At 38.5% G+C, this 57,671-nt stretch carries 53 protein-coding genes and 1 pseudogene (1 of these 54 running past the window's edge); 35 read left to right on the top strand and 19 right to left on the bottom strand.

The window, feature by feature from the left end; translation table 11 throughout:
- Nucleotides 1-1,524 (bottom strand): annotated as a pseudogene (locus ZA05_RS15795) (hypothetical protein); its annotated part reaches 1,115 nt to the left of the window's first position; the annotation flags it as partial.
- A 752-nt stretch (nt 1,525-2,276) separates the two neighbouring features.
- Between ZA05_RS15795 and ZA05_RS15785 the strand changes: the two are divergent.
- Nucleotides 2,277-3,332, top strand: coding sequence for a redoxin family protein (locus ZA05_RS15785; protein ID WP_053992658.1), 1,056 nt, complete (start codon nt 2,277-2,279; stop codon nt 3,330-3,332).
- Between the two features lie 69 nt (nt 3,333-3,401).
- Here ZA05_RS15785 and ZA05_RS15780 read toward each other — a convergent pair whose 3' ends face one another.
- Nucleotides 3,402-4,940, bottom strand: a complete 1,539-nt coding sequence (locus ZA05_RS15780; RefSeq protein WP_053992657.1) for a bifunctional ADP-dependent NAD(P)H-hydrate dehydratase/NAD(P)H-hydrate epimerase — start codon at nt 4,938-4,940, stop codon at nt 3,402-3,404.
- Nucleotides 4,941-5,308: 368 nt separating this feature from the next.
- On the opposite strand from ZA05_RS15780, the gene thrA reads away from it, so the two are divergent.
- The 4 genes from thrA to thrC are packed head-to-tail and all read left to right on the top strand — an operon-like array spanning nt 5,309 to nt 10,628.
- A complete protein-coding gene (gene thrA, locus ZA05_RS15775; protein WP_053992656.1) occupies nt 5,309-7,753 on the top strand; it encodes a bifunctional aspartate kinase/homoserine dehydrogenase I in 2,445 nt (814 codons plus the stop codon).
- Nucleotides 7,746-8,402: a class I SAM-dependent methyltransferase gene (locus ZA05_RS15770; RefSeq protein ID WP_053992655.1), complete on the top strand. Its 657-nt coding sequence runs from the start codon at nt 7,746-7,748 to the stop codon at nt 8,400-8,402. Before thrA ends, ZA05_RS15770 begins: the two co-directional genes overlap by 8 nt.
- Before the next feature lie 7 nt (nt 8,403-8,409).
- Nucleotides 8,410-9,336, top strand: coding sequence for a homoserine kinase (locus ZA05_RS15765; protein ID WP_053992654.1), 927 nt, complete (start codon nt 8,410-8,412; stop codon nt 9,334-9,336).
- Nucleotides 9,333-10,628, top strand: a complete 1,296-nt coding sequence (gene thrC, locus ZA05_RS15760; RefSeq protein ID WP_053992653.1) for a threonine synthase — start codon at nt 9,333-9,335, stop codon at nt 10,626-10,628. The genes ZA05_RS15765 and thrC overlap by 4 nt, the downstream gene beginning before the upstream one ends.
- Before the next feature lies 1 nt (nt 10,629).
- On the opposite strand, the gene ZA05_RS15755 is transcribed toward thrC, so the two are convergent.
- The 3 genes from ZA05_RS15755 to ZA05_RS15745 all read right to left on the bottom strand — a co-directional run bounded on the left by ZA05_RS15755 (nt 10,630) and on the right by ZA05_RS15745 (nt 15,525).
- Nucleotides 10,630-12,402 (bottom strand): cytochrome-c peroxidase, encoded by a 1,773-nt coding sequence (locus ZA05_RS15755; RefSeq protein ID WP_231632507.1) that lies wholly within the window; start codon nt 12,400-12,402, stop codon nt 10,630-10,632.
- 14 nt (nt 12,403-12,416) lie between these two features.
- Complete coding sequence (locus ZA05_RS15750; protein ID WP_157514731.1) at nt 12,417-13,877, bottom strand: alkaline phosphatase PhoX; 1,461 nt, start codon at nt 13,875-13,877, stop codon at nt 12,417-12,419.
- Between the two features lie 181 nt (nt 13,878-14,058).
- Nucleotides 14,059-15,525 carry a carbohydrate porin gene (locus ZA05_RS15745; protein ID WP_053992650.1) on the bottom strand — a complete coding sequence of 489 codons (1,467 nt, stop codon included), beginning with the start codon at nt 15,523-15,525 and terminating at the stop codon, nt 14,059-14,061.
- 198 nt (nt 15,526-15,723) lie between these two features.
- Here ZA05_RS15745 and ZA05_RS15740 point away from each other — a divergent pair, with 198 nt between their 5' ends.
- Entirely contained in the window at nt 15,724-16,215 is a 492-nt protein-coding gene (locus ZA05_RS15740) for a cupin domain-containing protein (protein WP_053992649.1), read from the top strand.
- Nucleotides 16,216-16,404: 189 nt separating this feature from the next.
- Here the strand turns inward: ZA05_RS15740 and ZA05_RS15735 are convergent, their stop codons facing one another.
- Nucleotides 16,405-17,553, bottom strand: coding sequence for a cysteine desulfurase family protein (locus tag ZA05_RS15735; RefSeq protein WP_053992648.1), 1,149 nt, complete (start codon nt 17,551-17,553; stop codon nt 16,405-16,407).
- A gap of 152 nt (nt 17,554-17,705) precedes the next feature.
- On the opposite strand from ZA05_RS15735, the gene ZA05_RS15730 reads away from it, so the two are divergent.
- Nucleotides 17,706-18,614 (top strand): hypothetical protein, encoded by a 909-nt coding sequence (locus tag ZA05_RS15730; protein ID WP_053992647.1) that lies wholly within the window; start codon nt 17,706-17,708, stop codon nt 18,612-18,614.
- On the opposite strand, the gene ZA05_RS15725 is transcribed toward ZA05_RS15730, so the two are convergent.
- Together ZA05_RS15725 and ZA05_RS15720 are read right to left on the bottom strand one after the other, a co-directional pair.
- Nucleotides 18,611-19,165: a Smr/MutS family protein gene (locus ZA05_RS15725; RefSeq protein WP_053992646.1), complete on the bottom strand. Its 555-nt coding sequence runs from the start codon at nt 19,163-19,165 to the stop codon at nt 18,611-18,613. The genes ZA05_RS15730 and ZA05_RS15725 overlap by 4 nt on opposite strands.
- Nucleotides 19,162-19,365 carry a hypothetical protein gene (locus ZA05_RS15720; protein ID WP_231632506.1) on the bottom strand — a complete coding sequence of 68 codons (204 nt, stop codon included), beginning with the start codon at nt 19,363-19,365 and terminating at the stop codon, nt 19,162-19,164. Before ZA05_RS15720 ends, ZA05_RS15725 begins: the two co-directional genes overlap by 4 nt.
- Before the next feature lie 161 nt (nt 19,366-19,526).
- On the opposite strand from ZA05_RS15720, the gene ZA05_RS15715 reads away from it, so the two are divergent.
- Entirely contained in the window at nt 19,527-19,808 is a 282-nt protein-coding gene (locus ZA05_RS15715; RefSeq protein WP_369793864.1) for a DUF2752 domain-containing protein, read from the top strand.
- A 16-nt stretch (nt 19,809-19,824) separates the two neighbouring features.
- Complete coding sequence (locus tag ZA05_RS15710) at nt 19,825-20,157, top strand: CCC motif membrane protein (RefSeq protein WP_053992643.1); 333 nt, start codon at nt 19,825-19,827, stop codon at nt 20,155-20,157.
- Between the two features lie 66 nt (nt 20,158-20,223).
- On the opposite strand, the gene rocD is transcribed toward ZA05_RS15710, so the two are convergent.
- On the bottom strand, nt 20,224-21,468 hold the full coding sequence (gene rocD / locus ZA05_RS15705) for an ornithine--oxo-acid transaminase (protein WP_053992642.1): 1,245 nt from the start codon (nt 21,466-21,468) through the stop codon (nt 20,224-20,226).
- 135 nt (nt 21,469-21,603) lie between these two features.
- On the opposite strand from rocD, the gene rlmD reads away from it, so the two are divergent.
- The 4 genes from rlmD to ZA05_RS15685 all read left to right on the top strand — a co-directional run bounded on the left by rlmD (nt 21,604) and on the right by ZA05_RS15685 (nt 25,014).
- Nucleotides 21,604-23,019 (top strand): 23S rRNA (uracil(1939)-C(5))-methyltransferase RlmD, encoded by a 1,416-nt coding sequence (gene rlmD, locus ZA05_RS15700; RefSeq protein WP_053992641.1) that lies wholly within the window; start codon nt 21,604-21,606, stop codon nt 23,017-23,019.
- Between the two features lie 34 nt (nt 23,020-23,053).
- Nucleotides 23,054-23,587, top strand: coding sequence for a DUF6452 family protein (locus ZA05_RS15695; protein WP_053992640.1), 534 nt, complete (start codon nt 23,054-23,056; stop codon nt 23,585-23,587).
- Complete coding sequence (locus ZA05_RS15690; RefSeq protein WP_053992639.1) at nt 23,553-24,299, top strand: DUF6048 family protein; 747 nt, start codon at nt 23,553-23,555, stop codon at nt 24,297-24,299. The genes ZA05_RS15695 and ZA05_RS15690 overlap by 35 nt, the downstream gene beginning before the upstream one ends.
- A gap of 181 nt (nt 24,300-24,480) precedes the next feature.
- The gene (locus ZA05_RS15685; RefSeq protein WP_053992638.1) at nt 24,481-25,014 is read left to right on the top strand and encodes a YSC84-related protein; all 534 of its coding nucleotides are present in this window, start codon (nt 24,481-24,483) and stop codon (nt 25,012-25,014) included.
- Nucleotides 25,015-25,072: 58 nt separating this feature from the next.
- On the opposite strand, the gene ZA05_RS15680 is transcribed toward ZA05_RS15685, so the two are convergent.
- On the bottom strand, nt 25,073-26,230 hold the full coding sequence (locus tag ZA05_RS15680; RefSeq protein ID WP_053992637.1) for a class I SAM-dependent RNA methyltransferase: 1,158 nt from the start codon (nt 26,228-26,230) through the stop codon (nt 25,073-25,075).
- Nucleotides 26,231-26,353: 123 nt separating this feature from the next.
- Between ZA05_RS15680 and ZA05_RS15675 the strand changes: the two genes are divergently transcribed.
- The 3 genes from ZA05_RS15675 to ZA05_RS15665 are packed head-to-tail and all read left to right on the top strand — an operon-like array spanning nt 26,354 to nt 28,233.
- Nucleotides 26,354-27,085, top strand: coding sequence for a bifunctional 2-polyprenyl-6-hydroxyphenol methylase/3-demethylubiquinol 3-O-methyltransferase UbiG (locus tag ZA05_RS15675; protein WP_053992636.1), 732 nt, complete (start codon nt 26,354-26,356; stop codon nt 27,083-27,085).
- An 18-nt stretch (nt 27,086-27,103) separates the two neighbouring features.
- The gene (locus ZA05_RS15670; RefSeq protein WP_053992635.1) at nt 27,104-27,778 is read left to right on the top strand and encodes a ZIP family metal transporter; all 675 of its coding nucleotides are present in this window, start codon (nt 27,104-27,106) and stop codon (nt 27,776-27,778) included.
- A gap of 23 nt (nt 27,779-27,801) precedes the next feature.
- Nucleotides 27,802-28,233 carry a DUF4268 domain-containing protein gene (locus ZA05_RS15665; protein WP_053992634.1) on the top strand — a complete coding sequence of 144 codons (432 nt, stop codon included), beginning with the start codon at nt 27,802-27,804 and terminating at the stop codon, nt 28,231-28,233.
- 7 nt (nt 28,234-28,240) lie between these two features.
- Here ZA05_RS15665 and ZA05_RS15660 read toward each other — a convergent pair whose 3' ends face one another.
- The 4 genes from ZA05_RS15660 to ZA05_RS15645 all read right to left on the bottom strand — a co-directional run bounded on the left by ZA05_RS15660 (nt 28,241) and on the right by ZA05_RS15645 (nt 34,347).
- Nucleotides 28,241-28,867: a hemolysin III family protein gene (locus ZA05_RS15660; protein WP_053992633.1), complete on the bottom strand. Its 627-nt coding sequence runs from the start codon at nt 28,865-28,867 to the stop codon at nt 28,241-28,243.
- A 9-nt stretch (nt 28,868-28,876) separates the two neighbouring features.
- On the bottom strand, nt 28,877-29,554 hold the full coding sequence (locus tag ZA05_RS15655) for a DUF4294 domain-containing protein (RefSeq protein WP_053992632.1): 678 nt from the start codon (nt 29,552-29,554) through the stop codon (nt 28,877-28,879).
- Between the two features lie 210 nt (nt 29,555-29,764).
- Nucleotides 29,765-33,415, bottom strand: coding sequence for a M1 family aminopeptidase (locus ZA05_RS15650; RefSeq protein ID WP_053992631.1), 3,651 nt, complete (start codon nt 33,413-33,415; stop codon nt 29,765-29,767).
- Nucleotides 33,416-33,459: 44 nt separating this feature from the next.
- On the bottom strand, nt 33,460-34,347 hold the full coding sequence (locus tag ZA05_RS15645; protein ID WP_053992630.1) for an ABC transporter ATP-binding protein: 888 nt from the start codon (nt 34,345-34,347) through the stop codon (nt 33,460-33,462).
- Nucleotides 34,348-34,482: 135 nt separating this feature from the next.
- On the opposite strand from ZA05_RS15645, the gene ZA05_RS15640 reads away from it, so the two are divergent.
- From ZA05_RS15640 to ZA05_RS15590, 11 genes are all read left to right on the top strand, one after another.
- The gene (locus tag ZA05_RS15640; RefSeq protein ID WP_053992629.1) at nt 34,483-35,571 is read left to right on the top strand and encodes a M42 family metallopeptidase; all 1,089 of its coding nucleotides are present in this window, start codon (nt 34,483-34,485) and stop codon (nt 35,569-35,571) included.
- Between the two features lie 40 nt (nt 35,572-35,611).
- Nucleotides 35,612-36,169: an NUDIX domain-containing protein gene (locus tag ZA05_RS15635; RefSeq protein ID WP_053992628.1), complete on the top strand. Its 558-nt coding sequence runs from the start codon at nt 35,612-35,614 to the stop codon at nt 36,167-36,169.
- Nucleotides 36,169-36,846, top strand: coding sequence for a PrsW family intramembrane metalloprotease (locus tag ZA05_RS15630; RefSeq protein ID WP_053992627.1), 678 nt, complete (start codon nt 36,169-36,171; stop codon nt 36,844-36,846). Before ZA05_RS15635 ends, ZA05_RS15630 begins: the two co-directional genes overlap by 1 nt.
- 38 nt (nt 36,847-36,884) lie before the next feature.
- A complete protein-coding gene (locus ZA05_RS15625; RefSeq protein WP_053992626.1) occupies nt 36,885-38,804 on the top strand; it encodes a DUF294 nucleotidyltransferase-like domain-containing protein in 1,920 nt (639 codons plus the stop codon).
- Between the two features lie 7 nt (nt 38,805-38,811).
- Nucleotides 38,812-39,498, top strand: coding sequence for a PolC-type DNA polymerase III (locus ZA05_RS15620; protein ID WP_053992625.1), 687 nt, complete (start codon nt 38,812-38,814; stop codon nt 39,496-39,498).
- A 72-nt stretch (nt 39,499-39,570) separates the two neighbouring features.
- Nucleotides 39,571-40,053, top strand: coding sequence for an acetyl-CoA carboxylase biotin carboxyl carrier protein subunit (locus ZA05_RS15615; protein ID WP_053992624.1), 483 nt, complete (start codon nt 39,571-39,573; stop codon nt 40,051-40,053).
- A 54-nt stretch (nt 40,054-40,107) separates the two neighbouring features.
- The gene (accC, locus tag ZA05_RS15610; protein WP_053992623.1) at nt 40,108-41,550 is read left to right on the top strand and encodes an acetyl-CoA carboxylase biotin carboxylase subunit; all 1,443 of its coding nucleotides are present in this window, start codon (nt 40,108-40,110) and stop codon (nt 41,548-41,550) included.
- Between the two features lie 30 nt (nt 41,551-41,580).
- Nucleotides 41,581-43,122 (top strand): acyl-CoA carboxylase subunit beta, encoded by a 1,542-nt coding sequence (locus ZA05_RS15605; protein ID WP_053992622.1) that lies wholly within the window; start codon nt 41,581-41,583, stop codon nt 43,120-43,122.
- A gap of 65 nt (nt 43,123-43,187) precedes the next feature.
- Nucleotides 43,188-43,751, top strand: a complete 564-nt coding sequence (locus tag ZA05_RS15600; protein WP_082333814.1) for a DUF1579 domain-containing protein — start codon at nt 43,188-43,190, stop codon at nt 43,749-43,751.
- Between the two features lie 82 nt (nt 43,752-43,833).
- Nucleotides 43,834-45,561: an APC family permease gene (locus tag ZA05_RS15595; protein WP_053992620.1), complete on the top strand. Its 1,728-nt coding sequence runs from the start codon at nt 43,834-43,836 to the stop codon at nt 45,559-45,561.
- A 31-nt stretch (nt 45,562-45,592) separates the two neighbouring features.
- Nucleotides 45,593-46,801 (top strand): multidrug effflux MFS transporter, encoded by a 1,209-nt coding sequence (locus ZA05_RS15590; protein WP_053992619.1) that lies wholly within the window; start codon nt 45,593-45,595, stop codon nt 46,799-46,801.
- On the opposite strand, the gene ZA05_RS15585 is transcribed toward ZA05_RS15590, so the two are convergent.
- The 4 genes from ZA05_RS15585 to ZA05_RS15570 form a co-directional block, all read right to left on the bottom strand.
- A complete protein-coding gene (locus tag ZA05_RS15585) occupies nt 46,802-47,437 on the bottom strand; it encodes a MarC family NAAT transporter (RefSeq protein ID WP_053992618.1) in 636 nt (211 codons plus the stop codon).
- 98 nt (nt 47,438-47,535) lie between these two features.
- Nucleotides 47,536-48,303 carry an NYN domain-containing protein gene (locus ZA05_RS15580; RefSeq protein ID WP_053992617.1) on the bottom strand — a complete coding sequence of 256 codons (768 nt, stop codon included), beginning with the start codon at nt 48,301-48,303 and terminating at the stop codon, nt 47,536-47,538.
- Nucleotides 48,304-48,412: 109 nt separating this feature from the next.
- A complete protein-coding gene (locus tag ZA05_RS15575) occupies nt 48,413-48,973 on the bottom strand; it encodes a YceI family protein (RefSeq protein WP_053992616.1) in 561 nt (186 codons plus the stop codon).
- Nucleotides 48,974-49,080: 107 nt separating this feature from the next.
- The gene (locus tag ZA05_RS15570; RefSeq protein WP_053992615.1) at nt 49,081-49,665 is read right to left on the bottom strand and encodes a Crp/Fnr family transcriptional regulator; all 585 of its coding nucleotides are present in this window, start codon (nt 49,663-49,665) and stop codon (nt 49,081-49,083) included.
- A gap of 229 nt (nt 49,666-49,894) precedes the next feature.
- Between ZA05_RS15570 and ZA05_RS15565 the strand changes: the two genes are divergently transcribed.
- From ZA05_RS15565 to ZA05_RS15545, 5 genes are all read left to right on the top strand, one after another.
- Nucleotides 49,895-50,302, top strand: coding sequence for a GNAT family N-acetyltransferase (locus tag ZA05_RS15565; protein ID WP_053992614.1), 408 nt, complete (start codon nt 49,895-49,897; stop codon nt 50,300-50,302).
- A 10-nt stretch (nt 50,303-50,312) separates the two neighbouring features.
- A complete protein-coding gene (locus tag ZA05_RS15560; protein ID WP_053992613.1) occupies nt 50,313-50,726 on the top strand; it encodes an SRPBCC family protein in 414 nt (137 codons plus the stop codon).
- Between the two features lie 106 nt (nt 50,727-50,832).
- A complete protein-coding gene (locus ZA05_RS15555) occupies nt 50,833-51,507 on the top strand; it encodes a hypothetical protein (protein ID WP_053992612.1) in 675 nt (224 codons plus the stop codon).
- 25 nt (nt 51,508-51,532) lie between these two features.
- On the top strand, nt 51,533-52,054 hold the full coding sequence (locus tag ZA05_RS15550; protein WP_053992611.1) for a hypothetical protein: 522 nt from the start codon (nt 51,533-51,535) through the stop codon (nt 52,052-52,054).
- Between the two features lie 95 nt (nt 52,055-52,149).
- Nucleotides 52,150-52,806: a DUF3575 domain-containing protein gene (locus tag ZA05_RS15545; protein WP_053992610.1), complete on the top strand. Its 657-nt coding sequence runs from the start codon at nt 52,150-52,152 to the stop codon at nt 52,804-52,806.
- 20 nt (nt 52,807-52,826) lie between these two features.
- Here the strand turns inward: ZA05_RS15545 and ZA05_RS15540 are convergent, their stop codons facing one another.
- A complete protein-coding gene (locus tag ZA05_RS15540; protein WP_053992609.1) occupies nt 52,827-54,293 on the bottom strand; it encodes a pyruvate kinase in 1,467 nt (488 codons plus the stop codon).
- 188 nt (nt 54,294-54,481) lie between these two features.
- Here ZA05_RS15540 and ZA05_RS15535 point away from each other — a divergent pair, with 188 nt between their 5' ends.
- The 3 genes from ZA05_RS15535 (at nt 54,482) to ZA05_RS15525 (ending at nt 57,661) form a co-directional block, all read left to right on the top strand.
- Complete coding sequence (locus tag ZA05_RS15535; RefSeq protein ID WP_053992608.1) at nt 54,482-54,985, top strand: type II secretion system protein GspG; 504 nt, start codon at nt 54,482-54,484, stop codon at nt 54,983-54,985.
- 106 nt (nt 54,986-55,091) lie between these two features.
- Nucleotides 55,092-56,825, top strand: coding sequence for an amidohydrolase (locus ZA05_RS15530; protein WP_053992607.1), 1,734 nt, complete (start codon nt 55,092-55,094; stop codon nt 56,823-56,825).
- A gap of 134 nt (nt 56,826-56,959) precedes the next feature.
- Entirely contained in the window at nt 56,960-57,661 is a 702-nt protein-coding gene (locus ZA05_RS15525) for an SIMPL domain-containing protein (RefSeq protein ID WP_053992606.1), read from the top strand.
- The last annotated feature ends 10 nt before the right edge of the window (nt 57,662-57,671 follow it).

Below are 57,671 nucleotides of genomic sequence, written 5' to 3'. Positions count from 1 at the left end.
TGCAGTAATTGTATTTTGACACTCATCCGTATATGTCCAATTAACATATAATGTTCCTCCACATTCATCAAATTCTCCTGTCAATACACCATCTACTTGACCTCCAATATAACAAGCCTTTGAATCTCCATTATTAGTATAGGACAAAGTTCCTGCAACATAAGTCGAAGCCTCCTCACATGTTATTGTTTCGTTTGCCACAACTGGAAATTCTGGAGCAGGAGCAGGCTCCACCATAATGGTATACTCTTGGGATTCCAATGGTCTTCCGCAAGAATCTTCTCCGGTATATATTACAGTTATCTCTCCTCCACACAAAGCATAATTGGACATTACCGTTGGCGGTAAACTTCCCTCAACAGCACAATCACCTTCCAATCCGTTGCTATAGGTAGCATCATCCAAAATAATGTCACCTGCTTCAGAGCAGCTAACACTAGTTGGTAATTCAGGAACAGTTAATTCCGCTTCTGGAGCAGGTAAAACCTCTATTATATGCGAAACAGGCTCCATTACCAAGCCACATGCCGCAACCCCAGAATAAACCAAAGTAATAGTTCCACCTTCGCAACTATTATAATCAGCAGTTATTTCTGGGGAGATATTACCTCCTTCAATTAAGCAAATACCTTCTGCTTCGTTAGAAAAACTGGCATCTCCCGGCACAAAACTATCCACTTCATCACAGTTTAGCGAGCTTGGGAGTTCTGGTAAAATCAAAACTGGTGTCGTGTTACCTGTTATTTGAATCACCTGCTTCGTAGTAATAGTTCTTCCACATTCATCTGTAAATTCCCAATCCACATATAACCACCCTCCACATCGAGTATAATCTCCAGAAATCACAGGCTCCACTTCTCCAGATATTTCACATTCACCAGTTTCCCCGTTAGAATATCCCAAATTTTCTGGTACAAAATCTGCTACTTCTTCACAAGTAAATACCAAATCTTCAACCGCATTAAAAACAGGCATTGGAGGTTCCTCCACCATAATGATTTGTTCGGCAGAACTTGAATTTCCACATTCATCAGTAGCCGTCCATGTTCTTACAATAGTTCCGGAACAACCCTCAATTGCTCCAGTATCCTCATAGGTCAAGGTGACATCAGAACAATCTGAAACAGAAGGTTCAGGAATTTCTCCTAATGAACCACAAGAGGTTGAAATATCTTCAACATCAATAACTGGAGGTGTTTGATCCCCTCCTGAGTAAATTGCTTTTAACTCTGCCAAAAACTCTCCATCGCATAGAATGGAAAACTCATAGATTACGGTCCAATCGCAATCTGTTGATCCAGGCTCAGTTTCAATTGTCAGATTGACATCTGTTTCACCATCACATTGGATGCTATACAATTGCTCTACATCCTCAACAGTTAAAGCTACTGTTGACACCTCATCCATACATAGGTTGTAATAGACGGACCTCTCGGCCGACTGACTGTAGACCGAATTCATAGAAAACAAAAAGAGCATTATAAAACCTAAAAAGGCCTTAATGCTCAAATTCCGTTTTTTCATGAAGCCAATGCTACAACACGATAAATTCGCAACAGACTTCCAAAAATGGGGAAATCCATTACTACGGGTAAAATTGTTCATAAACATAACATTTGGTTTTAATTAATTTTTTAAACACATGGCGGTATGCCAACCATAAACAGAAGTGAAGGCTTAAAAACGAATAGAGATGAGGGCACAAACTAAATAGTCCTAGCGACAGTTAAACAATCGCCAAAACCTGAAAAAATGCCTTTGAATTTTCATTCAAAAACAACCATTAAAAGTGCTAAAAATCAATTGTTCTGCTATTAAACAATTTTTGGAAAGTAATCATCCTAAACCCATAACAAATGGAATTCAAGTTGAATAAAGATACTATATAACCTCAAAAAAGATTAATATCCTTTATTCAAAAATAGACGATTAGGTAATTAGTTACAAATAATTTTAAGATTTTTTTTGCATTTAAACCGTTAACCAAACTTTTTTGCTTTTTGTCGGATTGGAAAGAAATTTCTGTGTAAAAAACATCGACAAACGACATCCTTTCCCATCAATAAAAAAACCGCTAACATTTAATTTACAACAAGTTAACACCAACATTAAACTTTCTAGTTTTTGCATAAATAATTTTAAGATGTTCCCTTAACTTATTATTTGTCCACCTAAAAAACCTCCCATTAAAACCAATTTTAATTGTTAATAATTGATTAAATCGCATACGAGAAAACATATTTCTATTATTTTTGGATAAACACAAAAACTTTATCATGAAGAAAACATTGGCCCTTTTACTTATTGCTTCTGCATTTGCTTGTAAGCAAGAAGAACCACCTAAAGATTACGTCACGTTCTCAGGACAAATTACAAAGCCCAATAGCGACTCCCTTATTGTTAGAAATCGTTCTTACTCAAAAACCATTGAAGTAGCTGCAGATGGAACCTTCAGTGACACGCTTAAATTAGATGCTGGAGTGTACAGCTTATTTGACGGGGCAGAAAGTACCACGTTATACCTTAAAAATGGATACGACATCAAACTGACCTTGGATACCAACCAATTTGATGAAACAATCACATATTCTGGTCAAGGAGCTGAAAACAGTAATTTTTTAGCTAAAAAGTCCCTTAAGGAAGAAGAATTACTTGATCTTGACAAGTTAGGCAAATTGGATAATATGGAAGCTTTGGATAAATCCATAGAATCCATAAAAAGTGAATTGACTTCGTTTTATAAATCAGATGCCACAGTGGACTCCACAATCGTTGCTGATGCCATAAAAAATGTGGATCCAATGCTTAAATCTTACCACCGATATTTAGCAAGCTCCATCACTTTAAAGCAAGAATTGCCTCAAGGAAGTCCGTCCCCAGTTTTTGACAATTTTGAAAACCATAAAGGAGGTACTACCTCTTTAAGTGATTTAAAAGGTAAGTATGTATATGTCGACGTTTGGGCTACTTGGTGTGGACCTTGTAAAGCTGAAATCCCTCACCTAAAGCGTATTGAAGAGGAATACCAGGATAAAAACATTCAATTTGTGAGTATTTCTGTAGATGACGGAAGAGGTTTTAAAGGAGAAACTCCTGAAGCCGCTGCGGCTGCTGCCAAAGAGGGTTGGAAAAAAATGGTATCTGATAAAGAATTGGGAGGTATTCAACTATTGGCTGACAAAGGATGGAAATCAGATTTTGTTCAAAACTACAAAATCAACGGCATTCCTAGATTTATCTTAATCGATCCACAAGGTAATATTGTCACACCAGACGCTCCTAGACCTTCTAGTGCTGGACTAGTTGAATTATTTAATGAATTAGACATTTAATAAAATGTTCCTAAATATAGAAAAGGCCCACTTTAAACACGTGGGCCTTTTTTATGTTAGGCTTCCCCTCTATTGTTTTTCTTGCTCTTCCACATTGGGCTGCTTAAATAAATCCAAATAAGCTTCTCCCAAAGCATCTATTACCAAGCTTGCCGTAAGTGCTTGATATCCCAAATCCAAAACAGCAATATCGGCCGCTTTCCCATGTAAATAAACACCAAATAAAGTTGCTGTCAAAGGATCATACCCTTGAGAAAGCATCCCCGTAATGACGCCTGTCAACACATCTCCTGAACCTGCTGTAGCCAAGCCCGGATTTCCAGAGGAATTGACATATAAAAGATCTTTATACACTGTAACAGTATTGGCTCCCTTTATCACTATAATAAGGTCGTATTTTAAGGAAAATGATTTTACTTTTTCCAATTTTTCAAAATCGTCTTTCCAATCTCCAATTAGTCGTTTAAGTTCTTTTGGGTGTGGTGTTAAAATGGTTTGTGGCTGAAGTAAATCCAACAATTCCTTATTATTTGCCAACATATTGATCCCATCAGCATCAATAACCAATCTCCCCTTATATTGTTTCAAAAAGGCTTCAAAAGCAATTAGCGTTTTTTTGTCCGTTCCAATTCCCACACCAAAACCAATGGCTGAAGGTTTCTGTTCAAAAGAAATATTTGAAATAAAGTCTTCTTCATTATCCGTAATCACCATGGCCTCAGGAAATGAAGCCTGTATTGGTATATAACCACATTTTGGCACATAAGCCGTTATTAAACCTGCTCCGGCAGTTAGGGCTGCCCTACTAGCTAAAATTACAGCGCCAATCTTGCCATAACTTCCCCCAACAATCAATGCATGTCCAAAACTACCTTTATGGGAAAATTTATCTCTAGGCTGATACACCGACAACATTTCAAATTTCCCGATAAGTTCTGCCTCTGTTTTTACCCCCTGCAAATAAGATGGATCTATGCCAATGTCCAACACTTCCCACTCTGTAGTAAACTTACCAGTGTCCGGTAAAAAGAAGACCAATTTGGGAGTTTGGAAACTCAAGGTATAATTGGCCCAAACCACCCCATTTTCATCCTCAGGAACATGATCCGTATATAGGCCAGAAGGAATATCAATAGCCAAGGTAAAAGCCTTTGAGGCTCTCATATGCTGAAAAAGCTTCTTGACCCAATCATCCGCTGGCCGGTTTAAGCCAATACCAAAAACACCATCCACTATAATGGCATCAGGAGTAATTTTAGGAAGTTCATCTTCTTCATTCAACAGCAACGGCCAGTTTTTGGACGTTTGTTTAATACGTTCGTAATTGATTAAAAAATCCTTGGAGCGTTTATCACTATAATTAACAACGTAAGTATTCACATTATATCCATGATTGATTAAGTGCCTGGACAACACCAAACCGTCTCCTCCATTGTTTCCAATTCCACAAAATACATGAATAGGAATAGGCTGCCCCTGCAATCTGCTATGGATCCAATAAAAAATTTTAGTGGCTGCACGTTCCATTAACTCGGTAGAACTTATATTTTGGCGCTCGGCCGTAAGTCTATCTCCTTCATAGACTTGTTCTTTTGAAAGTATTTTCATTATTCCGCTAATATTTTAAAAGTCATCTTCTTGCTAGCATTACACAATTTGTTTTTCAACTACAGAATTTCTCACTTCAATTCTGTTTTAAATAAAAACTTAGAGTGTTTATTGTTAATTCACTAAAAAGAATGAAATAGTTTTTTAATTAAAGTAAAAATAATACATTTGATAGGCATATGAATACGAAGTTAGCATTAAATAGTAACACCATTGACGCTCCGGTTTTTATTGGGGCAATTGCTACTATTCATTTCATTTTTGGTATTACAACCCGTTTGGGTTGTTAATTATATTCTCTCCGTACACAATGTGCTGCCAAAGCACCAAAAGTCTAAAATCCATACCGCAATCAAAACTGATTAAAAATGAATGTATTAAAATTTGGAGGAACTTCCGTAGGTTCTGCAGAAAACATAAACAAGGTCATAAATATCCTTGAAAACTATGCCAAAACTGAACCATTAGTTTGTGTAGTTTCGGCTGTTGGAGGAGTTACAGACAAACTCATTATTGTAGGGAAACTGGCCCAAAATAAGGATGAAAGTTTTAAGGCGGAATATGAAGCAATAAAAGCACTGCACTTGGAACTCCTATCGGAATTAATTCCAAAGGCTGATTCTAAAGTGGTAAGCCAACTTGAAGAGATCCTGAGTGCTTTAAAAAGTCTTTTGGACGGTATTTTCCTTATCAACGAGCTCTCTCCAAAAACCTCCGATAAATTAGTTGGATTTGGAGAACTCCTCTCCTCTTTTATCATTACCGAAACCCTAAAAAGTAAAGGATTGGATGCCCTAAGAAAAAATAGTAGGGACTTTATTATTACCAATAACAACTTTACAAAAGCCGATGTTATTTATGAACTGACCTTACCAAAAGTTCAGGAATATTTTAAATCAGCCAAGCAGCGCATTACTGTTCTTCCGGGATTCATAGCATCCTCCGAACATGGTGAAGCTACCACTTTGGGACGTGGAGGTTCGGACTTTACGGCTGCGATTGTAGCTACTGCCATTGAAGCTGAACAATTGGAAATTTGGACCGATGTAAGCGGCATGTACACTGCCAATCCAAAATTGGTAAAACAAGCGCATCCTATTGAAAAGCTATCTTATCAAGAAGCTATGGAACTCTCGCATTTTGGAGCCAAGGTGCTGTACCCGCCTACCATTCAACCGGTATTGATTCAGAATATTCCAATTGTCATCAAAAACACTATGGAACCTGATGCTCCAGGCACCTTTATTACCAACGATGAACAATCTAATGGATTAACTGTAAGAGGCATCACCAATATCGACAATATCGCTCTTTTAACTTTGGAGGGCAACAGCATGGTGGGCATTCCAGGGTTTTCAAAGCGCTTGTTCGAGACTTTGGCAATCAACAAAATAAATGTGATCCTGATTACCCAAGCCTCATCGGAACACACTATCTGTTTTGCAGTAGATGAAGCGGATGGCGATCATGCCAAAGAGGTCATAGATTTCAATTTTGGGTATGAAATAGCGCTGAGGAAAATCAATCCAATTCTTATTGAAAAAGATTTGGCCATTGTAGCACTTGTAGGGGACAATATGAAAAGCCACCAAGGTATTAGCGGAAAAATGTTTAGCACTCTAGGAAAAAACAATATCAATATAAGGGCTATTGCCCAAGGCGCTTCCGAAAGGAATATTTCTGCAGTAATTGCCCAACAGGACGTTAAAAAGGCCCTTAACACCTTACATGAAGCCTTTTTTGAAGTAAAAACCAAACAGCTTAATGTATTCATTAGTGGCGTTGGAAATGTTGGAGAACGATTGGTGGAACAAATTAATCAACAAAAAAAATACCTAAAGGATACTCTAAAAATCGATTTAAGGGTTGTTGGACTGTCCAACTCCAGAACCATGATTTTTGATGAAGATGGCATTTCCCTTATTAAATGGAAGGAACTTCTAGCCAAGGGAGAAAAAGCATCTATGGATTCCTTTTTTAATCGCATAAAATCACTCAACCTGCGCAATAGTGTGTTTGTGGATGTCACTGCGAGTGAAGATGTGGCCAAACTCTATGGCAAATATTTAAAAGAAAGTATTGCTGTGGTGGCTTGCAATAAAATTGCCTGCTCCAGTTCTTACGAGAATTACTCGGAACTGAAGAATTTATCAAGGAAGTACAATGCTCCATTATTATTTGAAACTAATGTTGGCGCGGGATTACCGGTTATTGACACCTTAAATAATCTAATCGCTTCTGGTGATAAAATTAAAAGTATACAGGCGGTACTTTCAGGAAGTCTGAACTTTGTATTCAACAACTTCAATGACACCACCAAATTTCATGACGTGGTAAAACAGGCACAAGCCGAGGGGTATACAGAGCCAGATCCGCGAATAGATTTAAGCGGTGTTGATGTTGCCCGAAAAATATTGATTTTAGCTAGGGAAAGTGGCGCTAAAATGGAATTGGAAGACATTACCAACAACTCCTTTTTGACAAAAGCCAATTTGGAAAGTAACTCGGTAGAAGATTTTTACAAAACCCTAATTGATGATGAAGCCCATTTTCAAAAATTGTATAGCGATGCCAAGACTAAAAATTGTCAATTGAAATATGTAGCAGAATTCAACGAAGGAAAGGCCTCTGTAGGTTTACGCGAAATTCCACAAGGCCATCCATTTTACAACCTTGAAGGAAAAGACAATATCGTGATGTTCTACACTCACCGTTATTTGGAGCAGCCCATGATTATCAAAGGCGCCGGTGCCGGTGCAGATGTGACCGCTTCAGGTTTGTTTGCAGATATCATACGGACAGGAAATGACTAAATCCTTAACAAATAAAGATGTTAACCAAACGGAAGCGACGTTTAAGGTCTTTAACGACTGTGCTTCCATGTACGATGAAAAGTATAGAGACATTTCAGCCTATGAACCATCTGTCCTTAAGTTTTGTGAACTCTTGCAAGATCAACATTCCAAAATTTTGGAATTGGGCTGCGGACCTGGCAATGTGACGCTTTTTATTAAGGAGCGATTTCCAAACTTTAATGTTTCAGGAAAAGACCTCTCGCCTAATATGATTGACATTGCTGAAAGAAATGTACCCTCAGCAAATTTTGAGGTAATGGATTGCCGAGATCTTGAAAGTATTCAAGAGGTCTTTGATGGTATGATGTGTGCTTTTTTGTTCCCTTATCTTTCAAAAGGTGATGTGGAGCAACTTATTTCTGAAAGTTCCAGAATTCTGTCCAAAAATGGATATCTGTACATCAGTACAATTGAAGGAAATTATGAGTCATCCCAATGGACTGGATCTAAGAATTACCCAGAACTAAAATTATTCATGCATTATTACCAAGAAGAGGATTTAAAAAACATCTTAACCAAACATTGTTTTAAAATTGTACATACAGAACAGTTGGTCAACCCAACGAATGGAGACAACGAATTGATTTTAATAGCCAAAAAAAATTGAACCAATATTGAAAAACGAAATAAAAATATTTTCACCTGCAACGGTGGCCAATGTAGCCTGTGGCTTTGATGTCATGGGTTTTTGCTTGGACGCGGTTGGAGATGAAATGATTGTAAAAAAATCGGCCCAAAAAGGAATTCGCTTTACCAAAATTGAAGGTTACGATTTACCGCTTGAGGCTGAAAAAAATGTTGCAGGGGTTGCCGCTCTGGCCCTTTTGGAAGATGCTAAACCAGATTTTGGTTTCGATATGGAAATCTACAAAAACATCAAACCCGGAAGTGGTATTGGCAGTAGTTCCGCTAGTGCTTCGGGTAGTGTATATGCTATCAATGAACTTTTGGGAAAACCTTACAACAAAACACAACTCTCCTACTTCGCCATGAAAGGAGAAGCTTTGGCAAGTGGTTGTGAACACGCCGATAATATTGCGCCTGGCATTTTTGGAGGATTCACTCTAGTAAAAAGTGTAGACCCATTGGAAATTTTGGAAATACCCACACCTGATGAATTATACGCTACTATAGTTCACCCTCAAATAGAAATCAAAACTTCTGAGGCCAGAGCCATTTTACCAAAGGAAATTCCATTACAGAAGGCCATTACGCAATGGGCAAACCTTGGGAGTTTGGTTCACGGACTTCACACAAACGATTATGAATTGATCAGCAAGTCACTTCACGATGTAGTTATTGAACCTTACAGAAGTACTTTGATACCTTATTTCCAAGAAGTAAAAGCACTAGCTCAAAAACATGGTGCCCTAGGTTCTGGAATCTCAGGGTCTGGACCTTCCATTTTTATTTTGTCAAAAGGTGAAGATATTGCTAATAAAGTGGCACATGCCGCAGAAGACTTATATTCCAAAACCAACTTGGATTTTAATATACATGTTTCAAAAATTAACACCCAAGGAATAAAAACGTTGCTATGAAATACTATTCCCTCAACCGAAAAGCCCCAGAAACCACCTTCAAGGATGCCGTTATCAAAGGATTGGCATCTGACAAAGGCTTGTATTTTCCAGAATCCATAACACCATTGCCAAAATCGTTTTTTGAGCAGATGGATCAAATGGATGATGTGGACATTGCATTTGAAGCCATCAAACAATTTGTAGTCCCCGAAATTCCTGAAGACACTTTAAAAGAGATTATCTCAGAAACATTGTCTTTTGATTTTCCAGTTGTAAAAATCAATAATCAAATTTCGTCCTTGGAATTGTTCCATGGCCCAACCATGGCTTTCAAAGATGTTGGTGCTCGATTTATGGCGAGATGCCTTGGCTATTTCAATGACAGCAATCCAAATGAAGTAACGGTTTTGGTCGCTACTTCTGGCGATACTGGTGGAGCCGTTGCTAATGGATTTTTAGGAGTTAACGGTGTGAAGGTCGTTATTTTGTATCCTAGCGGCAAAGTAAGTGATATTCAGGAAAAGCAACTTACCACTTTGAAAAAGAACATCAAAGCTTTAGAAGTAGATGGTACTTTCGACGATTGTCAGGCGATGGTGAAACAAGCTTTTTTGGATGAATCCATAACAAGCCATATGCAGTTAACCTCTGCCAATTCCATTAATGTGGCGAGATGGCTTCCGCAGATGTTCTACTACTTTTTCGCTTACAAAGCATTATACAAAACTCACAAGGACCTTGTATTTTCAGTACCTAGTGGAAATTTTGGAAATATCTGCGCTGGTATGATGGCCAAACAATTAGGCCTTCCTATTCAACATTTTGTAGCTGCCAACAATGCCAATAAAGTAGTCACAGATTATCTGCGTGAAGGGATTTACGATCCCAAACCTTCCGTGCAAACCATAAGCAATGCCATGGATGTGGGAGACCCTAGTAATTTTATTAGAATTGAGGAAATCTATCAGAATAACTACAAGAATCTCAAAGAAGATTTATCCGGATATAGCTTTACCGATAGGGAAACCAAAGAAGCTCTCAAGGAACTTTACAACGATTACAGCTATGTAGCCGATCCGCATGGTGCTGTTGGCTTTTTGGCCTGCAAATCCTATTTAAAAGAACATCCACACGCCCATTGTGTATTTCTGGAAACAGCCCACCCAACCAAATTTTTGGATGTTGTGGAAGAAGTTATCAGAGAAAACATCGAACTTCCTCCACAAATCCTTAAGGTAATGAGTAAGAAAAAAAGAGCAACTTCTATTGCTTCGTATGAAGAATTGAAATCATTCTTATTAAAATCATAGTTTAACTATCCTCTAATGATTCCATAAAGCTGATGATATCTTTCATTTCGCTTTCGGTCAATCCTAGAGCATCGGGAGGCAAGGTTTGGTATTCCAATTCCAGACCTAATCCGGCTCCTCCTCCATCATTATAAAATTCCATAAGCTGCTCCAAATTAACAAACACACCATTGTGCATGTATGGAGCAGTTTTGGAACTATTTCTAACGGTTGGTGTTTTGAAAAAATACTTCTTTTCTAAGGTGTTGAATACATTGTAACGTCCTAAATCGCTATCTACAAGTGTTTCCTGAAGCGTGTCCTTTGGTACTCCCAAAAGCTCGAATTCAGTATGTTTGAAATCTGGCGGTATGGTGCCATTAAACACGGGGGCAAAATGACAGGTGGCACATTTGGCTTTTCCCATAAACAGGTTGAAGCCATTTACTTCATTCGAAGACAAGGTATTTTCCAAACCATTGATGTTATTATCAAATTTAGAATTGAATTTGTTCAGACTTCTGATATAAACTGCAATGGCATTTCTTATAGAATGATCCGAAACTTCTGAACCATACAAATTTAAAAACTGCTCAGCATATAGAGAATCACCACTTACTACTTCTTTCAAATCGTCTAGGTTAGTATGGAATTCATGTTGATTATTCACTACATCTACAATTTGGCCCTCAAGATTCCCTGTTCTACCATCGTAAAAAAAGCTTCTTTGCAAAGCCGCATAAGTCAATGTTGGGGTATTTCTCAACTGTTTGGGGAATGCTTTCAAGCCATCTGTAAACGCTTTGTTTTTATCGTGACAGGTAGCACAACTCATAGAATTGTCGCTCGACAACCTGGTATCGTTAAACAAACGTTGTCCCAAACTGATTTTTGAAGTGAGCAAACTATCCACTTCTACATACCCCGAGAAATAATCCATATTGAAGGTGCTAGAGGAGAACAATGAGGTCATGTCATTGTTAAAGGCTAATTCCAAAGGAAACTCAACTTCCCAATCGGTTTTGGTGCGTTGCAACAATTCCAATTGTTTATGGGTGTGGTTTTTAATGAAATTGAACCTGTTAAAACTTTCAAAATCAGCATTCAAATTCACAATGGCCTTATCGAAAGCTTCTTGAAACTCATTATACAAGGCTTCCGAAGCAAATTCATCTTTATAAATATTGAGTAACTCCTTTAAACTACCATAGGCAATGATGCTTTCCTTCATGGAAGCTTCCAAAACAGGCGAATCAAAACCTGTAATTCCAGTTAAGGCAATGCGCGCCACTTCATCACGAATGAGCCACAACACGTGATACGGCTTCAATTTTAAATGTGTATTCTGTTTGATGAGTTCCAATCGGTTTCTAGTTTGTTGGGCCACCTTTTTAAATTCGACTTTATCAAAAGGTTCTTCAAACAACAGCTCTTCCATCACCTGAAATCCAAACGGATTGTTGATTTTGATATCGGTAGCATCTTCTTCCTCGACACTTAAAATATTAGGGGCATTCAAACTCTTGTAGTTGCCTTTGTCTACAAAAGACAATATGGGCTCTGCCATTTTAAATTGCTCACGGGCATTTAAATATCCCTTCAACATCAAATCTCTGTTACTGCTCGCCAAGGTAGAATCCAAAAACTCGATACAACGCCCTAAAGTATTCACATAACTTCGCTCCAAAGTAACAATGGGTTCAACGGCTTCATGGGTTTCTGCCTTTTTGCAAGACCCCAATACTATGCACAAAAGACACACTAAAGTATAGTGTGTCTTTTTTATGTGTTTCAAATAAAAATTTGTCATTATCTATCCAAACCTTCAACAACAAATAACATACTTCCTTCTTTTCTACTATCAGCAACAGGAGCAGCGTTTGGATCTGTAAATGCCGATCCATCTGCTGGTTCCCATCCATGGTTTTGAGTAATTACCAAGAAAGTGTCGTCTTTGCCTATAGTTTCAGAAATGTCAATCATTCCAGTAATTTCCCAAGCAGAAGTCGCTGAACCATATCCTAAACCTTCTGCAGTTTCTTGGTCACATTCCAATACTACTTTTAAGGCTCCAGTATTCAAGTTATATTGATACAATCTAGCGTAGTGGGTTTTATCGGCAGTGTCGTAGTAACCATTTGGATCTTCTTGGATATACGCGTAGTTTTCTGTTACCAAAATGTTATCAGGACTGTGGAATGATTTTGCTTTTCCGCTTAATTTATCACCATCCAATACACAAGTAATAGTACCCGCCCCAGTTGGATCGTTAGGGTTCATGGTTACTTTATACACACGACCGTAGAAAGTTCCTTTACCTTCCAAGTCTGGCTTGCTACGTCCTGTTACACAAAAATAGATCTCTCTATTGTTTTCTGCAGAACCTCTTCTCCAGTCAATATCCTCCAATCTAGAGAATCCCATGACACCTTTGCTTTTAGCCTCGGCATCCAACAAATCCAATTGCGTTTCTTCCAATTGAACAAACTCCATGGCATACGATTGCCCTTCAACCATATCCATTTCAAAAGTCACATTAGCATCTGTAACTTTAAGTCCGTATAAAGAACCACCTTCCAAGTCTCCTTGGTTTCCAACATACATTCCCAACTGTCCTGAAGGCACCGCATTGTCTGAATGGTCATCTCCAATAAATACTACCGTTTTCCCTGGGTACGCATCTTTTCCAATAGCTACAGCATTTTCAGTAGACCACTGCCCCATAGCTGGCAACATTTGAGCTGTAGAAGCACCTCCAGTACTTTTAAAAGGATCTGTTAAAAATACCCCGTTGGAAGATCCACCCCATTCACCACCTGACAGATATAAAGGTCCAAAACCATGTTCCTCTGGCGTGATCAAGGAACCTGAACATTGCGCTGTAGAAGCAGTAGCTTGGGAATTCAAAATGTACTCACCTCCTACTGGCTTAAAGGTTTCATCCAAACTAATTCTAGCAATGGCATAATCGGCTTCAATATTATTGATTAAAGTGAAAGTATCGTCTGCATTCTTGATTAGGCCAGCACCATCTGCCATAGAGCCATAGATAAAATTTGGAGTGTTTACCAATTGATCTTCCGATGTTAACAAGTTATAAATGTTCACATCTGAAAACTCTGGAGTCAATTCCAATAATACCGGAGATTGGGAGTGTGATTGTAATACCACCTCATTTGTTGGCTCATTGTTGGAATTGTCATCATCATTACATGACACAAAGGACAAAAGCCCTAGGCCAACACAAGCAAATTTGTAATAGTTGTTCATTTTCATGTTTTTTTTAAAAGTTTTCACAAATGAACAAAGGCAAGGTAAGAATAACCTTAAGTCATATTTAAGATAAATTCACTAAAGTGTTAATTTTGTTACGCTTATGTTAATAATTGGAATTAAAACAAATAAGAAGTTTACTATTTGAACTGAAAACCAGTTTTAAGGCCTAAACTAGTTATTTCCAAATCCACCATTCGGCCTTGACACCAAAGTAATACCCCCAACGCTTGGGACCAGTGAACAGCAAATAAGGAGAATACAGGTTCTCTTTGGCAAAATCGTTGTAATGGGCAAAAGAGGCCACAAACCTAAAGTGAGGCCTAGCCCAAAAATCCCTTGCTCCCGTGGGAACAAATACCGGTGCAATACTAAATTTGGTCATACTGGCATTAGGATTGGTGCCATCCTTTCTCTGGGAATAATGTAATTCTGCAAGCAGATGAAAATAGTCTGTAATAAAAAATTCACTTCGGGTACCAATGGCTATATCTATTTTTCTGTTAAAGACTTCCTTTCCAAAATAAGTCTCCGCTATATGATTACTATCTGCACCTCCTTTACTTTGTGTAAAAATAAAATACCCATTGAGGCTATAAAAATCTGATATGTTCAACATGGCCTGATTGACCACCGACCATGAATAAGCGCCTCTAAAATTTAAGTCATCCGCATCGGGAGCTCCAAAAGTATACCAAGTTTTGGATATCCCACCATCACCCCCATTGGCAATTCCTGAGCCATACCTGACCGCCAAATCGTTAAAGGATCCATCCCTAAGTTTTCTAAAACGTCTATGGTATCTTGCTCCAAATACCAAACCATAATCTGATGGAAAATTCACAGCATCACCCACATCACCAGGTTCAGTCAAATCATTGTCCTCATCACCGCCTCCCATATAATGGACTTCTCCCAGCGCCGTAATCCTATTGTCTTGATTCAATTCAAAATCATGCTCTCCTATTAACACGGTTCGCTGTCTAAGCGCAGCACTAAGGGTCCCGGTTTCAATATTCAAATAAAAATAAGGAGGTAATGTAGAGGTGGTATCTACAGATGCTACAAACACAGCCGCCATTCTAGATTTTTTGTATCCCACACCAAATCCTTGCCCCGAATGGTCATTGAAGTAATAATGGTCGGCTATATGCACATCAGGACCTCTGTATAATCTAGAACCAATCCAAATATTTAGATCCTTTCCTTTAATATTTCGGGCTTCTGCATAAATTTCGGGTAAGGCAAAGTTAAGACCGCCTAAACTGGTGGTGGAGCTATTTCCTATCGACGTCAAACTAGTGGTATAAACAGCCAATCGCATTTGCACATGGATAGTGGTACTATCGCCAGCCTTGGGCCTGAACACAAAGTTAGGCACCAACTCCAAATAATCCTGCTCTTCCAACCTACCTCCAACACTTCCCATATTGCTAAGGTTTAAACGCCTTCCAATAGATTCGCCATTTTCAAAAGACCAGTCTACTCCCACACGTCCGTAAGATCCCAGATAAAAACTTTTGTTGGTAGAATATTCATAACTAATTTGGGCATTTAGCCAAAAACAGCTTAAAAATGCCCAAACATAAAATCCTATACTCCAAAATTTATAAGTTCTAGTAAATCGTAATTTTGTTCCATACATATTACAGTTGGTTCTTCAGTTACACATTTCAATGATTATCACTGTTTTACTTATAAATATACACAACAAATACAAAACACTCAAACACAACCGATTACAAATAAATACCTTGACCTTATTTAGACATCTATTTTAACGCACCTGTTTTTAAAGCTTTCTGTATAACTTTACCACACCTATAATTATGAATACACCTCAATGAGCTCAAAAATAAATATCAAAAACAAACAAGAAGGCAACTATTTGGCAGTTGCCGGTAGTAATTATCGAATAGTGATTTCCGGTGAAGACACCAATGGGGATTATGCCGTTATTGAAATGTTGGTGCCTCCCGGAGGTGGACCACCTCCCCATGCCCATCCACATGCGCAAGAACTATTTCATATAACCGAAGGCGAACTTGAATTTAAAAGCGAAGACGGTCATGTTACAGTAAAGGCTGGAGAGTTTGTCACCATTCCATTAAATGGACCAATCCATTGCTTTAAAAATACCTCCAACCAAAATGCCCGACTTACCTGCACCATTATCCCTGCGGGTTTGGAAAATTTGTTTGTAGATATTGGTACACCCGTAAATGAAGGAGAGTTTTTGCCTCTTACCGAAGCAACACCTGAATATTTAGAATTTATAGAAGGAATTGATAGAAAATACCAACAGAAAACCTATCCGTGGGAATATCTAGACTGATATTCTTATGAAAAAAGAAAAGGATGGCTGCCTGGACAAACTGTCCAGTTGTCAATATTGGAATTGTGAAACACAAAAGCCTACACTACTAATGGCAAAGAGCAAGTGTAGGCTCTATATTGATGTAACTTTCTACAGATCAAAAAGAAATGTTGAAGGCAGCCATTTATATTCGGAATTATTTAAATGCTAAGCCTCAACAATCTCTTTAAGTACCTCTACGATATAGTCTATTTCTTCTTTGGTGTTGTAACTGCTGAATGAAAACCGAATGGAAGGTTTCTTCAGGTCTTCCTCAGACAAAATTTGGGATAATACATGCGAGCCCATTGAACTTCCACTTTGGCAGGCACTCCCCTTTGAACAGGCAATTCCTTTTAAATCCAATTGAAACTGAAGCGTCAGGGCTTTTTCAGCAGATAATGGTAAACATACATTCAATAAAGTGTAAGTACTCTTTTCATCATCACCACAGTTCCCATTAAAACTTACGCCTGGGATATGTCTTTCCACTTCAGATTTAAAGTAGTTCTTTAGGTCTAAAATATAATTGCGTTCTTTATCCAAGTGGTCATAGGCCAAAACAAAAGCTGTTTCCAAACCTTTGATATTGTGTACAGGCTCTGTACCTGCTCTAAAACCACGTTCTTGAGCACCTCCAAAAATAAGAGGTTTCAAATGGCTGTTCTTTCTTATATAAGCGAACCCAATTCCTTTAGGTCCGTGGAATTTATGAGCTGCAGCCGTCATAAAATCAATTGGTACATCCTGTACGTCCCACTCAAAATGACCAATGGATTGTACCGTATCACTGTGGAACAAAGCATTGTTGTCCTTACACATTACAGCTACCTTTTTAACATCCAAAAGGTTCCCTATTTCATTGTTAACATGCATCAAGCTTACCAATTTCAAATCTTCAGACGCATGTAACAAACGCTGCAAATCTTCATAATCCGGCGTTCCACATTTCTGAAGCTTTACATACTCAACATTAATACCATACTCCTGTTGCAATTCTTCAGCTGTATGCAACACCGCATGATGCTCAATACACGATGTGATAATGGTTTTCACACCTGCATCCCTAACAGCACAACGCAGAATCATGTTGTCCGCTTCGGTACCACCTGATGTAAAAATAATTTCCTGAGGCAGAGCGTTAAGCTGTTTGGCAATGGTTTTTCTGGCTGATTCTATGATAGATTTTGAAGACCGTCCAAACGCATGTGTAGAAGATGGGTTTCCATAATTTTCAGATAACACTTTATGCATTTCTGTAATCACTTCGTCCCTAACCTTTGTGGTTGCGGCACTATCAAAATATACTTGTTTCATGTTGTTTTGTTTATTGGTAATTCTTGGGAAATTGGCAACGGAATGCTTCCCCCTTCGCCAATTAGCCGCAAAAGTAAAGGAAATAAAATTATTTACCAGATGCCACGTTATAAATTAACAATTCTCTTATTTTTGTGTCTCAAATTACTACTATGAAAAACCTTATATACCTCCTGTTTGCTGCACTTTTTATAGTTTCATGCGATGATGGTGATATTCTTGATGTTGAATTGGATTTTGAAGACGAATTGACATTATGTCCAGAAAGCAGTGAGTCCTATCTTCTTTATAAAACCAAAGAATCTCCTTACGAATCCTTGAGCTTACTGTTTCCTTCCAACAGTACCAACGATGGTATATTCAATCCAGAAGAAGGCATTGTGGAAGGTTCAATGGCCATAAACGGGACAAGCGTAAGGTTTCATTACAGAACCTACAACAACAACCCAGAGAACTTTATCTGTAATTTGGTTCCCGATGAAACTGTCACGGTTACCAACAACTACGAAGCTACTTCGGGAACAGTAGAGTATTTCTCTACCTATGTTGATGATGATAATGATGGTATTCCTTCCTCTATAGAAGATGAAAATTTGGACGGCGATAATGACCCTAGCACCAACCCAACGGATACTGATGGCGATGGCATACCAAATTATCTAGATGAGGATGACGACAACGATAATGTAAAGACCATCAATGAAGTTCCAGACGCCAATGGAGATAATAATTTCGACGACTCCAGAGACACCGATGAAGATGGTATTCCTGATTATTTGGATGATGATGATGATGGAGATGGTATCATCACTAGATACGAGGATGAAAATGGTGATAAAAACCCAGCCAACGATTTTGCTGTAGATGCCACCATTGCACGATACTTAGACAGTAATGCTCAAGATGAATTCCTAGTAGAGGAATTTATAGAAAACGTTTATACCAGAACTATTTCAGTGCACTTTACAGTACATAATGTAAATATCACTGTTTTAAGTACCGATGAAATAGATTTAGGAACTTATACCCTTGAGGTAGAATTTTCTACGGAAGACGATTAAGGAGCTGTATTCTGATAAATATAAACCTCCGTGGCCCCCATACCATATTTTTGGTAATCGGCGGCATAAAAGGTAAGGTTGTTATACCTTCCAAAAAGGTATTCCAATTCGGTTTTTAGAACCCCTTCTCCCACACCGTGGATAAACACTACTTTTTGAATACGCTTGCTCATGGCAAATTTCAATTGTCGCTCCGCAGTATCCAATTGCAGTGTCAACATTTCATGATTGGAAAGTCGGTTGGGCCTAGGCGTTAATTGATGGATGTGCAAATCCACTTCCATCGCCGGTAAATTGCGTTCCTTAGGTTTGATTCTTTGCGATTTTCTTTTCTGTGGAATTTCCTTTTCCTGAATCACATCAAAAGCAGACTGCCCCGAAAACACTTCAGATTTTAACGACTTATCTATAAGGATAAGCTCGTGAGCATAAAATTCCAATACAAAACCATCGGTGGTTTCTATCCCATATAATTTTCCATTTTGACTTGTGATGATGCCTGTAATATCCTCATCCAATACCGAAACTTTATCTCCAATCTTTAAAGTCATGCGTCTAGGTCGTTTTCGTCCATATCATCCTTGTCAAATTTACTGGGAATATTTTTCGATATTCCATAAACACCTAGCATCAACAACGCAACGCCTCCAATTAACACAAAGGTGTTTTGTTGTTCTTGGGCTTGGGCGTAGAATGCTACAATTCCCCCTATGACTATAAAAATATAGTAGATTCGTTTTGGAATATTCATAATAAACTGCAATAAAGAAAGCTCCAAAATTAAGGCTTTTAATAATAACTTTAATAGACTGACGTACAATTCATTTATGCATCGGTATATGAAAATACTTGCATTTTCTGATAAATAGCAACTAGATTTCATACATTTGTTATCAGTCATTATAAACATTTATGTCGTCACTAGAGTCATACATGATACCCTGCCTTTGGAAAAAAACTTTTGGAGTGGAATGCTTGGGCTGTGGTACACAACGTGCCTTTGCTCTTGTACTCCAAGGGGAATTTTCGGCTGCTTTTAAATTGTATCCAGCCATTTACACCTTGTTACTACTCGGCGTTTTTTTATTGGCACACATTAAATACCAATTTAAACACGGCCATAAAATTTTATTGGCCTTATTTATACTGAATATTACAATCAGCTTGATAAATTATTATTTAAAACACTTTTAACTTTAAACTAATCAACATGGAAAAACAAACTTTACCAAATTCAACCCTCATCTTAGTAATGGGTATTCTCTCAATTTTGGGTTGTTGCTTTTATGGAGTTCCTGGACTTATCTGCGGAATCGTTGCCATCGTTTTAGGTTCAAAAGCCACGAAGCTCTACCAATCTGCTCCTGAAGACTATTTAGGGTACGGAAATGTGAAAGCGGGGAAAATTATGGGGATTATCGGTGTAGTTCTAAGTTTGATCTACCTTTTATTCTTCTTATGGGCATTGAGTTATTTTGGTTGGGAAGTACTTTCTAATCCAGAATTAATGCAAGAACGTTTGCAGGAAATGCAACAAGTTTAGTATTTAATGACACATAAAAAAAGCGACCAAATAGTCGCTTTTTTGTTTTTATAAACATTTATAGATTTAGGCTTCAAATTGCTTTAAGGTTTTTACGATTATATTGACACAATCCAACAATTGCGCTTCAGTCATAACCAAAGGTGGCGCAAAACGAATGATGTTACCATGGGTTGGTTTTGCCAATAATCCATTATCGCGCAATGCCAAACAGATATTCCAAGCCGTATCACTGTCTTCGTCATCGTTAATTACAATGGCATTCAACAAACCTTTACCTCTCACCAAACTTACCAGTTCACTGCTTGCAATGTACTTGTTCATTTCACTTCTAAACAATTGCCCCAATTGTTCTGCATTATGAGCCAATTGTTCCTCTTGAATCACTTCCAGAGCTGCTACGGCAACAGCCGCTGCAACAGGGTTCCCTCCAAAGGTGCTTCCGTGATTTCCGGGATGGATAACCCCCATTACAGTATCATTAGCTAACACCGCGCTTACTGGATAGGCACCTCCACTCAAGGCTTTCCCTAATATTAACACATCTGGTTTTACATTTTCATGGTCTACCGCCAACAGTTTTCCTGTACGGGCAATTCCTGTTTGCACTTCGTCTGCAATAAACAGTACATTGTATTGCTCGCATAACGCTTTGGCTTTAGCCAAGTACCCTTGGGTTGGCACATACACCCCTGCTTCTCCTTGGATAGGCTCTACCAAAAATCCAGCTACGTTTGGATTGTTTTTTAAAGTCTCTTCCAAAGCGTTTAAATTGTCATAAGCAATCTTGATAAAGCCTTTGGTATAAGGTCCAAAATTTTCACGTGCTACAGGATCGTTGGAAAAAGAGATGATTGTAGTTGTGCGTCCATGAAAATTGTTCTCACAAACCACAATTTCGGCTTCATTTTCATGAATCCCTTTTACTTCATAGGCCCATTTTCTACATAATTTCAACGCTGTTTCTACAGCCTCTGCTCCTGTATTCATGGGAAGCAATTTATCAAACCCAAAATACTCACAGGCAAACTTTTCATATTTCCCCAATACATCATTGTAAAAGGCCCTTGAAGTCAAGGTTAATGTTTTTGCTTGCTCCACCATGGCCCCTACAATTTTTGGGTGACAATGCCCTTGGTTAACTGCAGAATAGGCCGATAAAAAATCATAATACTGTTTCCCTTCAACATCCCAAACATGCACTCCTTCACCTCTACTCAAAACCACAGGAAGTGGATGGTAATTGTGAGCTCCATATTTGTTTTCTAATTCAATTGCTTTTTGGGACGTCATTTGGTCTAAAACCGCCATTTTATTTACTTTTAATTAAAACATTTGCAATTCCTTCTTTCAGGAGAGAAATCATCCATATTTGTAGTGCCCGCAAATTACTAAATCTTGTCCGATTTTTAGAAATTTTACCGGCATTTATTCTATTTTTGCCACATGTCAAGAAGAAACAAAAAACAGGTATTTACCAACGTTGAAGTGATAGATGCCGGGGCCAAGGGCAAATTGGTTGCCAAAGCGCCAGACGGTAAAGTAATTTTTTTGTCGAATGCCGTACCAGGTGATGTAGTAGACATTCAAACCCACAAGAAGCGTAAAGCTTATTATGAGGGCAAAGCCATAGCCTTTCATAAACTTTCAGAAAAACGGACAGAACCCAAATGTGAGCATTTTGGCGTTTGCGGAGGCTGTAAATGGCAGGATATGGATTACCAATACCAATTGGAATACAAGCACAAAGAGGTTGAAAACAACCTGAGACGCATTGGCCATATAGAACTTCCGGAAGTCACTCCTATTTTAGGGTCTTCCGAGCAGTATTTCTACCGTAACAAAATGGAGTTTTCCTTCAGTGACAGTAGATGGCTTACACAGGAAGAGATCCAATCGGGTGAAGATTTTGGAGATAAAAATGCCTTGGGTTTCCATATTCCAGGTATGTGGGATAAGATTTTGGACGTTAAGAAATGTTGGTTGCAGGGCGATCCTTCCAATGCCATCCGTAATGAGGTAAAGTCCTTTGCCATTGCCAATGGCATGGAATTTTTTAACACTCGTAACCAAGCTGGATTTTTGCGTTCCTTAATGATTCGTACTTCCACAACGGGAGACCTTATGGTAATGATTCAATTCTTTAAGGAAGATAAAGCGAAACGAAAATTGTTGTTGGATCATTTGGCAGCAACCTTCCCTGAAATTTCCTCTTTGCAATACGTGATCAACGAAAAAGCTAATGACACTATCTATGACCAAGAGGTGGTTTGCTACAAAGGCGAGGATCATATTTTTGAACAAATGGAAGACCTAAAGTTCAAAATAAACGCAAAGTCCTTTTATCAAACCAATTCCAAGCAGGCTTACGAGCTTTATAAAATTGCCCGTGATTTTGCCGACCTTAAAGGAGACGAGCTAGTTTACGATTTATATACAGGAACGGGTACCATTGCACAATTTGTGGCCAAAAAGGCCAAAAAGGTTGTAGGTGTAGAAGCGGTACCTGACGCCATAACCGCTGCCAAGGAAAATGCACAATTTAATGGTATTGATAACGTTGATTTCTTTGTGGGCGATATGAAAAATGTTTTCAACGATGCGTTCATCAGTCAACATGGCCATCCAGATGTGATTATTACCGATCCGCCTCGTGACGGGATGCATAAAGATGTGGTACAGCAAATATTGAACATTGCTCCAGAAAAGGTAGTGTACGTAAGCTGTAACAGTGCCACGCAAGCAAGAGATTTGGCGCTTATGGATGAAACCTATAAAGTAATCAAGGTACAGGCGGTAGATATGTTCCCGCAGACCTACCATGTAGAAAATGTTGTACTTTTAGAACGTCGAAATAAATAGGACACCCTAATTCTGCTAATCAGAACATCTAACTATGGTAAGATATTTAAAAATTGTATGTCCGCTTTTAGCCATCCTGGGATACCTTGTTTTAGGTTGTGAAAAAGATGATATATGTGCCGAAACCACAGCTACCACTCCTCATTTAATTATTCGGTTTTATGACGTAAACAATCCAACTAGTACCCTTTCAGCTAGAATGCTTACAGTAAAGGGTGAAGGTCTAGAAGAAGAAATTGTTTCCAGTACAACTACAGATTCGATTCTGTTACCATTAAATTTTCAAGAAGAAGGCATGACTGCTATTTCTAGATTTGAATTAAAAATAGACACCGATTACGATAGTGACACTGACGAAAGCACTGCTTCCAACACCGATATTATAGAAGTTAACTATACTCCAGAATTTGTTTACGTTTCAAGAGCCTGCGGCTATAAAAGCACCTTTGCCGGAACCGAAATAGATGTAGACGAAACCAACGATGAGGACATTTGGATCATTAACGCCGTAACAGTAAACACAACCATAGAAAATGAAACAGCAGCACACATCAACATTTATCATTAAAATATTGGTATTGCTGTTGTTCCCTTTATTAGCAACAGCTCAACAGGAAAAAGACTCTATTGGCAGCGACACCTTAGTTTACAAACAAAAATACGGTCTACGTATTGGAGCCGATATTAGTAAACCCATCCGCAGTTTGATTGATGAGGACTATTCCGGATTTGAAATTATGGGCGATTACCGTTTAACCCAAAAATTGTATTTGGCGGGTGAAATAGGGACCGAAGAAAAAAACACCATTACCGATTTTCTGGATGTCACAACCAAAGGAGGCTATTTTAAGGCTGGAGTAGATTACAATATGTACACCAATTGGCTGGACATGCAAAACATGATCTATGCGGGTTTTAGAGTAGGTGCCAGTACCTTCAGTCAAACTGTAAACAGCTATACGATTTACAACCCCGATCAATACTGGAACAATCAATATAATTCTTCCGTATCCCAAGAACACAGTGGCCTTACTGCCATTTGGGGTGAACTTATTATTGGTATAAAAGCAGAAACCTTAAAAAACCTTTTTGTAGGCATCAATGCCCAGCTAAAAGGACGTATTACCGAAACCGAACCTGGAAACTTTGAGAACATCTACATTCCTGGGTTTAACAGAACCTATGACAGTGGTGCCTTCGGGATGGGGTTTGGCTACTCGGTTTCGTATTTAATTCCTATTTTCAAAAAAGACAAAAAAGTAGTGCAAGAAGAGGAATAAGCAATGCTTCAACTCAAAATATTAGTTTGTTTAAGAGGGTCCTTTGGGGCCCTCTTTCAATTTCCTATTATTTCATTTTTAACAAAAGTTACCATTACAAAAATTTAAAACACTGCTTAACAGGTGTTTACTTTAAAATTCATTATCTTTAATCTTCAATTTTTAACAAAACACCATCATTATGAAACAGTTAAAAAAAATAGTTTTCGTTTTTGTACTTAGCATGTTTGCCATATCTGCCTATTCTCAAACTGAGAAAGACAGAAAAATTATTATCGATGCAGAAAAGGCTAAAGTTGAAATGTTGGAACACTCTCCAGATTTAAAGAAGTATTTTGACAAATCTGCGGGTTATGCTATTTTCCCAAATGTTGGTAAAGGAGGGCTTATAGTTGGCGGGGCTTCTGGAAATGGCGTATTGTATGTGTCTGGTGTGGCACAAGGAATGGCCAGTTTGAAAGAAATTAATGTCGGTGCCCAAATTGGAGGACAGGCGCTTATTGAAATCATCTTTTTTGAAACTGCCAGTGCTCTTGATGAATTCAAGAAAGGGGACTTTAAGTTTGATGCCGGCATCTCTGCAACAGCCTTAACCATGGGGCAATCCCTGGATGCCAAATACACCGATGGCGTAGCTGTGTTTACCCACACCAAGGGGGGCTTAATGGCCGAGGTGTCTGTTGGGGGACAAATATTCAACTATAAGGGATTTTAGAAAAATTATAATATCATAAAAAAAAAGCGTTTCAGTTTTGAAACGCTTTTTTTAATCTTTAGGACATGTACTTCCCTTTTTTACTGCCTTCGTACATGACATATTTCACCAATTTAGATTCCAATTTAGCATTGTACAATTGAATTTTTCTGGATGGTCGTAGGCCTACGAATTTCAAGGCATCCAAATTAGAAGTAATAAACCAAGCATCGGTTCCTGGATAACCTTGTTTTAGGGTATCCCCTATTGCTTTATAAAAACTTTCCATTTCTATATCCAAACGCTCACCATATGGAGGATTGAACAACATGTGCAATTTCTCGGTTCCTGCCTTTTGCGTTTTAAAGAAATCTTCGTGTTTTATGGTTATAAACTCTTCCAAGTGCGCATTTTTCACATTGTCCTTGGCTTTGTTCACTGCACTTGGCGATTTATCGTAGCCAATTATTTTATGGTGAAAATCCCGTGTCTTTTTCAACAGGGATTCTTCAATGGTTTCAAATAAATCGACATCCCAATCCTGCCAGCGTTCAAAAGCAAATTCCTTTCGCATTAGGTTTGGCGGAATGTTACAGGCTATCATGGCTGCCTCAATTAAAATGGTACCACTACCACACATGGGATCCATCAAATCGGATTGTCCATCCCATCCGGACAACATTACCAAACCTGCGGCAAGGACTTCGTTAATTGGCGCAATATTGGTAGCGGTCTTATATCCTCTCCTATGTAAGGATTCCCCCGAAGTATCCAAGGAAATGGTACATTGCTGACGATCGATATGCACATTGATTTTTAGATCCGGAAACCGTAAATCCACACTAGGACGATGCCCTGTAGTGTTTCTAAATTTGTCTACAATGGCATCCTTGGTTTTAAGAGCAATGTACTTGGAATGGGTAAACATTTTGGAGTGTACAGTGGCATCAATGGCCAAAGATCCCGTGGATTTCATATAATTCTCCCATGGCATTTGGTACACTTTATCATACAAATCCTGCTCGCTCACCACACGGAACGACTTAATGGGTTTCAATATTTTAATGGCTGTTCGCAAGGCCAGATTTGCTTTGTACATAAAGCCCTTGTCCCCAACAAAACTTACGTTTCTCACCCCCGGTTTTACTTCCTGTGCTCCAAGTTGGGTCAATTCCTTAGCCAACAATTCTTCAAAGCCAAATAAGGTCTTGGCAACCATCTTAAAATTATTCTCCATAGTTTACTCCAAATAGATTGCAAAAATAAAGTATTTTTGTGGCACATAACAGCATTATGTAAATAGGTTGAACCTACAATCAACCAAGGCAACATCAAATGTTCCTTTTCTCTTGAAATATTTATGATAAAAGACACAACACAATGGTATAAATCATGGTTTGACACACCTTTTTACCATATACTCTATAAAGACAGAAACCAACATGAAGCACAGCGCTTTATGGACAACCTTAGCAAGTACCTTAACCTTACCCCGGACTCCAAAATTCTGGATCTCGCCTGTGGACGGGGACGGCACTCCAAGTACTTAAATTCGTTGGGGTATGATGTTACGGGTGTGGACCTTTCTGAGAACAGCATAGCCCATGCCAAGCAATTTGAAACCGAAAAGCTTCATTTTAAGGTTCATGATATGTGTTCACCTTGTGAGGAAGAATTTGATGCCGTATTAAATCTTTTTACAAGTTTTGGATATTTCGACAATGACGAAAACAACCTCGCTACCATAAAAGCCATAAAGCATAATTTAAACACCTATGGTTTGGGAGTAATTGACTTTATGAACAAGGATTTTGTTGTTTCGAACCTTGTCCCAGAAGAAACCAAAACCATGGAAGGTATAGACTTTCACCTTAAGCGTTACCTAAAAGACGGTTATGTTTTCAAGGATATTTCATTTTCATATGAAGGACAAGAGTATAAGTTCCAAGAACGTGTAAAAGCTCTTTCTTTGGAAGATTTTGAATCGCTTTTTGAAAAAGCAGATGTATATCTACTGGATGTTTTTGGAGATTACAATTTGCGAAAATTCTACAAAGCATCTTCGGAACGTTTAATTATGATTTTTAAATAATTGTATCTTGGTGGTATGATGTATCAATATCTTTTGCCTTTTATTGCCGTACTATTTGGTATTGCCTTCGTTATTCTTACAAAAAAAAGTAACACTCTAAATACAAAGCTGCTATTGGCCTTCAGCGGTGCCTTTTTGCTGGCATTGACCCTTTTTGAATTGCTCCCAGAAGTCTACGAGCATTTGGAGGCCAAACAAACAGGCCTCTTTATCATGTTTGGGATTTTATTTCAAGTCATTCTGGAATTCTTCTCCAAAGGTGCCGAACACGGGCATGTGCATGTACACAAACATGAACAGAGCTTTCCTTGGGCCTTGTTTGTAAGTTTGTGTATCCATAGTTTTTTTGAAGGGTTTCCAATCCACGAACACAATGATATGGTATACGGTATTTTAGTGCATAAAATCCCCGTAGCCACAGTCATAACTGGTTTTCTACTGCATGCCAACTTTAGCAATATGCAAATAATTGCGTTTCTTTCCATATTCGCCATTATGACACCATTAGGTACTTGGTTGTCCCAAAGTTGGGAAGTTATCGCTGAGTATATCACCATGATCAATGCAGTTGTGATTGGTATCTTTTTCCATATTTCAACCACAATTTTGTTTGAAAGTGACGAAGGCCACAAATTTAGTGTTACCAAACTATTGGCTATCTTGTTTGGGATTGCCATTGCCTATATGATTTAAGAATTCAAAATACTTTCTAATACATGTTCAGTAAAGAAGAATCTAGGTTGTTACGACAAGAGTTTTGGACCAGTTTCGGAAAATCATTTCCAAGAAAATGGATTTTATACGATACCAAGATCAAGGAGTTTAGTTTTAAATTTCATTTCGACACCAAAAAAGCACTGGTTGCACTGGATGTTGAGGGCGATTTAGAAAACAGGATCACTTATTGGGGCCAATTGGAATCCTTAAAAACTATTTTGTTGGAAGACTATTTGCCTGAAGCTATTTTTGAAGAAGACCATGTCCTTGAAAATGGTAAAGAAATCTCAAGGATTTATGTGCCATTGGAACAAAAAGTTTCCATTCACAATAAAAATTCATGGCAGGATGTAATGGTATTTTTCAATACTACAATGGATCGATTTGAAACGTTTTTTGAAGATTTCCAAGATGTTATCAAGCAAGATTGATTCCTTATTAAATCACATAGAAGAAAATCATAAAGAAATGGCTAATGGCACCGGCCAACACAAACAAGTGCCAGATTACATGATTGTAGGGTATGCGATCGATGGCATAAAAAATAATGCCCAAAGTGTAAAAAAGTCCGCCGGCAAACAATAAGGTAATACCCCCAGCAGACATCTGTTCTGTAAGTGCAGAAAAGTCAAAGACAATCAACCAGCCCATTACCAAATAAAGGATAACCGAGAAGACTTCAAATCGGCCGGTAAAGAACAGCTTTAAGAACACCCCAAAAGCAGCAATCCCCCAAACCACCCAAAACAAAGGCCATCCTAGGCTATTTGGCAAGGCAATTAACAACACAGGCGTATAGGTTCCTGCTATGAGGAAATAAATACTTATATGGTCCATTATCCGGAAATAATGCTTCTTCTGCTCTTCCCTGATTCCATGATAAAAGGCGGAAGCCAAAAACAAGACGATAATAGAAATACCGTAGATAATCACGCTAAACAATCCCCAAGGGATATTGGAACTGCAAAACAGTATCAACAAAACAAGGCCCACAATTCCTAACACCGCCCCCAAGGCATGGCTACTGGCATTTAGCTGTTCTTCAAGCTGGGTTTGTTTGCGCATGGAGACATTCTAATTTTTGACATTGGTTAAGGTCCACTTGTCTGTTAAATCATAATAATCAAAGTCTATAGCAGGTTCTTGACGAAGCAGCTGTCCGTTTTGGAAGGCTCTTTCCAGAATGTCTTCAATTAAATAATCTTCCTTCACATTCATAGGGTCGAACTCTTCTTTTAAAGAAATATCAAACAGCCTAGCCGTATTTTGAAACCAGAAGGCTCGCCAGCTGTTACGAAGATCCTTTATCAAATCGAAAGCGGTACTTCCCGTTTGCCGATGGATAAGTTTCACTAAAATTTGCCCTTCGGTTCGAGTCAGTTTTTTAAGTTCTGCCGAAAATTCATCCTCAATATAATGCTGGACCATTTTGGCATATTTCTTTTTCGCTCGGTTGTTTTCCAGCTTACCAATACGCTCGTTAAGGGTTACCAATCGCTCTGCAGCCAATTTGGCATAGGGATATACTTTTATGGTTTTTCGCTTAAGAATTAAATAGCGTTTCCGGGCTTCTTGGTCATCAAACTTTAATTTATGAAGCAAAATGACTTCATGCAAGTCTATGGCCGTACGTGGAATAGAATCTCCTTCCACAATAATATAATCCACTTGTGTAGAATCTTGTTCAACAGGTTCCTCTTGCGCCCATATGGCCAAGGGACAAATAACCAATATGTAGCAAAGCCACTTCATAGACAATTTTTAAATCCAAAATTATTCCAAATATAAAAGAAACCTCAGATTCTCAAAGGAGATTTCCAATTGGAATAACTTTTAGATATCAAGGTAAAATTAATCAATTACAATCTCTAAAACCTTAAAATACTATTAATATTATACCTCCATTCCTTTATTGATTCCATAAAAAAAGCCTTAAGAATCACTTATGGCTTTTTTAGTTTACTACAGCTTCTGCCTATTGTCGTTACTATTTGTATCAATTAACTTATTGTAAGGATCCACACCTACTTCTACAGGTTTTTGATCCACGATAATCGAAATATGATTATCTATTTTGGTTATTTTTTGCTTTTCCAGATACAGCTCGGTTTCCTTTTTAACACCTTCAACTTCTTCTTCTCCAAAAATTCCTATATCTATATAATCGGCCAATAGAACTGAATATTCAGGGTTTTTCATTGTTTCCGATTGGTACTGTATAGAATCCTTCCCGTTATCGGAAAAGAAGCGTTTTCCCTTTTCGTCATTTCTATATTTGCTCACCTGAAAGTGGATATCAACCTTATATTTTCCATTTTCCAACTCCGTAGAAGTTACATCGGCTACTCTATTTTCATAAAGTGTAATGGTTTCAAACATATCTTTGATCACATATTGCAAACTGTCTGGAGTTACCTCTCTGATAAAATCCACCATTTCCACCGAAGTGGTATAAGGTGCTTCTTGAAACTTCACCTTATCTACATAAGCTTTCAAGGCATTATTCAATTTTTCTTCCCCTATATAATCACTCAAGGCATAAAATACCAGGGACCCTTTTTGGTAACGGATGTAGGTTTGGCCATCATTGTACATTAACGGCTTTTCGCGTTTGGACTCAAAGGTTCTTTGGGTTAAATAATCGTCTAAAGCCTCTTTTAAAAATTTGCGCATTTGGCTCTTACCCTGTTGGTGTTCCAAAACTTTTAGCGATACATATTCCGATAAACTTTCAGACAACATGGTAGCTCCCAACACATCGGCACCAATCACTTGATGTGCCCACCATTGATGCGCCACTTCGTGAACAGTGATGGCAAATGGATAATCTACCCCACCATCTTCGGTTTCATCCACATCGGCAATAAAACCAACCCCTTCCGAAAAAGGAATGGTATTAGGGAACGATTGGGCAAAGCTTCCTCCTGTTCTAGGGAATTCAATAATACGCAACTGTTTATGCTGGTAAGGGCCAAAATTTTTGCTGTTATAATCCAAAGAGGCCTTCATTCCTGCCATCATGCGGTCCAAATTGTACTCATGCCCCTTGTGGTAATAAATTTCCAAGTTGACATCGTTCCACTTGTCTTTCTTCACTTCATACTTGGCAGAATTAAAAGCATAAAAATTCAAGGTTTTACTGTCCATTTTGTAATGGAAAAAACGGCGACCATTTTCGGTCCATTCCTTTTGTAAATATCCTGGAGCAATCGCTATCTGGTCTTCCGAAGTACTCACGGTAGCCTCAAAATCTACCCAATCAGAATCCTTCGCTATATAAGTGTTGCCCAATGCCGTAGAATCTGTTGGCATTGGCTTAAGATCGTTTGGTGGCAAATCGTATTTTTCACGCGTTTTGTTGTCCTGCAACTCTCCTCCATTGTAACCTAAATTTGGAAAAATTTGAAAATTATTGATGAATGTCCCATTATAACGAACTGGGGAATTCTTTTCCAACAAGCTGTTTGGTTTATTTTTTACCGTAAAACTCAACTTAATACTATCTCCCGGCAACAAGGGTTGTTTCAGTTCATAAATATCAAAGTTGTAAATAGTGTCCTCAGATACCAATGTGTTTGGCTTATCAAACTTAAAGGTGCTTGGATAGGCATTATGGTTTACAAAAATGCTATCGATGCTCACATTGGTTTTATTGACCATGATGTACTCCCCTGAAGCATCAAAATCCAGTTGCTTTGGAAAAATGTCTAAATTGGCTTTTACGGCCACAATTCTTGGCTGTGGGATATTCTCATATTTCTTATAGGTTTTCTCCCATTCCACAGTCCTTAGCTCAGACTCTTTTGAAGAAATTCGGGTGTTCAAAACATTATTTTGGTAGTAAATCCGGAATCCAAGAGCCAAAAACCCGATAACAAACACTGAAAGCAGCATCGTCATTTTAGGGGTCAATCGTCTTTTGGCAATTTGGAAACGTTCCTTAAAAGAATCAGGCAAGCCTCTTACCCAAAACAAGGCTGTAAACACTAATAAGATCATTCCGCACATCAACCAATAGAGCTTATAGAGCATATAAAGTCCAAAGGAATCCCCATAACCGTTCATATCGGAATAGGCATAGCCAGGGCCTTGGTTGAACTTAAAAATAGCTTGCTCTACCCCTGCCAAACTTAGAAGTGGAATTCCTATGGATATAACAATCAGCACAAACAATCCTAAATATGGATTTCTCATAAGGGTTTGTACAAACAAAGATAAAAAGGCCCAGATGGCATAGCTGATAAAATTCAATACAAACAGTTCGTACAGATAATGTCCAATTTCAAACTGAAAGTACCCATTGTACATTTGAAACAACATACCAGACAACATCACAATTCCCAACATGACCAACTGCATTTTTAACAGTGCTATAAATTTAGAAATGAACAAGGTCCAGTTAGGGATTGGAGTTACATCAATTAAATCGCCCATTCTGGTAATATTACCTCTATGCACTAATAAACCAGCATATAAAAATGTACAGATGTTTATAGAAATAACAAAGGCTGAGCCACCATTCAGCATTTTCCAGGTGACAGGTAGTGTTGGAGTACCAAAAATATTCCCAATTTCAGAAAGTGCAATCAACACAATGATCAGCCCAACAATTAGAATACTTATAAAGGGCCAGCTTTTCACAATGTATAAAAACTCCATATTGGATAATTTCCAAGTCGTTTTTAAGTTCTGCAGAAAGGAATAATCGAAACTTACCTTAGGTAAATTGATTTTGGTTATACCTCCAAAATTTCGCTTCACAAAGCGCTCTCCTTTATCCTTCTTAAAAGAAATGCTAATAGCGTTTTGGCTAAAAGAGAAAAACCTGTAAACCAATCCAAAAATCACAGAGGCAATCCCCAGCCATAGCAAACGGTTATAGATAATAAGCCCTTTAAAAGGCATATGCCATTCATTCTGTTCGGCAACCGTCCAATACCTCACATAATAATCTGCCGCAGAAGCACCATAGGGATCCAACATTGCGGCCAAAGCCCTGTTATCTGGATCCGATAGCATGCCTTCCATCAATCCTTGAACAAATATCAATAGCACAATGGTAATAAAACCTGCTGCTATATTTCTGGTGAAAGTCACTACGGCAAATACTATAGCTCCAAACAGCAATACATTAGGGAGAATATAGATTAAATAAGCGTATAAATAGGATTGTAAATCGAAGGCTCCAACAAGTTCAGAATTGGTTCCGGGAAACCGGAAACCAATAAACATCCCCAAACCAATCACAAACACAATTCCTGTTACTACCACTATGCTACTAAAAAACTTAGCAAATAAATAATTGGCCTTACTAAATGGGTAGGAATATAGAATGGTATGCATTTCACTTTTGTAGTCCCTATAAATGGAGATACCGATAATAGACGGAAACAAAAAGAAAATAAGAATCGTTAAGGCATTATAGAGATTGAAAATCCCGATAGGAGAATTGACAATTCGGGAAGATCCTGTAGTCACGGTTACACTGTCAAAAATTCCTGCCGAGGCAGAGGCCATAAAAAAGGCCAACACAAAAAATATGGCAGCATAAATATAGGTGGTCGGCTTTGTTAACCAGTACCTCAATTCGTGAGTAAATATTGTAGAAAACATATAAGACTTGTTGCTTTAAAAATGAGACTTTTACTTGTTGATGATTAGGACAGAACAGGTTCGTCTTGTTTCAATGCAATAAAATACACGTCATCCAATTGTGGCTCTGCTGCAACAAAGTCTGGAGCTGGAAGCTCTTCTGAAAATACTCTTATATTTAAGCTATTGTCCTCGTTGTAATTGGAAGAAAGCACATTGTACAATGCTTCCATTTGCTCCAATTCATCACGCTCCACGATTTTAGTCCAAATGTGACCTCGTAAGGATTCCCTTGCTTGAGTTGGTGTAGCTTGTTTTAGAATCTTTCCTCCATTTAGAATAGCCATATCGGTACAAAGTTCTTTAACATCCTCAACAATATGAGTAGAAAAAATAACCGTGCAATTGGTCCCCACTTCCCTTAACACATTTAAAAATCGATGTCTTTCGGCAGGGTCCAAACCAGCGGTAGGCTCATCTACAATTATAAGTTTAGGGTTGTTCAACAACAATTGCGCAATGCCAAAACGCTGTTTCATTCCTCCGGAATAGCCAGCAACATGCTTCTTCCTTACATCATAAAGATTGGTAATCTCCAACACTTCCTGCACCAAGGCTTTTCTTTCTGGCTTGGACGAAACGCCTTTTAAAGTGGCAAAATAATCAAGTAAAGCCTCCGCGGACATTTTAGGATACACCCCAAAAGATTGCGGCAAATATCCCAGCACTTTTCTAAGCGCCATTTTATCCTCCAACACATTGATATCACCAAACATTATGGAGCCAGAATCTGGACTCTGAAGCGTTGCTATGGTTCGCATTAAAGATGACTTTCCAGCCCCGTTTGGTCCCAACAAACCAAACATTCCAGTACCTATTTCAAGGTTTAAATTATCAATGGCCTTTACACCATTTTTATAGGTTTTAGTTAAATCTTTAATGACAAGTTTCATGCGTATTTAATTTAGTTATTACGGTTATGAGGTGATTAGTATAAAAATATATGTTTTTGTTACAAAAAACAGTTTGGCAAAGGTCAAAACTGAATAAATCCTAGTATTTTTACGGAAATATAACAACTAATATCTATGGCAAAAGACAGCTTACTCAATAAAAAATCATTAGAATTTCTAGAAACTTACCTAAACAATGCCGCTCCAACAGGTTACGAATGGGAAGGCCAAAAAATTTGGATGGACTACCTAAAGCCTTATGTAGATGAGTTTATCACCGATACCTACGGAACCGCAGTTGGGGTAATTAACCCAAAAGCCAAATATAAAGTAGTCATTGAAGGCCACGCCGATGAAATTTCTTGGTATGTCAATTACATCACCGACAATGGCTTGATTCATGTTATAAGAAATGGTGGTAGCGATCATCAAATCGCACCTAGTAAAATTGTAAATATCCACACCAAAAAAGGGATTGTAAAAGGAGTGTTCGGTTGGCCCGCCATTCATACCCGTGATAAAGCCAAGGAAGAAACGCCTAAAATTGAAAACATCACCATTGATGTTGGGGCTAAAGACAAGGCCGAAGTAGAAAACATGGGCGTTCACGTTGGATGTGTGATTACCTATCCAGATGAATTTCACATTTTAAACGATGATAAGTTTGTATGCCGTGCCTTGGACAATCGTATGGGAGGTTTTATGATTGCTGAAGTGGCGCGTTTATTAAAAGAAAACAAAAAGGAATTGCCTTTTGGACTATACATTACCAACTCCGTACAGGAAGAAATTGGATTGCGAGGAGCAGAAATGATTACCCAAACCATCAAACCGGATGTGGCTATCGTTACGGATGTAACACACGATACTACAACCCCAATGATCGACAAAAAGAAAGAAGGTCATTTGGAGCTAGGTCTTGGTCCCGTGGTAGCATATGCCCCGGCCGTACAACAGAAATTACGTGATTTAATTACAGATACTGCCGAAGCTAATGAGATTCCTTTCCAAAGATCTGCCTTATCCCGTGCTACCGGAACCGATACCGATGCTTTTGCCTACAGTAATGGCGGTGTAGCCTCGGCACTTATTTCCTTGCCGTTACGCTACATGCACACTACTGTAGAAATGGTTCACAAAGATGATGTTGAAAATGTCATCAAATTGATTTACGAAACCTTATTGCAAATAAAAGACGGAGAAACATTTTCATATTTTAACTAACACATTCCCGCGAAAGCGGGAATCTTGTTTTATAACCAAGATGGACGAACTTATAGATATTGTCACCAAGCAAGGGACACTAACAGGTCAATCCTGTCTCAAATCTGAAATACACGCCAAGGGGCATTACCACAATACAGCCCACCTTTGGCTATACACCAAAAAAGGTGAAATTTTATTGGCGCAACGCAGTTTTGAAAAAGCCATCTGTCCAGGCATGTGGGATGTTTCCGTGGCAGGCCATGTAGATGCAGGAGAAAGCATTGAAGAAGCTGCCATTCGTGAAACCCAAGAAGAATTAAGCCTAAGCTTAAAACATAGCGATTTGTTGAAAATTGGAGTTTTTGAATGTTTTCAATCTTACCCCTCAGGTATTATAGATAATGAATTTCATCACACCTATATAGCCCAATTACAGGTTCCCTTGGAAACTTTAAAGCCTCAACCCGGCGAAGTGGAAGCTTTAAAACTGGTAGATGTAGGCACATTTAAAGAACTTTTAAACAACAGTGGCAACAACGATCATTTTGTCCCCTCCAACCGTGCTTATTACGAAACCGTTTGGGAGGCCATTGTAAATCATAACACCTTGGATTGATGCAACTACTCCTCATGGCCACGGCGCCAGTATTCATAATCATTCTTTACATTTATTTAAAGGACAAATACGAAAAAGAACCCAAACACCTTTTGCTGTTCAGTTTTTTATTGGGAAGTATTGTAAGTATCATCATCACTAGCATCCTGTATTATGGTTTTGATATGATACTTGCACTAAATAATGACTACAGTATTTTAGAGCAGTTTATCAAGGCCTTCTTTGTGGTTGGACTTACGGAAGAATTTAGCAAATACATCATTGTTCGCTACTACGCACAAACCAAAGCAGATTTCAACGAACCTTATGATGGTATCATGTACAGCGTTATGGTATCCATGGGATTCGCTGCTACTGAAAACATCATGTATGTTTTGGAAGGCGGGTATCAAATTGCCCTAATCAGAGCCTTTTCTGCCGTGCCAGCCCATGCAACTTTTGGGATTATCATGGGATACTTCATGGGAAAAGCTAAATTTTCAAACAACCGTATCAAGTTGAATTTGGCAGGCTTGTTCTTTGCCATTCTGTTCCATGGCGCTTACGATTTCTTCCTGTTCATCAATTTTGTGCCTGGCATTGGAATTGGGGCTTTCATCTCTTTGTTATTGGGAATTGTTCTCTCCAGAAAAGCCATTAAAACTCATCAGGAAAATTCTAAATTTAAAGTTCCATAATAAGGATTCCACAGCATTCTTTTTGTTAATTTAGTACTATGAAAAATACCATAGCCGAACGTATAGCCGACTTTTTAAAACGCTTCCCTCCTTTTGATTTGGTAAAAAAATCAGACCTTTTGGATATTGCCAAACAGGTGACTATTACCTACTTGGAAAAGGGAAAGGTTATCTATGAAAAAGACAGCCCCTTACACGATCATTTTTACATCATCCATAAGGGTGCGGTGGTACTGGTGAAGGGTAACTACGGTTCCTCTGAAGTCATTGACAAATTTGACGAAGGAGATGTATTTGGACTAAGGCCGCTGTTTGCTCAGGAAAATTATGCCATCACATCGGTTACCGATGAAGAATCCATTCTTTATGGCATTCCTATTGAGCTGTTCAAGCCCTTGGCGGCCAAAAACAAGAATATTGGAAATTACCTCATCGAAAGCTTTGCTTCCAATACAGAAAACCCATTTACAAAGATTCATCATTTGGAGTTTTTCTCGGAAACTGCAGCCAGTATTGAAACCAACAGCAATCTATTTGAGCTCCAACCCATCAAATACACCAAGAAAATTGTTACGGCAAAACCCAATACCAAAATCAAGACCATTGCAAAAATTATGGATGATCACAATATTGGTTCCGTAATAATTGAAGAAAACGACTTGCCAATTGGGATGATTACCGATAAGGATTTGCGTAAAAAAGTGGTCACAGGACTTCATACCATTAACGAGAGTGCTGCCAAAATTATGAGTAGTCCTGTGTTATGTTACACTAAAAACATTACCATTGCCCAAGCGCAAATCTCCATGATGAAACATCAAGTGGGGTATTTGTGTATTACAGAAGATGGCACCCCTAACAGTAAGATTATCGGCTTGGTTTCTGACCATGATATTGTGCTCTTACAAGGAAATAGTCCTTCGGTGTTGATGAAGGCCATACAGCGTAGCAATAACACCAAAGACCTTAAACGCATTCGGGAAAACATAACCCTACTGCTAAAAGGTTATATCACACAAAACATTCCCCTTACTCATACCAGTAAAATCATTTTTGAACTTAATGACGCTACCATTAAACGCATCATTGAGCGGTGTTTAGAAAAAATGAAGGAAGAACCACCAGTGAAATTTGCATGGATGTCTCTTGGTAGTCAAGGCCGTAAGGAACAGTTACTACAAACCGATCAGGATAATGCACTTATTTTTGAAAATGTAAGTCCCGAACGTTTGGAAGAAGTCAGGGCCTATTTCCTAAAATTGGCAAAAAGAGTCAACAAGCGCTTAAACACGGTTGGGTTTGAATTCTGCAATGCCGATATGATGGCCAAAAATCCTCGATGGTGTTTAAGCCTAGATGAATGGAAAAATCAATTTACCGAGTGGACTACCAATACCGGAAATGATGAAATCTTACTATCATCCATTTTTTTCGATTTTGATATCAGTTATGGAGACGCATCATTAACCAATACCCTAGCTGAGCACACCTTGATGATTACCAAAAACAATTCACTTTTCATGTCAAAACTAGGAGCCAATGCATTGAGAAGTGCTTCGCCTTTGGGCTTCTTCAGACAGTTTTTGGTAGAAAGTGATGGCGAGTACAAAGACTTTTTCGACATTAAAAAGCGTGGCCTTATGCCACTTATTGACGCAGGCAGACTGCTTACCCTAAACTTTCAAATCAAAAACATTACCAACACTGGAGAGCGTTTTGAAAAATTAGCAGAACTCGTCCCGGAAAACAAAGAACTCTTCTTGGCATGTTCCTATTCCTTTAAGGCAATCCTAAAATTTAGGACCAAACATGGCCTCATCAATAACGATGATGGACGCTTTATTAAATTGGAAACCATGACTAAGGAAGAAAAATTAAAATTAAAACGTTGCTTTAAAACCATAAACAACGTGCAGGAATACATCAAAATGCGCTTTAACCTAGGTCACCTTTTATAACCGTGCCATGCTAAATTTCTTCAGACGAAATAAATCCAAGAATACCGAGACTCCTAAGTCCTATTATCCTGAGTATTGGGAACGTTATGAAGCATTGTTTGACAACGAACCTGAATTGGATTTACAAACCAACCGCTTTGTAGTCTTGGATACCGAAACCACAGGATTCGACTATAATTTGGATAGGGTGCTTTGTATTGGTGCCGTGGAAATTGTCAATCGAAAGATTAACGTTTCCAACACCTTTGAAACCTATATTCGTCAGGAACATTTCAACGAAAAAACAGTAAAAATCCATGGTATCCTCAAACACGAACGCATTGTAACCTTTACCGAAGACGAGGCAATACAACAGTTTTTGGAATATGTAGGGAACGCCATTATTGTTGCCCACCATGCCCGTTTTGACATGACCATGATCAACGAAATGCTAAAGAGAAAAGGTCTGCCTGTACTTAAAAATAAAGTGCTTGACACTGTCAACTTATACAGAGCAACACGTATCAAATCAAATTTCATCCAATATGATAAACCCTACACACTGGATGAAATTGCGGAGAACTATATTTTGGATGTTTCCGATAGACATACCGCAGCTGGCGATGCCCTAATTACCGCATTAATTTTCTTAAAAACCACCGCCATTTTATCCAATAAAAAGAAACTAACACTCGCAAAAATGTTCAAACTGTAAAGCTCAAAAATTACAGTTCCGTCAAAAACAACCATTATATATTCCCTATATTTAGCGCTTAAATAAAAATATATGGGAAATTTTAAAATTTCGGTTAATAAACAGCTAGAGTTCGAAATTGATGAAACTGAAGTGACAAACCTAAATGCGGTGAAAACTTCAGACAATACATTTCACATTCTTAAAGACCACAAATCTTACCAAGCTGAAATTACCAAACTAGATTTTAACAAGAGAAACTATGAAGTTAAAATCAACAACAATAGTTACAATATACATATTCAAAGTCCTTTGGAAAACCTTATAAAAAGTATGGGGTTGGCCCTAGGAAACACCAAGCATGTCAACGAAATCAAAGCCCCTATGCCTGGGTTGATTCTTGATATTTCGGTAAGGGTTGGTGATACTGTCGCCGAAGATTCGCCTTTGTTGATTTTGGAAGCCATGAAAATGGAAAATGTCATTACTTCTCCAAGAGAGGGAGTCATCAAGGCCATATCGGCAATCAAAGGAGATGCCGTTGAAAAAAATCAATTATTAATAGAATTTGAATAATTAGAAAAAATAAAAAGAACTAAGGATTTCTCTTCTTAATTCTTCACAAATTATATGAAAAAAATACTTATTGCCAATAGAGGTGAAATTGCCATTAGGGTAATGAAAACAGCTAAAAAGATAGGACTTAAAACAGTCGCCGTATATTCTACGGTAGATCGTAACGCACCCCATGTAAAATTTGCAGATGAAGCTGTGTTGATCGGAGAAGCCCCTTCCAACCAATCGTATTTATTAGGAGACAAAATAATTGCAGTGGCCAAAGAACTAAAGGTTGATGCCATCCACCCTGGATATGGTTTTTTAAGTGAAAATGCCGATTTCGCTGAATTATGCGAAAGCAACGATATCATTTTTATCGGACCGAAATCCAAGGCCATAAAGATCATGGGAAGTAAATTGGCTGCCAAGGATGCCGTTAAGGAATACAACATCCCAATGGTGCCCGGTATTGACAAAGCGATTACCGATGTTGAAAAAGCCAAAGAAATAGCTAAGGAAATTGGATTTCCAATTTTAATAAAAGCCTCTGCCGGAGGAGGCGGAAAAGGCATGCGTGTGGTAGAGTCTGAAAAAGATTTGGAATCCCAAATGACACGTGCCATTAGTGAGGCAACCTCAGCCTTTGGAGATGGATCGGTGTTTATTGAAAAATATGTAGCTTCTCCAAGACATATTGAAATTCAGGTGATGGCCGATACCCATGGTAATGTTATCCATTTATTTGAACGCGAATGCAGCGTGCAGCGTCGCCACCAAAAAGTGGTTGAAGAAGCACCTTCTTCGGTATTGACTCCTGCCCTGCGTGAGAAAATGGGAGAAGCTGCCGTAAAAGTAGCCAAGGCCTGTGATTATGTGGGCGCCGGAACCGTAGAATTCTTATTGGATGAAGCGCACAACTTCTACTTCTTGGAAATGAACACCAGACTCCAAGTAGAACACCCCGTAACCGAATTGATTACAGGAATCGATTTGGTAGAACTTCAAATAAAAGTAGCCCAAGGAGAAAAACTTCCTATCAAACAGGACAATTTAAGCATTAAGGGGCATGCCTTAGAATTGCGCGTTTATGCAGAAGACCCATTAAACGACTTTTTACCAAGCGTAGGACATTTGGAAACCTACCAACTTCCAGAAGGACCAAACATTAGGGTGGACAATGGTTTTGAAGAAGGTATGGACATTCCTATTTATTACGACCCTATGCTTTCAAAATTGATTACTTACGGCAATACCCGTGAAGAAGCCATTGAAACCATGCTGGAAGCCATAGACAATTATCATGTAAAAGGCGTTGCCACTACGCTTCCCTTTGGCACTTTTGTCTGCAAGCATGAAGCGTTTAGATCTGGAAATTTCGACACGCATTTTGTCAAAAACCATTACGATCCAAAAACCTTGGAAGCCGAATTTCATAGCGAAGCAGAGATTGCGGCAATGATTGCCCTAAAACAATATTTGGAGGACCAAAAATTATTGAGACTTCCAAATAATTAATAACATATAAAGACTTAAAAACATTCCCTTATGGAATCCAAAATAAATCAACTTAACGAAAAACTCTCCAAAGCCTATTTAGGTGGTGGAGATAAGCGTATCGCTAAACAACATGGCAACAAAAAACTAACAGCAAGAGAGCGTGTAGACTACCTTTTGGACGAAGGTTCCTTTGAAGAAATTGGAGCCTTGGTAACCCACAGAACCAAAGATTTTGGCATGGCAGACCAACAATTTTATGGTGATGGTGTAGTCACAGGTTATGGAACCGTTCACGACAGACTTGTGTATGTATTCGCCCAAGACTTCACCGTGTTTGGAGGCTCGCTTTCTGAAACCCATGCCGAAAAAATATGTAAGATTATGGACTTGGCCGTTAAAGTAGGTGCACCACTTATTGGCCTTAACGATTCTGGTGGGGCTAGAATTCAAGAAGGCGTTCGTTCGCTTGGAGGCTATGCCGATATCTTTTATCGCAACGTTCAGGCTTCTGGAGTCATCCCTCAAATTTCGGCCATTATGGGGCCTTGCGCTGGCGGAGCGGTTTATTCACCTGCCATGACCGATTTCACCCTAATGGTGGAAAACACCAGTTATATGTTTGTAACTGGCCCCAATGTGGTGAAAACGGTTACCAATGAAACCGTTACTTCCGAAGAATTGGGAGGAGCGAGCACACACGCATCAAAATCTGGAGTCGCACATAAGACCTCAGCCAATGACATTGCCTGTTTGGAAGACATCAAAACACTATTGAGCTATTTACCTCAAAACAATACAGAAGCTCCCAAAACACTTCCTTTTGAGTTAAAGGATGAGGTTAGAGCGCAACTGGAAAATATCATTCCGGATAATGCCAATAAACCTTATGACATGCACGATGTGATTTCTGGGATTATTGACACCGATTCCTTCTACGAAATCCATAAGGACCATGCCGAAAACATTATTGTAGGATTTGCAAGACTAGGCGGTCGCAGTATTGGTATTGTGGCCAACCAACCCATGTTCTTGGCCGGGGTTTTGGATGTGAACAGCTCTAAAAAAGCGGCCCGTTTCGTGCGTTTTTGTGATGCATTCAATATCCCTCTTTTGGTATTGGAAGATGTCCCTGGTTTCCTGCCTGGAACCGATCAAGAATGGAACGGAATCATTGTTCACGGTGCCAAATTACTTTATGCCTTTAGTGAAGCTACAGTGCCGAGGGTAACTTTAATTACCCGAAAAGCCTATGGAGGTGCTTATGACGTAATGAACTCCAAGCACATTGGCGCCGATATGAACTTTGCTTGGCCAAGTGCCGAAATTGCCGTAATGGGCGCTAAAGGTGCTGCTGAGATCATCTTTAGAAAGGAAATCAAGGAAGCTGAAAATCACGAGGCCAAATGGAAGGAAAAAGAGGCTGAATATGCCGAAAAGTTTGCCAATCCATACAGCGCTACAGAACGCGGGTTTATCGATGAGGTTATTTTGCCACAGGATACCCGAAGAAAATTAATCAAAGCTTTTGCGATGCTTCAGGACAAACAAGTGGATGGCCCAAAACGAAAACACGGCAATATTCCCTTGTAAATTAACCTGTTATAAAATTCGATTTTAATTGTATCTTTATAATACAGTTATTAATCCAATTAATTATGAAAAGAGTTTTTTTAGGAATTATTTGCTTCCTTCTCACGGTGCCAATGTGGTCACAGACTCCCGAAGAAATGAAGGCTTGGCAAGACAATATGACGCCTGGAGCGCCGCATAAATTCTTGGCCTCCTTTGACGGAACATGGGATGCCACAGTAAAAATGTGGATGGATCTCTCACAACCTGCTAACATTTCTAAGGCCTATACGGTTAACGAAATGATCATGAATGGCCTCTATCAGCGCTCCACCCATAAAGGGGAAATGATGGGAACGGCCTTTGTAGGGGAAAGTATCATGGGCTATGATAACGCTAAGAAGAAATTTGTGTCTACCTGGATTGACAATATGGGTAGTGGCATTATGTATCTAGAAGGAGATTACGATCCAAACAAAAAGATTTTAACCTTAGAAGGATCCATGTTAGATCCTGCAACGGGTAAAGAAACTTGGATACGGGAAGTACTTACAAAGAACACTAACGACTCCCACACCTTTGAAATGTTTGTTTTGAAAGATGGTAAACAAGTTAAAAACATGGAAATTGTTTACACCAGAAGCAAATAGCACATGATCCGAATCTAAAAGCAATAATAAAGGCCTTCATCAAGAAACAAACATTGATGAAGGCCTTTTAATTTTTTATATCATGAAAAAACTTAATCAACTAGCCGCTACTGCCATTTGTGGTAATGATATTAGTTCCTCCTGTCTATATGTATCGGCTTTGGCCATTATCTACGCTGGCCAGTATGCATGGATTTCTTTGCTGATAGTTGCTTTAATTCTATTCCTGTTTCGAAAAATTTATGGCGAAGTGGTTGGTGCACTTCCGCTCAACGGTGGGGCCTATAACGCCTTATTAAACACCACTAAAAAATCGACGGCCTCCTTTGCCGCAGCCTTAACGGTTTTGTCTTATATGGCTACAGCGGTAATTTCTGCAAGCGAATCGGTGAAATATGCCCACAGTCTTTGGAACTTTATTCCCGTGGTAGAAACCACCATAGGATTGTTGGCACTTTTTATGTTAATTGTCATTATGGGGATTGGAGAATCTTCAAAAGTGGCCATTACCATCTTTATTTTTCACCTTAGCTCTCTTACACTGCTTTGTTTATTTTGCGGCGTTTACTTATTCCAACACGGATTGGATGTATTGCTTACCAACTTTAAACACCCTATAGAAGGAAGTGTGACCACTGCTCTCTTTTTCGGATTTGCAGCTGCCATGCTGGGTATTAGCGGTTTTGAAAGTTCCGCCAATTATGTCGAAGAACAAGCTGAGGGAGTCTTCCCGAAGACATTACGAAACATGTGGATTATAGTAACCATTTTCAATCCCTTAATTGCGTTTTTGGCCTTGGCCATAATCCCAATGGAAACCATCCATTCCAATGAGGAAACCTTGCTTTCCTTTATGGCAAATACAGCTTCTGGCAACTGGCTGTTTTATATCATTTCTATAGATGCCGTATTGGTACTTAGTGGTGCTGTTTTGACCTCCTTTGTGGGTGTAGGAGGACTTGTGGAGCGCATGACCTTAGACCGTATTCTACCGGGCTTTCTACTAGCGAAAAACAAGCGTGGGAGTTCTTATTTAATATTCATCACCTTTTTTGTGCTATGTGTTACTGTACTTTTGATTACGGAAGGTAACCTACAGGCCCTCGCCGGAGTTTACACCATAGCTTTTTTAAGTGTGATGATTTTATTTGGTTTTGGTAATTTATTACTGAAAATTAACCGAAAACAGCTCCCCAGACCTGAACGTGTGGGTCCTGTAGCCCTATTTCTTGCCATAGCTGGTGTTTTAACGGGCCTTATTGGCAACATAATTTTAAAGCCCGAATACTTAGCCATATTTTTAGAATACCTCATACCTACACTCTTGATTGTTGGCTTTATGCTGTTTCGGGTTCAAATTCTGGAAGCAATTTTATATTTCATCAATTACATAACGCCAAAAGGGGTTCCTGTATTCGACAGGATGGACACCAAAATCCTTAGATTCATTAGGAAAATCAACGATCAGGAATTTGTGTTCTTCACCAACCATGATAATGTGGCTACACTAAACAAAGTACTGCAATACATTGAAAGGAATGAACACACTAGACGCCTAAAAATCGTTTCAGTAGTACCCCCAGGAACAGAGGTCGTCCATAATTTGGTGGAAGATTTAAAAGTATTGGACCGGGCGTATCCCGAAATTTTTATTGAATTTGTTAAGGAAGAAGGATACTTTGGGCCAGAAAAAATCAAGGAACTTTCCAAACGCTGGAACATCCCAGTCAACTTTATGTTTATTGGGACTCCTGGTGAAAATTTTAAATATCAGGTACAGGAATTAGGAGATGTTAGGGTAATCATTTAGGTGAACAGTAATATATAGGCTACATTTGCATATGCAACAACCCATCCAAGAACAAAGCAAACCTAACATAGAATTTATTGCCTTAATGGCCTCTTTAATGGCCATTGTAGCACTTTCCATTGATGCGCTTCTGCCTGCACTTCCTGATATTGCAGAAGATTTAAATGTCACGGACCCCACTAAGAACCAACTGTTGATAACCATGATCTTTTTAGGATTGGGATTTGGGCAATTGATATTTGGACCGCTCTCAGATAGTTTTGGACGGAAGCCTATTATTTATACAGGGTTTTCTCTTTTTGTAATGGCCAGTATCCTTTGCGTAACAACAAATTCATTCGAAATCTTGGTCTTTGGGCGTATTTTACAAGGTGTTGGTCTTTCGGCGCCACGGACTATAAGTATTGCTATGGTACGAGATACCTACAGCGGGGATAGGATGGCACAGGTTATGTCCTTCGTGGTGATGATTTTTATTTTGGTACCCGTAATAGCTCCCACAATGGGGCAATTCTTAATTACCTTTTATGACTGGCATTCTATTTTCAACCTCAACCTCATTTATGGCCTATTGGTCTTGTTTTGGTTCTGGAAACGCCAACCCGAAACCCATCCCAAGGAAAACCATACCAAACTTTCCTTAGATCTTTTTATAAAGGGCACTAAAGAATTCTTTAAGTACAAAGAAGCCGTTGTCTACACCATTGTTTCAGGACTTATAACAGGGTCATTTATGGTCTATCTGAGTACCTCACAACAAATTTTCGAACATCAATATCATTTGGCAGACCTCTTCCCATATATCTTTGCCAGTTTGGCCATTGCGATAGGGTTTTCTACATTTTTAAATAGTACATTGGTGATTCGCTTCGGAATGAAACGCATTGCCTTTGTTGCCGCTATAGCTTACTCTATAGTCTCAATCCTCTATGTGTTTTTGTTTTGGTCTGGAACAAATCCTCCATTGTCCATTCTTTGGACTTTCTTTGGATTTCAGTTTATTTCCATAGGATTTCTATTCGGAAACCTACGCTCTTTGGCCATGCATCCCATCGGGCATATCGCAGGTATTGGAGCGGCTATCAACGGATTTGCCTCTACCATCATGGCTGTTCCTATAGCCAATTATATTGGTAGTTTTGTCATTGATAGCGTACTACCATTATTTATCGGGTTTTCGGTTTGTGGACTCTTGTCCGTATTGTTATTTTTAACCGTTAATGGTAAAAAAGCCGCTTAATCATACAATCCCTAAGGTCTTAATAATATCAATTACCGACCCTATGATGTATTCCACCCCAATAGCGATGACTATAAATCCAATAACCCTTGATAAGGCATTGATACCAGAGGCCCCTAAGAATTTCACAATGTAGTGAGAACTCTTTAAGATGATATAAATAAGTACCGAAACCACTACCAAAGCTCCCAAAATGGTACAGATTTGATGCGGTGCTTGAAATTCTTGATTATAGGTAATCAGCAATGAAATGGTTCCAGGACCGGCCAACATAGGAATAGCCAAAGGCGTTAAGGCTATAGCCTCCCGAGTTTGGATATCCTGCTGAACCCGCTCGCGTTTCATCCCTTTATGTTCCTTAAACTTCCCTGTCAACAAAGCAAACCCTGAAGAAGCTATAATAAGGCCTCCCGCAATCTTTAAAGCGGTTAAACTAATCCCGAAAAAAGATAGAATATACTTCCCTGCGAAAAAGGACAGCAATAAAATGATAAGGGCATCCAAAGACGTCCAAAAGGCCGTAACCGCTCTTTCCTTTTTACTGTGTTCCATGGTCAAGCCTACAAACACAGGCACGGTTCCCAAAGGGTTCATAATCGAGAACAAGGCTCCAAAACTCACTAAAAATAACTCCATTGTTTTTTCTGCAAAGTCACCACATTTTAAGGTTTCACAGGTTACCAAACATTTAAACTATGGTCAGTAAATTGTTAGCTGTCAGCCTATAAATATCGTCACTTCTTGTGTCGGGTAGTCCTGCGCTTGGGTTGTTTTATTCTCACATACATCAATTTAAATCGGCCATTGCCAGTTTCTCGCTTGTCAATTTCGAAGTTTTTGATAGAACTTATTAAGGGGGTCAACTTTTGGTAGCCATAATTTCTAGAGTCGAAATTGGGCTGTTTTTTTTGAAGTAAGCTCCCTACATCTCCCAAAAAGGCCCAACCATCATCATCGGCTAGGTCTGAAATAGTGGAAGCTATAAACTTGATATCCTTTTCGGTAATTTTATCGTAACTGCTTTTACGGGTGCTTGATTTTTCTGTGTTGCTGCCTTCGCTTTCCTCCCCTTGTGATTTTAAAATTTCTATATAGATGAATTTGTCACAGGCTACAATAAAAGGATTTGGAGTTTTCTTTTCGCCCATTCCATATACAAGCATTCCTGCTTCCCTTAAACGTGTTGCCAATCTGGTAAAATCGCTATCACTGGACACCAACCAAAATCCATTGACCTGACCAGAATATAAAATGTCCATAGCATCGATAATCATGGCTGAATCGGTGGCGTTTTTTCCCGATGTATAACCGTATTGCTGTATTGGAGTAATGGCGTTTTCCAGCAGTACAGTCTTCCATTTAACTAGATGTGGATTGGTCCAATCCCCATAGATCCGCTTAATTGTAGGGTTTCCATATTTGGCAATTTCTTCCATCATCTCCTTTACATAGGCAGAAGGAATATTGTCTCCATCAATAAGTACGGCGAGTTTTATATCCATAGTGTTTGTAGTTATTTTCCTTAAAGGTAGTATTATTTTAATGGGATATAAAAGAAAAAGCCGCTTCGATAACTCGAAACGACTTTCTCACTCACCAACCAATCATTTGTTAAAATTGAAGGTCTGCTACAATATCAAATTCATCATAAATTACTTTGTCCTTCAAATCGTTGTAAAAACTTGCAGAACCATATCGAACGTTATACTTGCTTCTGTCAATTTTTAAAGTGGCACTAGCTTTACTACCATATACCGAGATTTCAAAAGTCGCAGGATGTGTTTGTCCTTTAATCGTTAAGTCTCCTGTTACTTCATAAGAGTTTTTTCCGGTAGCTTTTACGGAATTGAATACCATTTTAGCTGTTGGGTAGTCATTCACTCCAAAGAAATCGTCAGACTTTAAATGTCCATCCAACTTATCTTTGTATTCCCCAGATAAATCGGTGCTTTCCAAAGACGTCATGTCAATAGTGAATTCACCTCCCGTAAGGGTTTCACCATCAAATCTCAAGGTTCCGGATTTTATGTTTATCGTTCCCTCGTGAGAACCTGCTACTTTATACCCTTTCCAAACTACTTTACTGTCTGTGGTATTCACGGTCTTCTGTTGGGCCTCCATAGTTGCTGTAAATGTTGCAAATGCAATGATTGCAGTTGTTAATCGTTTCATTTTGTATCTGTTTTTTTATTGTTAAATAATTATAGTACAAAGTTGAGGCACTAAGACCTGAAATAAAATGGCATAGTTTACAAAAAGAAGTTAAACTAGATTAACTTTTAGCTATCCGTGGCCAACTGACGCTTGATTTTACTGAGGAATTCCTTGGTGATGCCCAAATAGGAGGCAATCATATACTGCGGGATGCGCTGCTCGATCATAGGATAGGTTTCCCTAAAATAAAGGTAACGTTCCTTAGCAGTCATACTGAAGTTACGGATGATCCGTTTTTGCGAAGCCGCCAGTCCACGCTCCAGGATCTTTCTAAAAAAACGTTCTAATTTTGGTACGGCGGCATACACCTCTTCAATGCTATCGACATGAAACTGGGCAAAAGTGGTATCTTCCAAACACTGAATGTTGAACTGGCCAGGCTCTTGACTTATAAAACTACCGATATCCGAACTCCACCAATCTTCCACACATAACATAATGATATGCTCCTGTCCCTCCTCATCCACATAAAACATGCGCGAACAGCCTTTAAGAATAAAACTACTATGCTTACAAACATCTCCCTGTTGCAAGGCATACTGACCTTTCAGGTAGCGTCGGATGGTAATATGTTCGGCCAAATAAAGCTCTTCTTCTGGCGTAAGGCTTACATGTTTTTGTATATAGTCTAAAAGAGGTTGAATGTCCATAAATTGAATAAAAAGTAGCCTTCAAAAATACGTAAAATTACGGAGCTCCTAACCAAACGTTTGTCTTCAAAAATACTTCCCTAAAAAGAGATTCAATCTGGAGTCAATTGTTAACAATTCTGAATATGTGACAGTTATCAACAATTACATCATGTTTTAATTTAATTTCTTAAATTAGAAGAACATAGCCCTTTCCTACCCGTTGCCTTACAAAATTAATACTGAGAAGATGAAAGCATTTACCATCAAACAGGCCCCAATCCCAATAGACATTTACCAAGATTTAAGAAATCGTTGTGGTCTCTCCGACAAAACAGAGCAAGCCTGTAGTATCGGCCTTAAAAATGCCCTGTATTCTGTTATGTTGGAAGTGAACGGCACTGTGGTTGGCATGGGCCGACTTGTAGGAGACGGCGGCTGTTTCTGCCAAGTGGTGGACATCTGTGTGCTTCCGGAATACCAAGGAAATGGCTATGGAAAAGCCATTATGGAACAAATTTCCAAATATATTGACAAGCATCTGCCCTCCTCTTGTTATGTCAGCCTACTGGCCGATAGGGATGCTTCTATTTTATATAAGAAGTTCGGGTTTCAAGACACCCTGCCAATCTCCAAGGGCATGTATTTTACAACATAATAGTAATCTTATGGACATCACTGTAGAAACTTCAATCAACGCTCCAATTGAACTGGTATGGGATTTTTGGACCAGCCCAGACCATATCACTCTTTGGAATTTTGCCAGCGACACTTGGTGCTGCCCAAAGGCCGAAAACGACGTGCGCCCAGGAGGCAGTTTTAGTTGGCGAATGGAAGCCAAAGACGGTAGTATGGGGTTTGATTTTGAAGGTATGTATCAAGAGGTAATTCCTTTAAAACGGATTACTTCCAAATTATCAGACGCCAGGAAAGTATCCATACATTTTTCAACAAACAACGACCTTGTTACCATAAAGGAAACCTTTGAAGCCGAAAACGAGAATCCTATTGACCTGCAACGCTCAGGTTGGCAGGCCATTTTGGACAATTTTAAAAAGCACGTTGAAACTACTACCCCTTAATTGTTGATAATATTCTTAATAAGTAGAAACTTTCCTACTAACAATTATTCGTACTAAATTTTATATTTGGTTCATATGATTCAATCATATTATTAACCAACCAAATATGACTAGAGAAGAACACTTAAAATTCTGTAAACAATGTACCAACCGACACCTTGATATGAAAGTTGGCCTAGTTTGCAATTTAACAGGTATTAAAGCCGACTTTTCCGATGAATGCACTTCTTTTGAAAAAGACAATTCCGTCATTGAGCAATTAGAAGACACAGAAATACTAGAGCACAACGAGTTACTGTATAAACTATCTCCTGAAACTCTATCTAAATTTAAAGAAGAACAAGACTACTCAAAAGCTTTGGTTTCTGGAATAATTGTAGGATTGATAGGAGCCTTTTTATGGGGTGCCATAACAGTGTCTACCGGGTATCAAATAGGCTATATGGCTCTGGCTATTGGCGCTGGAGTTGGATTATCTATGAGATACACAGGAAAAGGCATTGATAAACTATTTGGTATTACAGGAGGTATAATAGCATTGTTAAGTTGTCTTTTAGGGAATTTTTTAAGTATTGTTGGATTTTTGGCTGAAGCTGAAAATTTAGGCTACATGGAGACCTTAAGCTTGATAAACTATAGCGAATTACTTCCAATAATGGTAGAAACCTTTAGTCCAATAGATTTACTGTTTTATGCAATTGCGGCCGCAGAAGGTTATAAATTGTCATTCAGGGCCCTTACTGAAAAGGAGTTGCATGAAATAGAAAGCAAGCACATTTAAGTTAAAATCCACCCAAAAATAATTAATGGACTTAACCAAACATTGCCACTTATGCGAACACCAAAGCGTAAGTTTAAAAGAAGGCACATCTTGTACCCTTACCAATAGAAAACCGGAATTCAATAGAACTTGTTCAAAAATTGAATTAGGAGATAAATTCAAAACTACTCTTAAATCTACGAATGTTGAATTGGAGAAACTCAAACGCAACAAAACACTTACCCTTATTTATTTTGCGGTATTTACAACTATTGGGCTTAGCGTAATCATTGGTGGATTCCTTTTAGGAAGATACGCATGGGTTAGTGGCGTCATCTCTCCAATTCCACTTGTGATAATGGGCGTTGGTCTTGGTCCGTTAGGTCTAGCCTTTGGAACTCTTAACAGACATAATGCGGATTTTAAACTTGCAAAAAAGCACAAAGACCAAATTGACAATATCCTAGAACTGTATAAAATTGAATATGCCATAGATATAAAATTTGGAAAAGAATACCATGGTACTCAAGATATAGAGGTACAGTTAAATATCAAAGGGGTACGCTAATATTTCGGACATCGCTCTCAAAAACAAACTTCTTCCTTTTAAAAGCAACCTTTTTATAAGAAGCCCATCTTATACACACCAACCAAATCCATAAAATGAAAAAAATTATTTGCTCTGCCATTGTACTTTTAATTGCATCTACCTCACTTTTCGCTCAATCGGAATCCCAAAATGAATTTCGAAATAAGTATGTCACATTTAACATGATTTCCTTTATTTATAGTAACACCCCTAGATGGAATTTCGGATACTATCATAACATAAATAATCATTTTACACTTGGGACTGAAGCTGGTATAGGTACCCACATGACAACAAAAGACTATTTCAGTCTTGAATTCTCTCCGGAGATAAGATACATCTTAAACCCAAAGGGTTCTACCAAAAAATTTATTTCCTTAGAAGGGTTCTATATCTATCACAAAGAAGAAATAACCGATTACACCTATCAAAGCGAAACGGATTCCAATGAATACCATTACGATTCAGCTTCATACAAAAGACATAAATATGGGATGAATTTAAATTATGGCATGATTGTAAATTTCTCAAAAAGAACAGGTATTATCCCAAAGGTTGGCCTGGGAATCAAGATGAGAAATGTAGTATTTTCCAATATAGTAAACCCGACACCATATGAGGATGACAATGAAGGTTTCATTCCGAGCATACGTAACTACAGAAAGGTTGAAGGCTACCATTCAAGTGTGAATTTCAACTTTGAGCTTCAATTCTTTTATAAATTTCAATGAAACTTATTTAAACATGAGGTTTATTCCAACTTCCTTAACCTAGGTAACAAAGGCGCATTTTTATCCTGATAAGGTTCCATATGCTGAATAATTTGATCCAACATGTCTATGGCTCTTAAAATATGTGGCCCTTTGTTCAACATGATACACTCTGCTTTGGTAGCGGTTACGGCATCGGTAATTTCGGAGCGACTTGGCAAGCCTTTTTTTGCTAGATTTTCCAATACCTGAGTAGCCCAAACAATAGGGATATGGCACGCATTGCAAAGGGCCAACATTTCCTTTTGGATATAGCCCATGTTTTCCCAACTGGTCTCGATAGCCAAATCTCCTCTGGCAATCATCACCCCTACTTTAGGGGCTTTCATGGCTTCCAACAAAATTGCGCTTAACTGATTGTAGGCGCCCTGTGTTTCTATTTTATAGATAATCCCCAAGGTTTCCAAAACACCCAATTCCTGCAGATAATTGTGCATTTCTTTAACATCCTCAACGGTGTTGACAAATGAAAAATTGACAATATCGGCGTATTCAGCAATGAACTTTAGGTTCTCTTTGTCAGTTTGGGTCAAACCGCGAATATCTAAATTGGAATCAGGAAAATTAATCCCTTTATCTGGTTTTAATTTAGAACCTTTTTCTCCGGCACGTAAAATTTTAATCTTGGCAACTTCATTATTCAATTCTGAGATGGTTCCTTTAATGGCACCATCATCAAAATACACCCGTTCCCCTACTTTTATATAAGCAAATACCTCGGGTAAAGTACAGGATACTATGCAAGGCTCTTTTCCTTTTTTGGATTTTTTGGCCATCATAGGGGTTTTGGACAGCAGCAGCGTATCCCCTTCTCTTAACACAATGGGCTTTTTCATTTCACCCGTGCGTATTTTTGGACCACCAATATCCATAGCTATAATGGTACGTTTGCCCAGTTCGGCATCGGCAGCTTTAATGTGCTTAATAATATGCAACCAATCTTTCTGCGAATCATGGGCACAATTAATTCTGGCAATCTTCATCCCCCTTTGAATCATCTGCTCCACATATTGCGGATCTTCAGCAGTAAACCCTGGCATGGTCACCATAATGCGCTGCTTTCTGTTTCGGGGAGGTTCTCCAAATAAAAGCTTAGTGTTTTTAGCTAGGATCTTGTCACTCTCTTCAATTGAAACCGTATACTTTTCAGGCCATTTACTTGGCTCATCTAGTAATTTGGACAAATAAAAACGGGTGATTTTTACACTGGCCTCGGTATGGGCCTCTGCCCTTGCCAAACGAGACATTCCCAACACTCCCAGAGCGTATTGCAGATTGCGTAAATCAAAAGATCTTAGTGATAAATAATTGACTAAGTTCAAGGCACTTTTTTGATGATTGGGATGTATCTGCGCCAATCTTTCGGAAAAAGCCTGTCCGTCAAGGTGCATTTTTTCAAGGATTGCATCCAATTCTTGAACCATTGCTTGAAGATCTTTGGTACCCATGGCAAACGTTTCTACAAAGTTCTGAAATTAAAATGTCGCACTAGATGATATCCCTCATATCAAAAGGAAATATTCAATCTGGACTAAAGGTACTCAAATCCCCAAGATTCAAGCCCCTTAAAATCATAAATCTTGTTAGCGATTGCCTAATAAAAATTTGGTTATATTTATCCAGCCAATCAAGATATATGATAAAAGATCTAGTTCAATTTGTTCTTGAAATAGTAGCCGATGGTTTATTGTGCTTCTCACAATACAAACATCGTAAACACATTCAAAAAATGGAACAAAAGGACGGAATCCCAAGACCTATTGAAAAACATCTTTTTGGACCTAGGGCAATTATTCTTTTTATTATGTGCTGTCTAGCTATAATAAGCTCATCCTTGTTCATGGCCTATCAAAAATTTGTAACTCATATAAAAACTACCCAAAATGAGCTGGTACAAATAACCCAACGCATGGAATTATGGTACAACAAATATGGCCAATACCCCAATACTCTAGCTGAACTTATTGGAAATGACCCCATACGTGACGCTTGGGAAAAAGATGCTTGGAACCATCCTTACCAATTTTCAATCTCTCAAAAGGAACATACCTTTTTAATTATTTCCGCTGGTCCAAATGGACAATTTGGAACTGAAGACGACTTGACATCAAACTACTCTAAAACACATACAAAAAACTAAAATTCAAGTTGTTAAAAAACTACAGATAAAGTATCTTAGTACAAGGAATAGCCCTTACCTACATTCCAACTGGTATTGAGAATACCATCAATAAAACCAAAATTCAATGAAACTAAAGATGCTGCTTTTGTTGTTAGTAGGAACTGTATTGACAACATCTTGTAAAGAAACCAAAACAGAAACACCTAATTCTTCTGAAACTTCCAATGCTACAGTTTATTACAATGGAGACATAATTACCATGGAAGGTGACACACCTGAGTATGTGGAAGCTCTTGTTGTAAAGGATGGAAAAATTGCCTTTGCAGGGAATAGTAACGAGGCGATGACTGTGGCCGGACCGGGCCATAAAATGATCGATCTTAATGGGCATAACCTACTTCCTGGGTTTATGGATGGTCATGGTCATGCTTGGAATGCCGGATTTCAAGCCGTATCAGCCAATCTGTTACCAGCACCAGACGGTGAAGGTAAAAGCATCGACGATATCATAAGTTTACTCAATGATTGGAAGGCAAAAAACACCGAGGCCATTTCAAAATACGGAGCAATCGTAGGGTTTGGATATGATGATTCTCAATTAAAGGAAAAAAGACATCCAACAGCGGATGATTTAGATAAAGTTTCCACGGAAGTACCTGTTTTTATCATTCACCAATCAGGCCATTTGGCCTCCACAAACCATAAAGGTTTGGAAGCGGCAGGTTATACTGCAGGTGTTCAAGATCCCGCGGGAGGCTCTATTCGTAGAGAAGAAGGCACCGATATTCCCAACGGCGTATTGGAAGAAATGGCTAGTTTTATTCCCCTAATAAAGTTCATGTCCACTTTAGACACTAAAGCCAATGAACTTATCGCCAAAGCAGGAATAGAAGCCTATATAAAGTTTGGTTACACCACAGTTCAAGAAGGAAGAGCGACATCAGACAATTGTGAAACGTGGAAAACCTTGGCCAATAGAAATGAACTCCCTGTAGATGTAGCGGCCTATCCAGATATACAATCTCAAATGGATTATATGTTGGCTAATGGTGATAGCGATCATTATACCAATCATTACAGAATAGCCGGTGTAAAACTGTCATTGGATGGTTCTCCTCAAGGAAAAACCGCCTGGTTAACCAAACCCTATGTAGTACCTCCTCCAGGAAAATCTAAAGACTACAGAGGCTATCCTGCCATCAAGGAAGATACGGAAGTTACAAGATTTGTAGATTCGGCCTATGCCCATAATTGGCAAATTTTAACCCACTGTAATGGCGATGCTTCAGGTGACCAATTGATAAAAGCCGTTACAAAAGCCACAGAAACCTATGGACAGAAAGACAGACGTCCGGTAATGGTACATTCTCAAACCGTGCGTTTTGATCAACTGGATCAAATGAAAGCTTTAGGCATGTACCCCTCCTTTTTTAGCATGCACACCTATTATTGGGGCGATTGGCACCGCGATGAAACCTTAGGAAAAGAACGCGCTTATAAAATATCCCCAACGGCAACAGCTTTGAAAAAAGGCATGATTTTTACCGAGCACCACGATGCCCCTGTGGCTTTACCTAGTAGTATCATGATTTTACATACTACGGTAAATAGAGTGAGCAGATCTGGAGACATTATTGGGCCAGATGAAAGAGTGAGTCCATATATTGGGTTATGCTCCCTTACCAAATGGGCTGCTCACCAATATTTTGAAGAAGACATGAAGGGCACCCTGAAAGTAGGGAAATTGGCTGACTTGGTCATATTGGACCAAAATCCTTTAAAAATTGCCCCTATGAAAATAAAAGATATCACGGTTTTAGAAACCATCAAAGAAGGAAATACCGTTTATAAAAAGTAATTTTTTCCTAGTCATTGTTACAAAACTTTGCCCTCAATTTTTGTTGGGGGCATTTTACTCAACAAGACTCCTATTTCACTCATTTTAAATTAAATTTTATTTCATAACCATATATCTTTAGAAAAACAACGTATATGAAATCAATTACCTTTTACGCCTTATTACTTTTTTGTGTTTTCACTCTACAAGCTCAAAACATCCAACAAAGATTTATAGAAGTTACTGGAAGTGCTGAAATGTTAAAAGCCCCTGATGAATTTACCTTTATTATTGGAATCCAAGAATATTGGAAAGAAGAATTTGAACCTAAAAAAGAATTTGAAGATTACAAAACAAAGGTCCCCATTAATGAAATAGAAAGTCAATTGATAAAGGATTTGACAAGCATGGGAATTACCAAAGAAAATATCAAAGCCACAGAAGTAGGGAATTCTTGGAGACATCGTGGGAAAGAATTTTTAATAGGTAAGCAGATTGAAATAAAACTAGTAAACTTTAATGCAATAAACACCTTAATTTCTAAATTGGACACCAAAGGAATAGATTACATGCGTATTGGAGAATTGAAAAACAACAACCTCTCAAATTACAGGAGAGAAGTTAAAACAAAAGCTCTATTAGCTGCAAAAGACAAGGCTTCATATCTACTTCAAGCTTTAGACGAAACTCTAGGCAATGTAATTTCTATTACTGAGAAAAATTCAGACAACTTATTTTGGCAACCTGCTATGGCTACAAGTAATGTTATGATGAACTCTCCAGAATATAGTCAAGTGGAAAACGAGAAAAAAATAAAATTACGTTATGAGATAAATGTAAGATTTGAAATACAATAATATTCTATAT

Source organism: Mangrovimonas sp. TPBH4, from assembly GCF_001280505.1.
Classification (GTDB): domain Bacteria; phylum Bacteroidota; class Bacteroidia; order Flavobacteriales; family Flavobacteriaceae; genus Mangrovimonas_A.
Note: the sequence above shows the minus strand (reverse complement) of the source record. Positions and strands in the feature narration are given on the sequence as shown.

What these genes read in the sequence shown, in the direction of transcription:
- ZA05_RS15650 (WP_053992631.1), bottom strand. Translation starts at nt 33,415, where the DNA reads ATGTTTTCTACAATATTTACTCACGAATTGAGGTACTGGTTAACAAAG.
- ZA05_RS15770 (WP_053992655.1), top strand. Translation starts at nt 7,746, where the DNA reads ATGACTAAATCCTTAACAAATAAAGATGTTAACCAAACGGAAGCGACG.
- accC (WP_053992623.1), top strand. Translation starts at nt 40,108, where the DNA reads ATGAAAAAAATACTTATTGCCAATAGAGGTGAAATTGCCATTAGGGTA.
- ZA05_RS15575 (WP_053992616.1), bottom strand. Translation starts at nt 48,973, where the DNA reads ATGAAACGATTAACAACTGCAATCATTGCATTTGCAACATTTACAGCA.
- ZA05_RS15715 (WP_369793864.1), top strand. Translation starts at nt 19,527, where the DNA reads ATGTCGTCACTAGAGTCATACATGATACCCTGCCTTTGGAAAAAAACT.
- ZA05_RS15570 (WP_053992615.1), bottom strand. Translation starts at nt 49,665, where the DNA reads ATGGACATTCAACCTCTTTTAGACTATATACAAAAACATGTAAGCCTT.
- ZA05_RS15680 (WP_053992637.1), bottom strand. Translation starts at nt 26,230, where the DNA reads ATGGAGAATAATTTTAAGATGGTTGCCAAGACCTTATTTGGCTTTGAA.
- ZA05_RS15595 (WP_053992620.1), top strand. Translation starts at nt 43,834, where the DNA reads ATGAAAAAACTTAATCAACTAGCCGCTACTGCCATTTGTGGTAATGAT.
- rocD (WP_053992642.1), bottom strand. Translation starts at nt 21,468, where the DNA reads ATGGCGGTTTTAGACCAAATGACGTCCCAAAAAGCAATTGAATTAGAA.
- ZA05_RS15600 (WP_082333814.1), top strand. Translation starts at nt 43,188, where the DNA reads ATGAAAAGAGTTTTTTTAGGAATTATTTGCTTCCTTCTCACGGTGCCA.
- ZA05_RS15750 (WP_157514731.1), bottom strand. Translation starts at nt 13,877, where the DNA reads ATGAACAACTATTACAAATTTGCTTGTGTTGGCCTAGGGCTTTTGTCC.
- ZA05_RS15655 (WP_053992632.1), bottom strand. Translation starts at nt 29,554, where the DNA reads ATGAAGTGGCTTTGCTACATATTGGTTATTTGTCCCTTGGCCATATGG.
- ZA05_RS15615 (WP_053992624.1), top strand. Translation starts at nt 39,571, where the DNA reads ATGGGAAATTTTAAAATTTCGGTTAATAAACAGCTAGAGTTCGAAATT.
- ZA05_RS15580 (WP_053992617.1), bottom strand. Translation starts at nt 48,303, where the DNA reads ATGGATATAAAACTCGCCGTACTTATTGATGGAGACAATATTCCTTCT.
- ZA05_RS15590 (WP_053992619.1), top strand. Translation starts at nt 45,593, where the DNA reads ATGCAACAACCCATCCAAGAACAAAGCAAACCTAACATAGAATTTATT.
- ZA05_RS15550 (WP_053992611.1), top strand. Translation starts at nt 51,533, where the DNA reads ATGGACTTAACCAAACATTGCCACTTATGCGAACACCAAAGCGTAAGT.
- ZA05_RS15620 (WP_053992625.1), top strand. Translation starts at nt 38,812, where the DNA reads ATGCTAAATTTCTTCAGACGAAATAAATCCAAGAATACCGAGACTCCT.
- ZA05_RS15640 (WP_053992629.1), top strand. Translation starts at nt 34,483, where the DNA reads ATGGCAAAAGACAGCTTACTCAATAAAAAATCATTAGAATTTCTAGAA.
- ZA05_RS15745 (WP_053992650.1), bottom strand. Translation starts at nt 15,525, where the DNA reads ATGTATGGAACAAAATTACGATTTACTAGAACTTATAAATTTTGGAGT.
- ZA05_RS15540 (WP_053992609.1), bottom strand. Translation starts at nt 54,293, where the DNA reads ATGGGTACCAAAGATCTTCAAGCAATGGTTCAAGAATTGGATGCAATC.
- ZA05_RS15565 (WP_053992614.1), top strand. Translation starts at nt 49,895, where the DNA reads ATGAAAGCATTTACCATCAAACAGGCCCCAATCCCAATAGACATTTAC.
- ZA05_RS15530 (WP_053992607.1), top strand. Translation starts at nt 55,092, where the DNA reads ATGAAACTAAAGATGCTGCTTTTGTTGTTAGTAGGAACTGTATTGACA.
- ZA05_RS15555 (WP_053992612.1), top strand. Translation starts at nt 50,833, where the DNA reads ATGACTAGAGAAGAACACTTAAAATTCTGTAAACAATGTACCAACCGA.
- ZA05_RS15740 (WP_053992649.1), top strand. Translation starts at nt 15,724, where the DNA reads ATGAGCTCAAAAATAAATATCAAAAACAAACAAGAAGGCAACTATTTG.
- ZA05_RS15685 (WP_053992638.1), top strand. Translation starts at nt 24,481, where the DNA reads ATGAAACAGTTAAAAAAAATAGTTTTCGTTTTTGTACTTAGCATGTTT.
- ZA05_RS15665 (WP_053992634.1), top strand. Translation starts at nt 27,802, where the DNA reads ATGTTCAGTAAAGAAGAATCTAGGTTGTTACGACAAGAGTTTTGGACC.
- ZA05_RS15660 (WP_053992633.1), bottom strand. Translation starts at nt 28,867, where the DNA reads ATGCGCAAACAAACCCAGCTTGAAGAACAGCTAAATGCCAGTAGCCAT.
- thrA (WP_053992656.1), top strand. Translation starts at nt 5,309, where the DNA reads ATGAATGTATTAAAATTTGGAGGAACTTCCGTAGGTTCTGCAGAAAAC.
- ZA05_RS15625 (WP_053992626.1), top strand. Translation starts at nt 36,885, where the DNA reads ATGAAAAATACCATAGCCGAACGTATAGCCGACTTTTTAAAACGCTTC.
- ZA05_RS15695 (WP_053992640.1), top strand. Translation starts at nt 23,054, where the DNA reads ATGGTAAGATATTTAAAAATTGTATGTCCGCTTTTAGCCATCCTGGGA.
- ZA05_RS15635 (WP_053992628.1), top strand. Translation starts at nt 35,612, where the DNA reads ATGGACGAACTTATAGATATTGTCACCAAGCAAGGGACACTAACAGGT.
- ZA05_RS15690 (WP_053992639.1), top strand. Translation starts at nt 23,553, where the DNA reads ATGAAACAGCAGCACACATCAACATTTATCATTAAAATATTGGTATTG.
- ZA05_RS15735 (WP_053992648.1), bottom strand. Translation starts at nt 17,553, where the DNA reads ATGAAACAAGTATATTTTGATAGTGCCGCAACCACAAAGGTTAGGGAC.
- rlmD (WP_053992641.1), top strand. Translation starts at nt 21,604, where the DNA reads ATGTCAAGAAGAAACAAAAAACAGGTATTTACCAACGTTGAAGTGATA.
- ZA05_RS15730 (WP_053992647.1), top strand. Translation starts at nt 17,706, where the DNA reads ATGAAAAACCTTATATACCTCCTGTTTGCTGCACTTTTTATAGTTTCA.
- ZA05_RS15605 (WP_053992622.1), top strand. Translation starts at nt 41,581, where the DNA reads ATGGAATCCAAAATAAATCAACTTAACGAAAAACTCTCCAAAGCCTAT.
- ZA05_RS15545 (WP_053992610.1), top strand. Translation starts at nt 52,150, where the DNA reads ATGAAAAAAATTATTTGCTCTGCCATTGTACTTTTAATTGCATCTACC.
- ZA05_RS15585 (WP_053992618.1), bottom strand. Translation starts at nt 47,437, where the DNA reads ATGGAGTTATTTTTAGTGAGTTTTGGAGCCTTGTTCTCGATTATGAAC.
- ZA05_RS15675 (WP_053992636.1), top strand. Translation starts at nt 26,354, where the DNA reads ATGATAAAAGACACAACACAATGGTATAAATCATGGTTTGACACACCT.
- thrC (WP_053992653.1), top strand. Translation starts at nt 9,333, where the DNA reads ATGAAATACTATTCCCTCAACCGAAAAGCCCCAGAAACCACCTTCAAG.
- ZA05_RS15785 (WP_053992658.1), top strand. Translation starts at nt 2,277, where the DNA reads ATGAAGAAAACATTGGCCCTTTTACTTATTGCTTCTGCATTTGCTTGT.
- ZA05_RS15710 (WP_053992643.1), top strand. Translation starts at nt 19,825, where the DNA reads ATGGAAAAACAAACTTTACCAAATTCAACCCTCATCTTAGTAATGGGT.
- ZA05_RS15525 (WP_053992606.1), top strand. Translation starts at nt 56,960, where the DNA reads ATGAAATCAATTACCTTTTACGCCTTATTACTTTTTTGTGTTTTCACT.
- ZA05_RS15645 (WP_053992630.1), bottom strand. Translation starts at nt 34,347, where the DNA reads ATGAAACTTGTCATTAAAGATTTAACTAAAACCTATAAAAATGGTGTA.
- ZA05_RS15535 (WP_053992608.1), top strand. Translation starts at nt 54,482, where the DNA reads ATGATAAAAGATCTAGTTCAATTTGTTCTTGAAATAGTAGCCGATGGT.
- ZA05_RS15780 (WP_053992657.1), bottom strand. Translation starts at nt 4,940, where the DNA reads ATGAAAATACTTTCAAAAGAACAAGTCTATGAAGGAGATAGACTTACG.
- ZA05_RS15725 (WP_053992646.1), bottom strand. Translation starts at nt 19,165, where the DNA reads ATGACTTTAAAGATTGGAGATAAAGTTTCGGTATTGGATGAGGATATT.
- ZA05_RS15560 (WP_053992613.1), top strand. Translation starts at nt 50,313, where the DNA reads ATGGACATCACTGTAGAAACTTCAATCAACGCTCCAATTGAACTGGTA.
- ZA05_RS15630 (WP_053992627.1), top strand. Translation starts at nt 36,169, where the DNA reads ATGCAACTACTCCTCATGGCCACGGCGCCAGTATTCATAATCATTCTT.
- ZA05_RS15670 (WP_053992635.1), top strand. Translation starts at nt 27,104, where the DNA reads ATGTATCAATATCTTTTGCCTTTTATTGCCGTACTATTTGGTATTGCC.
- ZA05_RS15720 (WP_231632506.1), bottom strand. Translation starts at nt 19,365, where the DNA reads ATGAATATTCCAAAACGAATCTACTATATTTTTATAGTCATAGGGGGA.